The sequence below is a fragment of the Acinetobacter sp. YH12129 genome (assembly GCF_013418685.1).
GTDB lineage: Bacteria > Pseudomonadota > Gammaproteobacteria > Pseudomonadales > Moraxellaceae > Acinetobacter > Acinetobacter amyesii.
In genome coordinates this window covers 1-57671 of the sequence record NZ_VPBP01000019.1, presented here as the reverse complement: position 1 = coordinate 57671, position 57671 = coordinate 1, and the positions used below count along the sequence as shown (strand labels likewise).

General features: G+C 40.6%; 49 protein-coding genes, 1 tRNA gene, 1 other RNA gene and 1 pseudogene (1 of these 52 running past the window's edge). 31 read left to right on the top strand and 21 right to left on the bottom strand.

Features of this window, described 5'->3' with window-relative positions; all coding sequences use genetic code 11:
• The 3 genes from FTU65_RS10810 to FTU65_RS10800 form a co-directional block, all read left to right on the top strand.
• Window positions 1-107 carry the final stretch of a bacteriohemerythrin gene (locus tag FTU65_RS10810; RefSeq protein ID WP_078190032.1) on the top strand. The gene continues 349 nt to the left of window position 1, outside the view, so the window shows 107 of its 456 coding nt (coding positions 350-456); the start codon falls outside the window, past its left edge; it ends in the stop codon at window positions 105-107.
• A gap of 142 nt (window positions 108-249) precedes the next feature.
• Window positions 250-1332 carry a hypothetical protein gene (locus FTU65_RS10805; protein ID WP_180004250.1) on the top strand — a complete coding sequence of 361 codons (1083 nt, stop codon included), beginning with the start codon at window positions 250-252 and terminating at the stop codon, window positions 1330-1332.
• Window positions 1332-1658 (top strand): RnfH family protein, encoded by a 327-nt coding sequence (locus FTU65_RS10800; protein ID WP_180004252.1) that lies wholly within the window; start codon window positions 1332-1334, stop codon window positions 1656-1658. The genes FTU65_RS10805 and FTU65_RS10800 overlap by 1 nt, the downstream gene beginning before the upstream one ends.
• A gap of 43 nt (window positions 1659-1701) precedes the next feature.
• Here FTU65_RS10800 and FTU65_RS10795 read toward each other — a convergent pair whose 3' ends face one another.
• Window positions 1702-2100, bottom strand: coding sequence for an outer membrane protein assembly factor BamE (locus FTU65_RS10795; RefSeq protein WP_078193102.1), 399 nt, complete (start codon window positions 2098-2100; stop codon window positions 1702-1704).
• Window positions 2101-2212: 112 nt separating this feature from the next.
• Here FTU65_RS10795 and fur point away from each other — a divergent pair, with 112 nt between their 5' ends.
• Entirely contained in the window at window positions 2213-2650 is a 438-nt protein-coding gene (gene fur, locus FTU65_RS10790) for a ferric iron uptake transcriptional regulator (protein ID WP_078193101.1), read from the top strand.
• A gap of 77 nt (window positions 2651-2727) precedes the next feature.
• Here fur and FTU65_RS10785 read toward each other — a convergent pair whose 3' ends face one another.
• Together FTU65_RS10785 and FTU65_RS10780 are read right to left on the bottom strand one after the other, a co-directional pair.
• Window positions 2728-3849, bottom strand: a complete 1122-nt coding sequence (locus tag FTU65_RS10785; RefSeq protein WP_168379063.1) for a PilT/PilU family type 4a pilus ATPase — start codon at window positions 3847-3849, stop codon at window positions 2728-2730.
• A 27-nt stretch (window positions 3850-3876) separates the two neighbouring features.
• On the bottom strand, window positions 3877-4914 hold the full coding sequence (locus FTU65_RS10780; protein ID WP_078190026.1) for a type IV pilus twitching motility protein PilT: 1038 nt from the start codon (window positions 4912-4914) through the stop codon (window positions 3877-3879).
• Window positions 4915-5039: 125 nt separating this feature from the next.
• Between FTU65_RS10780 and FTU65_RS10775 the strand changes: the two genes are divergently transcribed.
• Window positions 5040-5726: a YggS family pyridoxal phosphate-dependent enzyme gene (locus FTU65_RS10775; protein WP_180040456.1), complete on the top strand. Its 687-nt coding sequence runs from the start codon at window positions 5040-5042 to the stop codon at window positions 5724-5726.
• A gap of 193 nt (window positions 5727-5919) precedes the next feature.
• Window positions 5920-6720, top strand: coding sequence for a thioesterase family protein (locus tag FTU65_RS10770; RefSeq protein ID WP_078193098.1), 801 nt, complete (start codon window positions 5920-5922; stop codon window positions 6718-6720).
• A 48-nt stretch (window positions 6721-6768) separates the two neighbouring features.
• On the opposite strand, the gene FTU65_RS10765 is transcribed toward FTU65_RS10770, so the two are convergent.
• On the bottom strand, window positions 6769-10362 hold the full coding sequence (locus tag FTU65_RS10765) for an AAA family ATPase (RefSeq protein WP_180026561.1): 3594 nt from the start codon (window positions 10360-10362) through the stop codon (window positions 6769-6771).
• A 9-nt stretch (window positions 10363-10371) separates the two neighbouring features.
• On the bottom strand, window positions 10372-11625 hold the full coding sequence (locus FTU65_RS10760; RefSeq protein WP_180065297.1) for an exonuclease SbcCD subunit D C-terminal domain-containing protein: 1254 nt from the start codon (window positions 11623-11625) through the stop codon (window positions 10372-10374).
• 677 nt (window positions 11626-12302) lie between these two features.
• Between FTU65_RS10760 and FTU65_RS10755 the strand changes: the two genes are divergently transcribed.
• The 3 genes from FTU65_RS10755 (at window position 12303) to FTU65_RS10745 (ending at window position 15099) form a co-directional block, all read left to right on the top strand.
• Complete coding sequence (locus tag FTU65_RS10755) at window positions 12303-13247, top strand: GGDEF domain-containing protein (RefSeq protein WP_180065298.1); 945 nt, start codon at window positions 12303-12305, stop codon at window positions 13245-13247.
• A 400-nt stretch (window positions 13248-13647) separates the two neighbouring features.
• Entirely contained in the window at window positions 13648-14097 is a 450-nt protein-coding gene (locus FTU65_RS10750) for an ABZJ_00895 family protein (RefSeq protein WP_180065299.1), read from the top strand.
• Between the two features lie 66 nt (window positions 14098-14163).
• The gene (locus tag FTU65_RS10745) at window positions 14164-15099 is read left to right on the top strand and encodes a TIGR01777 family oxidoreductase (RefSeq protein ID WP_180065300.1); all 936 of its coding nucleotides are present in this window, start codon (window positions 14164-14166) and stop codon (window positions 15097-15099) included.
• 21 nt (window positions 15100-15120) lie between these two features.
• On the opposite strand, the gene thiO is transcribed toward FTU65_RS10745, so the two are convergent.
• On the bottom strand, window positions 15121-16245 hold the full coding sequence (gene thiO, locus FTU65_RS10740) for a glycine oxidase ThiO (protein WP_180050378.1): 1125 nt from the start codon (window positions 16243-16245) through the stop codon (window positions 15121-15123).
• A gap of 137 nt (window positions 16246-16382) precedes the next feature.
• Window positions 16383-17396, bottom strand: a complete 1014-nt coding sequence (gene hemB, locus FTU65_RS10735; RefSeq protein ID WP_111885258.1) for a porphobilinogen synthase — start codon at window positions 17394-17396, stop codon at window positions 16383-16385.
• A 107-nt stretch (window positions 17397-17503) separates the two neighbouring features.
• Here hemB and FTU65_RS10730 point away from each other — a divergent pair, with 107 nt between their 5' ends.
• From FTU65_RS10730 to FTU65_RS10720, 3 genes are all read left to right on the top strand, one after another.
• On the top strand, window positions 17504-18001 hold the full coding sequence (locus FTU65_RS10730; RefSeq protein WP_180024019.1) for a thioesterase family protein: 498 nt from the start codon (window positions 17504-17506) through the stop codon (window positions 17999-18001).
• 262 nt (window positions 18002-18263) lie between these two features.
• Window positions 18264-19415 (top strand): efflux RND transporter periplasmic adaptor subunit, encoded by a 1152-nt coding sequence (locus FTU65_RS10725; RefSeq protein ID WP_180066787.1) that lies wholly within the window; start codon window positions 18264-18266, stop codon window positions 19413-19415.
• 6 nt (window positions 19416-19421) lie between these two features.
• Window positions 19422-20948, top strand: a complete 1527-nt coding sequence (locus tag FTU65_RS10720) for a DHA2 family efflux MFS transporter permease subunit (RefSeq protein WP_180066785.1) — start codon at window positions 19422-19424, stop codon at window positions 20946-20948.
• 70 nt (window positions 20949-21018) lie between these two features.
• On the opposite strand, the gene glpK is transcribed toward FTU65_RS10720, so the two are convergent.
• Window positions 21019-22503 (bottom strand): glycerol kinase GlpK, encoded by a 1485-nt coding sequence (glpK, locus tag FTU65_RS10715; protein WP_180066783.1) that lies wholly within the window; start codon window positions 22501-22503, stop codon window positions 21019-21021.
• 128 nt (window positions 22504-22631) lie between these two features.
• On the opposite strand from glpK, the gene ssrA reads away from it, so the two are divergent.
• From ssrA to FTU65_RS10695, 4 genes are all read left to right on the top strand, one after another.
• Window positions 22632-22991, top strand: a transfer-messenger RNA (tmRNA) gene (gene ssrA, locus FTU65_RS10710).
• 71 nt (window positions 22992-23062) lie between these two features.
• The gene (locus tag FTU65_RS10705; protein ID WP_180066781.1) at window positions 23063-24631 is read left to right on the top strand and encodes a type I restriction-modification system subunit M; all 1569 of its coding nucleotides are present in this window, start codon (window positions 23063-23065) and stop codon (window positions 24629-24631) included.
• Window positions 24631-25890 (top strand): restriction endonuclease subunit S, encoded by a 1260-nt coding sequence (locus FTU65_RS10700; protein WP_180066779.1) that lies wholly within the window; start codon window positions 24631-24633, stop codon window positions 25888-25890. Before FTU65_RS10705 ends, FTU65_RS10700 begins: the two co-directional genes overlap by 1 nt.
• A 213-nt stretch (window positions 25891-26103) precedes the next feature.
• Window positions 26104-29067: a type I restriction endonuclease subunit R gene (locus tag FTU65_RS10695; RefSeq protein WP_180066777.1), complete on the top strand. Its 2964-nt coding sequence runs from the start codon at window positions 26104-26106 to the stop codon at window positions 29065-29067.
• 151 nt (window positions 29068-29218) lie between these two features.
• Here the strand turns inward: FTU65_RS10695 and FTU65_RS10690 are convergent, their stop codons facing one another.
• The gene (locus FTU65_RS10690; protein WP_078189992.1) at window positions 29219-29413 is read right to left on the bottom strand and encodes a hypothetical protein; all 195 of its coding nucleotides are present in this window, start codon (window positions 29411-29413) and stop codon (window positions 29219-29221) included.
• 457 nt (window positions 29414-29870) lie between these two features.
• On the opposite strand from FTU65_RS10690, the gene sbmA reads away from it, so the two are divergent.
• The 4 genes from sbmA (at window position 29871) to FTU65_RS10670 (ending at window position 34038) form a co-directional block, all read left to right on the top strand.
• Window positions 29871-31067, top strand: a complete 1197-nt coding sequence (sbmA, locus tag FTU65_RS10685; protein ID WP_180066775.1) for a peptide antibiotic transporter SbmA — start codon at window positions 29871-29873, stop codon at window positions 31065-31067.
• A 465-nt stretch (window positions 31068-31532) separates the two neighbouring features.
• Window positions 31533-32504, top strand: a complete 972-nt coding sequence (locus tag FTU65_RS10680; protein WP_180065305.1) for a hypothetical protein — start codon at window positions 31533-31535, stop codon at window positions 32502-32504.
• Between the two features lie 95 nt (window positions 32505-32599).
• On the top strand, window positions 32600-33448 hold the full coding sequence (locus FTU65_RS10675) for a hypothetical protein (protein WP_180065306.1): 849 nt from the start codon (window positions 32600-32602) through the stop codon (window positions 33446-33448).
• Between the two features lie 146 nt (window positions 33449-33594).
• Entirely contained in the window at window positions 33595-34038 is a 444-nt protein-coding gene (locus FTU65_RS10670) for a hypothetical protein (protein WP_180065319.1), read from the top strand.
• 109 nt (window positions 34039-34147) lie between these two features.
• On the opposite strand, the gene FTU65_RS10665 is transcribed toward FTU65_RS10670, so the two are convergent.
• A complete protein-coding gene (locus tag FTU65_RS10665) occupies window positions 34148-34726 on the bottom strand; it encodes a DJ-1/PfpI family protein (RefSeq protein ID WP_180065307.1) in 579 nt (192 codons plus the stop codon).
• A gap of 230 nt (window positions 34727-34956) precedes the next feature.
• On the opposite strand from FTU65_RS10665, the gene FTU65_RS10660 reads away from it, so the two are divergent.
• Window positions 34957-35478 (top strand): hypothetical protein, encoded by a 522-nt coding sequence (locus tag FTU65_RS10660; RefSeq protein ID WP_180010075.1) that lies wholly within the window; start codon window positions 34957-34959, stop codon window positions 35476-35478.
• A gap of 14 nt (window positions 35479-35492) precedes the next feature.
• Here FTU65_RS10660 and FTU65_RS10655 read toward each other — a convergent pair whose 3' ends face one another.
• Both FTU65_RS10655 and FTU65_RS10650 read right to left on the bottom strand, forming a co-directional pair.
• Window positions 35493-35714 (bottom strand): hypothetical protein, encoded by a 222-nt coding sequence (locus tag FTU65_RS10655; protein WP_180010076.1) that lies wholly within the window; start codon window positions 35712-35714, stop codon window positions 35493-35495.
• Window positions 35715-35989: 275 nt separating this feature from the next.
• Window positions 35990-37155 (bottom strand): IS3 family transposase gene (locus FTU65_RS10650; protein ID WP_119285041.1). Its coding sequence is split into 2 segments (ribosomal slippage): window positions 35990-36897 and window positions 36897-37155, totalling 1167 coding nucleotides; the frame shifts between segments, so codons are not numbered across the junction.
• Window positions 37156-37325: 170 nt separating this feature from the next.
• Between FTU65_RS10650 and FTU65_RS10645 the strand changes: the two are divergent.
• A pseudogene (locus tag FTU65_RS10645) lies at window positions 37326-38218 on the top strand (IS5 family transposase).
• A 184-nt stretch (window positions 38219-38402) separates the two neighbouring features.
• Here the strand turns inward: FTU65_RS10645 and gatB are convergent.
• The 3 genes from gatB to gatC are packed head-to-tail and all read right to left on the bottom strand — an operon-like array spanning window position 38403 to window position 41722.
• Window positions 38403-39878 (bottom strand): Asp-tRNA(Asn)/Glu-tRNA(Gln) amidotransferase subunit GatB, encoded by a 1476-nt coding sequence (gatB, locus tag FTU65_RS10640; protein ID WP_180065308.1) that lies wholly within the window; start codon window positions 39876-39878, stop codon window positions 38403-38405.
• Complete coding sequence (gene gatA / locus FTU65_RS10635) at window positions 39878-41356, bottom strand: Asp-tRNA(Asn)/Glu-tRNA(Gln) amidotransferase subunit GatA (protein WP_180065309.1); 1479 nt, start codon at window positions 41354-41356, stop codon at window positions 39878-39880. Before gatA ends, gatB begins: the two co-directional genes overlap by 1 nt.
• A gap of 51 nt (window positions 41357-41407) precedes the next feature.
• On the bottom strand, window positions 41408-41722 hold the full coding sequence (gene gatC / locus FTU65_RS10630) for an Asp-tRNA(Asn)/Glu-tRNA(Gln) amidotransferase subunit GatC (protein WP_078189985.1): 315 nt from the start codon (window positions 41720-41722) through the stop codon (window positions 41408-41410).
• Between the two features lie 133 nt (window positions 41723-41855).
• Between gatC and FTU65_RS10625 the strand changes: the two genes are divergently transcribed.
• The 6 genes from FTU65_RS10625 (at window position 41856) to FTU65_RS10600 (ending at window position 46621) form a co-directional block, all read left to right on the top strand.
• Window positions 41856-42902 (top strand): rod shape-determining protein, encoded by a 1047-nt coding sequence (locus tag FTU65_RS10625; protein WP_086178633.1) that lies wholly within the window; start codon window positions 41856-41858, stop codon window positions 42900-42902.
• A 16-nt stretch (window positions 42903-42918) separates the two neighbouring features.
• Window positions 42919-43776: a rod shape-determining protein MreC gene (gene mreC, locus FTU65_RS10620; RefSeq protein WP_078189984.1), complete on the top strand. Its 858-nt coding sequence runs from the start codon at window positions 42919-42921 to the stop codon at window positions 43774-43776.
• Window positions 43763-44254 (top strand): rod shape-determining protein MreD, encoded by a 492-nt coding sequence (gene mreD, locus FTU65_RS10615; RefSeq protein ID WP_168379038.1) that lies wholly within the window; start codon window positions 43763-43765, stop codon window positions 44252-44254. The genes mreC and mreD overlap by 14 nt, the downstream gene beginning before the upstream one ends.
• Window positions 44242-44808: a Maf-like protein gene (locus tag FTU65_RS10610; RefSeq protein WP_180065310.1), complete on the top strand. Its 567-nt coding sequence runs from the start codon at window positions 44242-44244 to the stop codon at window positions 44806-44808. The genes mreD and FTU65_RS10610 overlap by 13 nt, the downstream gene beginning before the upstream one ends.
• Window positions 44809-44850: 42 nt before the next feature.
• Complete coding sequence (gene rng / locus FTU65_RS10605; protein ID WP_078189981.1) at window positions 44851-46305, top strand: ribonuclease G; 1455 nt, start codon at window positions 44851-44853, stop codon at window positions 46303-46305.
• Between the two features lie 142 nt (window positions 46306-46447).
• The gene (locus FTU65_RS10600; protein WP_168379036.1) at window positions 46448-46621 is read left to right on the top strand and encodes a PA1571 family protein; all 174 of its coding nucleotides are present in this window, start codon (window positions 46448-46450) and stop codon (window positions 46619-46621) included.
• 311 nt (window positions 46622-46932) lie between these two features.
• Here the strand turns inward: FTU65_RS10600 and FTU65_RS10595 are convergent, their stop codons facing one another.
• Entirely contained in the window at window positions 46933-48312 is a 1380-nt protein-coding gene (locus FTU65_RS10595; protein WP_180026498.1) for a wax ester/triacylglycerol synthase family O-acyltransferase, read from the bottom strand.
• A 167-nt stretch (window positions 48313-48479) separates the two neighbouring features.
• A complete protein-coding gene (locus FTU65_RS10590) occupies window positions 48480-49214 on the bottom strand; it encodes a phosphoadenylyl-sulfate reductase (protein ID WP_168379034.1) in 735 nt (244 codons plus the stop codon).
• A 200-nt stretch (window positions 49215-49414) separates the two neighbouring features.
• Between FTU65_RS10590 and thrH the strand changes: the two genes are divergently transcribed.
• Entirely contained in the window at window positions 49415-50032 is a 618-nt protein-coding gene (gene thrH, locus FTU65_RS10585; RefSeq protein ID WP_078189978.1) for a bifunctional phosphoserine phosphatase/homoserine phosphotransferase ThrH, read from the top strand.
• A gap of 72 nt (window positions 50033-50104) precedes the next feature.
• On the opposite strand, the gene FTU65_RS10580 is transcribed toward thrH, so the two are convergent.
• The 4 genes from FTU65_RS10580 to FTU65_RS10565 form a co-directional block, all read right to left on the bottom strand.
• Entirely contained in the window at window positions 50105-51256 is a 1152-nt protein-coding gene (locus FTU65_RS10580; RefSeq protein ID WP_180004312.1) for an OmpP1/FadL family transporter, read from the bottom strand.
• A 305-nt stretch (window positions 51257-51561) separates the two neighbouring features.
• On the bottom strand, window positions 51562-52821 hold the full coding sequence (locus FTU65_RS10575; protein WP_180022296.1) for an OmpP1/FadL family transporter: 1260 nt from the start codon (window positions 52819-52821) through the stop codon (window positions 51562-51564).
• 538 nt (window positions 52822-53359) lie between these two features.
• Window positions 53360-53432, bottom strand: a tRNA-Arg gene (locus FTU65_RS10570).
• Between the two features lie 73 nt (window positions 53433-53505).
• The gene (locus tag FTU65_RS10565) at window positions 53506-54894 is read right to left on the bottom strand and encodes an amino acid permease (RefSeq protein ID WP_078189974.1); all 1389 of its coding nucleotides are present in this window, start codon (window positions 54892-54894) and stop codon (window positions 53506-53508) included.
• Between the two features lie 330 nt (window positions 54895-55224).
• On the opposite strand from FTU65_RS10565, the gene prpF reads away from it, so the two are divergent.
• Window positions 55225-56415 (top strand): 2-methylaconitate cis-trans isomerase PrpF, encoded by a 1191-nt coding sequence (prpF, locus tag FTU65_RS10560; RefSeq protein ID WP_180004315.1) that lies wholly within the window; start codon window positions 55225-55227, stop codon window positions 56413-56415.
• Window positions 56416-56621: 206 nt separating this feature from the next.
• Window positions 56622-57551, top strand: coding sequence for a GGDEF domain-containing protein (locus FTU65_RS10555; RefSeq protein ID WP_180066773.1), 930 nt, complete (start codon window positions 56622-56624; stop codon window positions 57549-57551).
• Window positions 57552-57671: the final 120 nt, after the last annotated feature.

The following is a 57671-nucleotide window of genomic DNA, read 5'->3' as shown; positions in this document are numbered from 1 at the left end:
ACGATGATGCTGATTATGTCGGTGCGGTTAAAGAAAATATGATGGGTATCATCAAAGAAAAAGAAAAGAAAAAAGGCAAAAATTGGTTTGCACGTTTCTTTTCATAACCTCAAAAAATGAAATAAAAACAATTAAATTCTAATAATATCATTTGCGCAGCAAATCACCTTTAAGGTGATTTGCTTTTTGTTTTTGATTTTCAAGGCACAGCAAGGCAAAATAGCGCTAGAATTTTCAAAGGAATTTGTCATGCAGGACAATGCGATGTCGAAATGGTTATCGCCACTGATGGCGTTCTGTTTATCTTTTATCATTATTGCAACTTTAGCACCGGTAACAGGTATTCAAATTGAACGTCAGCTAGATTTCTGGCTGTTGTGGCTAGGTACAATGCTTATTTTAGCTTTACCGCTATGTTATTTGGAAATTGCTTTAGCAAAACGTTCAAAAATTACAGCAGTTCAAGCACTGTCTTCGCTAACACGTGATGCGGATGCTTCACCCAAATGGCGTATAGTCGGTTGGCTTGCCGTAGTATTTATTCCATTTTTAGCAGGTGCCATGCTTTCAGCCGCGTCGCAATATGTGGCAATTTTTACAGCTAATGGCTTTGCCTATAGCATTATTTTGGCTGTCCTTGCGGTCATTGCATTTGCATTGTCGTTTGTACCACGCCAATTTTTAGTGATTTTGACCGCTATTGGTGTGATTGCTGCAGTAGTCTTAGCGAATGTTATGGGAACTGCCTTACCAGAGTGGAAAATGACTGCGCTCGAATTTAGTGAGTGGGGCAATGCAACTGTCTTGGCGCTCGTAGCAAGTGGTTTGGGGATGGGCTTGTATTGGCAGTCAAGTTTACCAGCCGTGAAGCAACAAGAGATTGCAAGCAAAACGGTATTTCCGATTTGGATCGCTCAACTTTTGGCAGTGGTTGCTTTTGCCTTTTTCGCAGCAAAAGCACAAGTATCTGCTTTAGCACTGGTTGTGGGTTTAGTCGCAGCTTCAGCATTGCTGATTCAAATGGCACGTGAACAATTACAACAACGCCAATTGGCCATAGTGGTGCAATGGGCGATTTTATTGGTTGCGGTTTTTGTATGGGCACTGAGCACTGTTGTTCCAGTATTTAATATTGCCTTGTTGATTTGGGGCTTAATTATTTGTCTGATTTATGCGATTTTCGCAGGTTGGATTATGAAGATTAGTCATCTACGTAAGTCAATGAACTTCAGTCATGAAACCTTTTATAATATTTGGCGTATTGCTGTACGTATCGTAGTGCCCTTGTCAATAATATTGGCATTGGTGGCTGTGATTGGGCAGTTATTCTAATGACAGCTCAGTTACAAGTGTGGGTGGCTTATGCGAGCGTGGAACAGCAGATATTAATTCCCCTAATCTTTAATCCCGGTATGACGGTTGAAGATGCTATTGTGCAAAGTGGCATTCGAAAACAAGTAGATTTACCAGAAGTATTAACACTAGGAATCTTCGGGGCGCGTGTAAGCGATTCATCTCAGTTACTTGAAGCAGGTGATCGTGTCGAAATCTATCGTGCATTAACCATTAATCCGAAAGATATTCGTCGTAATCGCGCCAAGAAAAATCCCGTTGGTCGTTATTGTCGAGGCAATCGTTTCAAACAATTGTACTTATAAAAAAAACCCCTAAATTTAGGGGTTTATTTTTATCTGAAAGCGACTATAGTGGTGGCGCAGTTAAAATCGCTTCTTTAGAACCTGGTAAGCCAGGTTGAGACTCTGGAATGGTTTCTAAGCCTTCAATTTTTTGAACGATACCGTTTTGGTCAAAGAAGATTTTTAAGTGTTGACCATGTGCAGCAGGAATCTTGGCTTTTTTAGCATATGTTCCTGGGGTATACTTATAAATGTAGTCCCAACGTAACGGATTCATTGGATCGGCAACAGTTGGACTACCTAGCAAAAAGCGAACTTGTTGGTGGCTCATTCCCACTTGAATTTTAGCCGCTTGTGCTTGAGTTAAAGGTGTACCTTGTGGAATATCAACTTTATAAACGCCCAAGGTTGAACAGCCTACGAGCAATGAAGTGACGAATAACGTCAGCATGATTTTTTGCATTTTGCTAAACTATCCCAAATTAATTATGATGCATTTGATCCAAGGATAGATCATACTGCATCTAAACTTTGTTGCATATTCCAACTTTAATTTTGTTGAGAGACCTTTTTTCATGCCTATTTCAAATCAAGATTTACGTAAAGCTGGACTTAAAGTTACACTTCCACGAATTAAAATATTGGAATTGCTTGAAAATTCAAGACAACATCACTTAAGCGCAGAAGATATTTATAAGACTTTACTTGAACAAGGTGAAGATGTGGGTTTAGCAACTGTGTATCGCGTGTTAACACAGTTTGAAGCTGCAGGTATTATTCAACGCCATCATTTTGAAAACAATCATTCTGTTTTTGAGATTATGCAAGAAGATCACCATGACCATATTGTGTGTCAAAACTGCAATAAAGTGGTGGAATTTACTAATGATGTGATTGAGCATGAGCAACATCAAGTGGCAGAAAAATTTGGTTTCCAACTTACAGGTCACTCATTAAATCTTTATGGCTATTGTGATGCGCCTGAATGCCAAGAAGCATATCGTAAAAAATAATTCGATGCGGATGAGAATGAATAAAAAACAGACTTCATATGAAGTCTGTTTTTTATTTCCGAAAGCATCATGCAGAATTAATGTTGACCATCAAAGGTAATATTTGAATTTGCACGCAGTAAATGCTCACCGCCTTCTTCAGACAATTTAATTTGTAGACGCAGGTCGTTCGGTGAGTCGGCATGTTTTAGCGCATCTTTGTAGCTAATTTGCTTGGCTTTATAAAGGTCATATAAGGCTTGGTCAAAGGTTTGCATACCTAGTTCACGAGAACGCTTCATCAGGTCTTTAATTTCATGCACTTCACCCTTACGGATTAAGTCTGAAATTAAAGGTGAGTTGATCAAAATCTCAATGGCAGCACGACGTGAATTACCATCAATGGTTGGAATCAACTGCTGCGCAACCATTGCTTTTAAGTTCAAAGACAAGTCCATGAATAGCTGACTATGACGATCTGCTTCAAAGAAGTGAATGATACGATCGATGGCCTGGTTGGCGTTGTTGGCATGCAGTGTTGCAAAAACCAAGTGACCGGTTTCAGCAAAGGCAATCGCATAGTCCATAGTTTCTCGTGAACGAATCTCACCAATCAGAATCACGTCAGGTGCCTGACGTAGCGTATTTTTTAAGGCAACTTCGAAAGAGTCGGTATCAATACCCACTTCACGTTGGGTAATGATACAGCCTCGGTGTTGGTGTACAAATTCAATCGGGTCTTCAATGGTAATGATATGACCTTTGCTATTTTCATTACGATAGCCAATCAAAGATGCCAAAGAAGTTGATTTACCTGTACCTGTTGCACCTACGAAAATGATAATGCCACGCTTGGTCATCGCCAATTCTTTTAAAATGGGTGGTAATTTCAACTCATCCATCGTTGGAATAACGGTTTCGATACGACGCAGCACCATACCTGGCTGGTCACGTTGTTGAAAGGCGCTGACACGAAAACGAGCAGATTTACTGGTATTGCTAATGGCAAAGTTACATTCGCGCGTATCGGCAAATTCCTTACGCTGTTTGTCAGACATAATCGAATGTAAGATTTGACCGACAGTCGGGCCCGGTAACTTAGTCGAGCCAATTGGCAAAATTTGCCCATTGATCTTAATCGAGGGTTCAACATCGGCTGTAATAAACAAATCCGATGCCTTTTTCTCCACCATATAATCAAGTAAGCCGTTAAAATCCATAACGATCGCCCCAGAAAAATAAAAAAATTACAAGAAAGATTCGGGTTGTTTCGCTGCAGTCCGTGCAGTTTGCGTACTAATAATGCCTTTTGCGACAAGGTTTTTTAAGCTTTGATCGAGTGTGGTCATACCGTAGTTGGCACCCGTTTGAATCGCTGAATACATTTGCGCAACTTTGTTTTCACGAATCAAGTTACGGATCGCAGGAATACCAATCATAATTTCATGCGCAGCCACACGACCGCCACCATTTTTCTTGAGTAGGGTTTGTGAAATTACGGCTTGAAGTGATTCAGATAACATGGCACGAACCATGTCTTTTTCTTCAGCAGGGAATACGTCAATCACACGGTCAATGGTTTTTGCCGCAGAGGTGGTATGTAGAGTACCGAAGACCAAGTGACCTGTTTCAGCGGCTGTCAGTGCCAAACGAATGGTTTCAAGGTCACGCATCTCACCGACTAAGATAATATCCGGGTCTTCACGCAGTGCGGAACGAAGTGCTTCGTTAAAGCCGTGGGTATCACGGTGTACTTCACGTTGGTTGACCAAACATTTTTTAGATTCGTGTACAAATTCGATCGGGTCTTCGACCGTTAGAATATGGTCATATCGGTTGTCGTTAATGTAATCGACCATCGCAGCAAGCGTGGTTGATTTACCCGAACCCGTTGGACCGGTCACCAGTACGATGCCACGTGGATATTCACAAATATCTTTAAAGATTTGGCCCATGCCAAGATCTTCAATGGTTAATACTTTTGAAGGAATGGTACGGAAAACGGCACCAGCACCACGGTTTTGGTTAAATGCGTTCACACGGAAACGTGCCACACCAGGGACTTCAAATGAAAAGTCAGTTTCTAATTTTTCTTCGTAATCACGACGCTGTTTATCGTTCATGATGTCGTAAACCAATTTGTGTACTTCTTTGTGTTCAAGAGCAGGAAGGTTGATACGACGAACTTCACCATCCACACGAATCATTGGTGGCATACCAGAAGATAAATGTAAATCCGAAGCGTTATTTTTGGCAGCAAAGGCCAATAGTTCTGTAATGTCCATAAAATCCCCGAGATAAAAATTAAATCTTAATTATTTTGATAGAATAATAAGGCTTTCCCACAGCTTAACCAACACTTAGTTGAAGGGCAATGCAAAAAAAGATGAATGAAATGAGAACCTCGTCAATGAATAAACTTCAAGAAGCACGAAATCAAGTCTTGCAGCAAATTGAGCAGGCTTGCCAACTTGCGGGTCGACCACAGCAATCGGTTGAATTGTTGGCTGTATCTAAGACGCATCCTGCTGAAATGCTAAGAGAAATGTATGCAACGGGGCAACGCTCATTTGGTGAAAATTATCTGCAAGAAGCGCTTGAAAAAATTGAGGCTTTGGCAGATTTAGAGATTGATTGGCATTTCATTGGTCATGTACAGCGCAATAAAACCAAACATTTGGCTTCAAACTTTGCTTGGGTGCATGGGGTAGACCGTTTGATTATTGCGGAGCGTTTATCAAGCCAGCGAGAAGCGACGCAAGCACCTTTGAATATTTGCCTACAAGTCAATATTGATGCGCAAGATACGAAGGATGGCTGTCAGCCGAATGAAGTAGCAGGTTTGGTCGCACAGATTTCTACGCTACCGAATTTACGCTTACGTGGACTGATGGTGATTCCTGCTCCAAACAATCCGCAAGCGTTTGCTGATGCCAAAATGCTCTTTGAACACGTCAAAGCACAGCATGCGAAACCTGAAGATTGGGATACATTAAGTATGGGGATGTCAGGCGATATGACTGATGCGATTGCTGCGGGTTCAACGATGGTTCGCGTGGGGACAGCATTGTTTGGCGCACGTGATTATTCAAAATAGGACAGAAGATTCAGCCTGCTTTCAAAAACTAGGCTTATAAAGTGTAAGCACAGCAGATAAATTTTCACAATAGATGAAACCTATGGGTTCAAAGTGAGCCTTTTAATTTGAACTTTCCATTAAAGTTGAGTACAAAATAATCAGGATGTTTTTGATATTGAAGTAATTCACACTTGGACAAATAGGGAAGTTCATGACGGCATATTATCAGTTGATTCAACGCGACGTAGATGCGCAAGGCTGTGTCACGGCACATTACCATTCGACCAATTTAGCACAAGGTGCATGGAATGCACATGAGCAACACATGGCACCAGCTACAGGCATTATTTGTGCTGAATTAGACCGTTTTTCACCACGTCATGATATGCGTATCGGGCGCATTAGCCTCGATATTTTGGGCTTAATTCCTGCTGGCGAGTTTGAAATAATCACGCAAGTGATTCGTCCGGGAAAAACCATTGAACTGATTGAATCTGAAATGCGGGCTCAGGGCAAAACCTGCATTGTGGCACGCACTTGGCGCATGATGACGCAAAATAGCCAGTCCGTGAAAGGTTTGGAGGATGCTGATGTGACTGGGCCAGAAACTGCGCCGATTTGGGACGGTATCCGTCAGTGGCCGGGGGGATATATTCAGTCGATTGAAGCAAGAAGCCATGGGCGCCGTGCAGGTCAAGGCATTGTGTGGCTGAGAACACAGCATGACATGGTTGAAGGTGAGCCGACTGCTGATTTTGTCCGTTTAATGGGCATGGTTGATACCGCCAATGGTATTGTTCCGCGTCAGGATTGGCCATTTGGCTGGGGCTTTCCAAATCTGGATCTACAAATCCATTTGCACCGTTTACCACAGGGACAGTGGTTAGGTCTGGAAACCGTGCAGCAGTATGGAGCGGATGGTGTTGGTTTGAGTAGTTCTGTATTGCATGATGTCCATGGCCCATTTGGGCGTAGTGAACAGATTTTAACGCTACGTCCACTCGGGACGTAGCGAGCTAGAGAAGCAAAAATTATACAGCCTGCTTTAAGCAGGCTTTTTTTAAGATACGATTTGGATGGTGCTTGCACCTGCTCCGACAGGATTGACTTGAATTTGCACAGGGATTCGTTCGTGCATTTCTTGAATATGCGAGATCAATACTACTTTACGGCCTTGGTTTTGCAACTGATCTAGAGCATTCATGACCATGTGTAGACTTGAGGCATCTAGCGTGCCAAATCCTTCGTCAATAAATAGGCTTTCGATTTTCGTTGTTCCTGATGCCATGCTTGCAATGGCTAAGGATAAAGCGAGTGCTGTTAAGAACGACTCACCACCTGAAAGCGAAGAGACAGAGCGAGTTTCGCCATCCATGTCATGATCGATAATGGCTAGACTTAAGGAATTTTCAAGGCGCTTTAAGGTATAGCGCTGTGAAAGTATCGCCAATTGCTGGTTAGCATACTCGATTAAAATATCAAGGTTATATTGCTGCGCCAAATCACGGAACTTCTTGCCCGTTGCATCGCCCATTAAGCTCGAAATTTTATTCCAACGATGTTCTTCAGATTGGATCTGTTGAATCTGATCGGCAAATTGTTTTTGTTTGCTGAGGTTAGAAAAATGAACATCTAACTTACTTTTAAGTTGATCTCTAAGTTCTTGCTGTTCTGCAAGGGCTTTAAGATTTAGTGCAATGACACGCTCGATTTGTAAAATTTGTATTTCAGGCTGTGTTTTTAAATGCTGTTTCAACGTTTCTTGAATAGCCTGAATACCTGCTTGAGCATCTGAATAGGCACGTTCTGCATTTAAAACACGCTGTTTAAGCTGCTGTTCTTGTTCATATGAAATTGCACTAAGTTGCGCTAACAGCGTTTCACTAAATTCTGAATTTTGGCTCATCCATTGTTGAAGCGTATTTTCAACATGCCTCATTTGAGTGACTAATTGTGTTTGCTGGGTGAGGTATTCTTTTAAGCGACTTTGACTGGTTTCAAAGGCTTGACGTACTTGATCGAATGTTTGACGAGCCTGATTGAATCTCGTCTGTAACAGTTGTCTGTTTTGGTCAAAATCATTTAACCAATCATGTGGTTTTTCAACTTGTGTTTGGGTCATCTCAAAAATAGTTTGAATCGCAATATCACTATTTTTTTTGCCCTCAATTGTTAAATTTTCAATTAGATTTTGAGCCGTTTGAATTTTTTCCTGACTAAATTTAATTTGTTGCTGATAGTGCTCAAGCTGTTGTGAAGTTTGATTATATTGAGTATTTAACTCGTGGCGTTGCTTTAAGTAATTTTGACGTTGTTGTAGTGTGTGATAAATCTGTTCAGCCGCGCTTAAAGTCGACTGTTCCCATAATTTTTTTTCTACGTCATTCAACACAATGAGAATATGCTGAATATTGATTTCAGCTTGTTGCACACTGGATAAGTGCTGTGTGGTTTGTTGAATTGAAGTTATGAGTGCATGACTTTGTTTTTGAGCATTTTCATGTGAAATTAAGGCATCTTCAGTTTGTTTTTGCGCTTGTTGTGATTCATTGATTCTTGTCTGAATCAGTTGCGCCAAGGCTTCATGCTGATGTGAAAAATCAAAAGAAATATTTAGAATATTTAATTGTTGTTGAAGCGCATTTTTTGCCTGATCAAGTTGTATTTTTAAGGTCGCTAGCTGTTGCGCATTGGCATCCATTAACGCGGTTTGCTGAGTGGAGGTGGTTTGTAATTTTTGCCAAGCTTCGAAAGCCACTTTTTCCAATGCAAGTGCTTGTTGTTCTTGTTGCGTTTGTAGTTTCAGTAATTCATCAGAAAAAGCTTCTTTTTCTGAATAAGGATGATGGGTACTTCCACAGACTAAACACGCTTCGCCATCGACCAAATCTGCACGCAATTTTTCAATATTTTCCGTATTCAGTAAGCGCTGTTGTTGCAACATGTGTTGCAGTTTTTCACGCTCATTTTTCTGCGTTTGATAGGTAAGTTCGGCCGTTTTTAGCTGCGTATGACTTTGTTTAATTTGCTGAGCTAGTGTACGTTTCACCGTCATGAGATTGTTGTTTTCAGCATCAATATTTTGGAAGCTTTGCCATTGTTGCTGAACAACATTGAGCTGATTTAATTTTTGTAAAAGCTGGTCACGTTCGTAACGTAGTGATGAAATTTTCTGATTGAGCGCATCTTCTTGCCCAAATGTTTGCGTTAATTTTTCAAGTTGTTTTTGTTGTGTCTGTAATTGTGTATTGGCTTGTTGCACATTGCCATAATTTTTTTCAAATTGTGCATAACTTTGAATAAATCGTTGAGTCTGTGTGATATGCGCTGAAAGTGCATCATCGAGTGAGGCAAAGTGATTTGAACTTTCTAGCTGTGCCGTGTGTTGAGCAATATTGGTTTGCAGTTGCTCAAGCTGTTCCTTCATCTGTTTTTCATTGTTGATATGCGGAACAAGTTGGTTTTCAATCTCTTTAAAATCACCTTGCGCTTTGCGTAATTGATCTACCAATACAAGACGTTCAGCAATCCGGTCACGCACCAGTTTAATTTTGTCTTGATGTTGAATCTCAAATTGATGCTGTTGTTTTTGTTCTGTATCTATTTTTTCAAAGATGGTTTTTTCAGCATTGAATTGTTGTTCAATCTCTGAAAAATGCTGTTGTGCATGTGTCAATTGCGGCTGTAATTGTGCAATTTCAAGCTTGATATTTTTTTGTTGAATTACACTTGGGCGTATAGATGAAAAGCGTTCAAGTTGTTGCAGTTGTAGCTTTTCAGGCGCAAGTGCATCAAGTTGTTGTTGCTGATTTTGTAGTTGTTGCTGACGTGCTTGCACATCAGTTTCGTATTTTTGCTTTTGTTCATACCACTGTTGATTTTTTTCGAACGCTGATTTTTCTATTTCCAGCTTTTTATATTCTGTAGAAACCGTATTGAATTGATTCGTGGTTGTTATTAGATCTTCATCAGACAATATTTCAATATGTCCTAAAACATTTTCCAGCTCTTTACGCTGATTGGCAATTTGCTTGGTTTTTTCAAAGGCCAATTGACCAATTTTCCCGAAAATACTGGAATTGGTTAGATACTCCAATAGCTCGCCACGTTCATTATCACGCGCTTTTAAAAAAGCGGTCACTTCTGACTGAGCCAGTAAAACGGCACGGGTGAACTGTTCAAAACTGAGTTGAGTAATGCGTAAAATTTGGCTCTCAACCGCTTTGGTTTTATCTGCAACGACACTGCCATCCGTTAAGCATTTCAGTGAACGCTGTACGCTTTGCAATTTGCCATTTGGGTTTTCACGGGCACGTTTAATTTCCCAACGCGCTGAATAGACTTTTTGGTCTTGGGCAACAAAGCTGAGCTCGGCAAAGCCTTGACCTGTGCCACGGCGTAATACGGTTTGCGGTGAGTTGGTTGGCAACTCTGAACCATCGATATCGATCAGTTTACCATCGCTGTCTTTTAAACGTGGCACACGATTAAACAGCGCCAAACACATGGCATCTAAAATGGTTGATTTACCTGCACCAGTTTTGCCAATAATTGCTACTAAGCCTGCACTGGCTAAAGGCTCAGATTCAAAATCAATAAAATGTTCACCCGCTAAAGATGCCAAGTTTTTAATGCGTATAGATAAAATTTTCATGGCAATTCCTTAAGTGTTCGCATCATCTTCAAGTGATTTTTGTGCTTCATCGACCAAACTTAAAAAATCTTTCATTACGGTGTCATCAGCACCATAGCCTTGTTTTTCCCAAAGGTTTTGGAATAATTTTTCAGGCGTAGGTGGATCAAGGTTGATTGCGGCTTGTTGCTGATTATTTTGATCTGAGTTTAAATAACGGCGGCTGATGCGCACCAACCGATAACGGTTCGGCGCTAAAGCCTCTTCAAACTGCTGTCTTAAATTAGGTGCAGGCGGGGTGTCGGTATGGTATTCAATTTCGACATATTCACGCTGATCAATATCTTCAATTTCACCGCTCGCCAAAGCAGATAATTGTGCCAAAACTTCTGGAATTGTGCCTTTGATGCGATGCAATTGCACACTGCGCGGAATTGCTAAGGACCCCATTTGAAAGCGTGATTCATCTGTTTGAGTTGGATCAATACTGATCTCAAGCACTTGGTGCTTATAATTAATTTCACTAAATGACAGGGGAATCGGTGAGCCGCTATAACGGATATGAGCCTGTCCGACTTTTTGCGGTTTATGCAAATGTCCAAGTGCCACATAGTCAATTACATCATTAAACAGTGCAGTTGAAAGCGCTTCTTCATTGCCAATAATAATCGGTCGTTCTGAGTCCGAGGTTTCACCGCCTTGCATGTGGGCATGTGACATTAAAATTAAGGCTTGATCTGAGGTTTTACGAGATTTGGCTTCCGCAATTAATTGCTGATGCACATAGGCAATGGCGTTTTGGCTATTGGTGGTTTGATCATTAAAACCGGTAATCTCGGCAGCACGTAGAAAAGGTAAAGTCAGGCACCATGCCACTACATTTTTGTGTTCATCATAAATAGGTACCAGCAGTCGGTCTAAATCGAGCTGACCTAAGCTATTTTTATGGACCACGCCAACTGCTTTGGCATGGTATTTTTCTAATAAGGGTTCAACTTGCTCAATACGGTAACCTGAGTCATGGTTGCCTGCGATCATCAGGGTTTGCATGTGCGGAGCACGCTCATGTGCATCTGCTAGAAACTGATACAACTGTTTTTGCGCTCTGGAAGCGGGGTTGATCACATCAAAAACATCGCCTGCTATCAGCAGGGCATGTGGTTGTTTTTGTGCTATTTGTTCAAGCAGCCAATTGAGAAACTGTTCATGTTCGTAGTCACGCGAATGGTTATAGAAAAATTGTCCTAAATGCCAATCTGAAGTATGAAAAAAACGAACAGTCATGCAAGCACCAAAAAATCAAAAAATTGATTGGGCTATAAAGTATCACAGATGGTTATGTTTACGAGGGAGATTAATCATTCATTAGTCCAACTAAGTCGTTTTCGACAGTTACAAAGTATCCAATCTAAACTATGCCATAACTGCATTAATGTGCATTTGCATCTACTTGCAGGAGGCAAAAAGTATTATGGGTTGGATCTATGAAATAGCCTTGCCAGTATTATCCAAGTATCACAAATTTTTCTATAGCAATTTGGCCATCTTGTACCAGATTTTTCTTAGTGATTTGGTCGAAATCTTTAACTTCAAAACTACGAGTAAATGTATTGGTAATGCAATGCATCGGTGGAGTCTGTACAGAGCATTCTAAGAGGTCACCATGAAGTCTGGGGTTACTGATTAGGGAATCCTGTAACTCGTGTAAATGACCAACCAAAAACGGCAGAATAATAGACAACTTCACGCTTGGTATCAGAACTTTGAATTTCAAAATAGTAGGCTGGTTCATTGTTGTTATATTTTCTTTGAAGGATTATACGTTTCAAATAGTAGAGATCTGAAATTAGGTTAAAAAATACCAAGAACTAGGAATATAAAATGTTGTTCTAATCCTGTATATAGATCAATTGTTGTACAGTAGGTGTATTACCTGCATTTGGGGTAGCAGGAGATGCAACATGCCAAATAATCCTTTTGATGAAGAAAAACTTGCAAATAGTATGGTGTATAAGACTTTATTAGAGTCTACATTAGCCATTCCTTGGTGTATTGATTGGGACAGTAAAACATTTAGTTATATTGGACCGCAAATTGAAAAGTTGCTCGGTTGGAAACAAAGTAGTTGGAAAACGGTAGATGATTGGGCATCACGTATGCACGACGAAGACCGTAATTATGTACTGAATTATTGTGTTTCACAGTCTATGGCTGGTATAGATCATGAAGCAGATTATCGTGCACTTAAAGAAGATGGTTCATATCTTTGGATACGTGATGTTGTTCATGTCGTGCGTAAACCAAATGGTGATGTAGATTGTCTTGTCGGCTTTATGTTTGATATTTCCGAGCGGAAAAAACAAGAAGAACAGCTACAAAAATTGCAACGTCAGCTCGAAGAATATTCATATAAAGATGGCTTAACCGGTATTGCCAATCGACGTTTGTTTGATGACTTTTATCAACGCGAATGGTTGAACGCGATACGCACACAAAAGCCACTGAGTTTAATTCTGATCGATTTGGATTATTTTAAACAATACAACGACTTGAATGGTCATGTGATTGGGGATACATGTCTGCGTCAAATTGCGAAAAGTTTGGAATCTTGTTGTACACGACCTCGTGATTTAGTCGCGCGTTTTGGTGGTGAGGAATTTGCTTGGATTTTACCAGAAACCAATGAGGCAGCAGCAGCAGTGATGGCCGATAGAATTATGGAGGCCGTGCGTGCTGCACGATTACCGCATAAAGCCTCTGCAGTGTCGGAACTCGTCACACTCAGCATGGGGGTAAAAACCATTATTCCTTCAGATCTGGATAATCCAATGCAATTTCTGGATCAAGTTGATAAAAACCTCTATGTAGCCAAAAGACAGGGGCGTAATCGCTACTGTGCTGCATAACATAGATTTGCAGTTGTGACTTATTTTAAACTTGCATAAAATTTTCAGTCAGTCGATATTTTATCGGCTGATTTTTTTGGGGTGTAGAATATAAGAATAAAATTCGATGCTAAATGCATGAGGCACAAAATAAAAGACCGACGATTCGAGTGATGATGAAATCGTCGGTCAAAAAATCGATTTTAAATTTAAGTGATGGCTGCTGTTCATACTTAAATTCAAAATGAAGCTTATTGCTTTTAAAAAGGTCACCGAAACATTGTGGATGCCGTCCAAATCATCGGTTGCTACAGACCTTGTACCCTATATAACGTAGCTGATTACAGATTGGTTGACATGAAAATGAAAAAAAATGCATTTTTTTTTATACTAGGTGTCAACTTCTTCTTGGGTTAGGGTCATGGTGTCTTTAACACGTTATTTTTTATTGTTTTTTTTCATTTGTTTAATCATGACCTGTATTTGCGGTGTGATCGCAGCATTATTGCCACAGGGTGTGGGTGGTATTTTAACGGTCGTACCCTATCTGATTGCCATGATCGTGGTGTTATTTCGGTTTTTAAATAAAAATCAGAGAGCACCGACACAGGCAGAACGTAAAAAATTTACCCTAGGTTTTAGCCTGATTTTTTGGTTATATAATTTTGGTTTTGTACTTTTGGGTATCGCAATTTTTTCAAGAAAAGATCCTGAAATTTGGCAAAATTTAATGCTCTATGTTCAACATCCTCAGTTTATGAGTTTAATGGTGATCATGTTATTACTGATGGCTATCCCTTTGTATTTAATCACCTATTGGTTTTATGGTCCGCAAGCACAGCGGATGGCTTCTCAAAAGTTTGGCGCATAAAGCTTGATCATCTGGTGATCTTGTTCTATAGATAATAGTATTATTTCATATAGATAAGAACAAATTATGCATCAGCCCACAGTACTGATGACGGGTGGCAGCGGTTTTATTGGCACACATCTCATCAAGGCACTTTTAGCTGCGGATTATAAAGTGATTGGGCTCAGTCGTAAGGCTGGGCGTATTTCTAAATCACCACATTTAACTTGGGTACAGCAGCTCGATCAAATTCCTCATGACAGAATTGATTATGTGATTAATCTTGCAGGTGAAAGTATCGGCAAAGGTCGCTGGACAGAGACGCGTAAACAGCAATTATTAGAAAGTCGGGTCAAAACCACAGAAGCGCTGTATCAATATTTACGTAAACGTAAAATTTTTCCGAAATGCATTATTTCAGGTTCGGCTGTTGGCTATTATGGTATTGATATTGAAGAACAATGGACAAAAGTGTGCGATGAAAATGCTGCACCACAAGCCATTTTTATGTCAGAGCTATGCCAAAGTTGGGAGCAAGTCACACGCCAATTTCCTGAACAAAATACCATTATCACACGACTAGGTGTGGTCTTGGCTGAAGGTGGCGGAATCTTACCGCAAATGCTGCGACCGATTCAGCTCAATTTGGTCAACAAAATAGGTTCCGGTCGGCAGCCTTTTGTGTGGATACATATACAAGATGTGATCCGAAGTATGCTGTTTTTAATGAAACAAGCAGAGAAAAAACATGCATTGCTTGAACCCACGCCAATCGATCCGCATATTTTTAATTTAGTTGCGCCTGAAAAATCGACACAGGCTCAATTTGCGCAGATTGCAGCACGTCAATTAGCGAAAAAGCCGTGGCTCAATGTGCCTGCAATTGTTTTTAAAATTTTATTGGGTGAGCAATCGCAATTAATTTTAAATGGTCAACTGGTTCAGCCAGCTGCTTTATTACAGCAAGGCTTTGAGTTTAAATTTCCGACGTTAAAAGAAGCCTTGCAGGATTTATTGGCTTAGTTGAATTTGACCTATTGACCATTATTCGACGCTTAACAATGCATCTTGAAACAGGCGAGTTGGACTATAGTTGTCTGCATTGAATGAAGGCGTTTCCCCAGTCATCAGTTCAGCCAATAACTGAGCTGAAGCAGGTCCCATACATAAACCATTTCTAAAATGCCCAAAATTTGCCCATAGATTGTCGAAATTTGGCATCTGCCCAATATACGGAATCCCTTCAGGGGAAGATGGACGCAGGCCAGCCCAAGATTTCACAATCGGAAAGTTGGCAAGCTCTGGCACCATGTCAAAGCATGATTCTTGAATATGCTGCAAGGTTGTATTTGTTGTCTGAGTATCAAAGCCACATTGGCGCATACTTGAGCCGCAAACCACATGACCGTCTTGGCGTGGAATCAAGTACATGACTTTATTCATGCACATGGTCGGCAACCAGTTCTGCGGGGTTTTAAAGAGAAGCATTTGTCCCTGTACGGGTTGTACGGGTATCTCAATGTCCAGTTGTTCACTCCACGCGGCTGACCAAGCGCCCGTGGCAATAACGAATTGATCTGCTGTATGTTGTGTACCATCTGCGGTGGTGATGGACTGGATACGATTGTCCGTACGGTTTAATTGGTGGATCAGGCAATGCTCATAAATCTGAACTTTAGGATGCTGCTGTAAATAAGCCGTTAAAGACTGCAAAAGTCGCGGATTACGGATGTTGGCTAATTGTGAAAAATAAATGCCATGTGCAAAGCGTGCTGAAATGTGAGGATTAATCTGCTCAATTTGCTCGGATTGCAAATAATCCGCCTGTTGCATCGGGTCTTGGTGCAAACGGGCATAATCTAAGCCGATTTCAAAATCATCTTCGTCAAAAATCAACATGCCAGTTTCATGAATTTCAAAATCAATCCCAGTCATAGGTTTTAATTTTTCATTCCATTTTTGGTAGCTCTGCTTGCCATAACGTGCGAGCGCATTGACTTCATTGGGATATCGCCAAGGATACATCGGGGAGAGGATGCCACCACCGGCCCATGATGCAGCGGAACCTGTGCGTTGTTGGTCGAAAATCGTCACCGTACAACCACGTTCAACCAATTCCAATGCGGTGAGTAAACCACTTACACCCGCCCCAATAATGGCAATATTCATGTTCTTTTAACCGATGAATGTATGAGTTTGATCTTAACTTCAGCAACGCCGAAGTTTTTCTTCCAAGACTGTTTTTTAAATTTTACAGATATAAAAAAGCCTTCCTGAACGTTACCATTTCAGAAAGGCTTTGCAGGTTATTTCATGTCTTTCAACATGAGTGCTGCATCTTCAGCAAAGTAAGTCCAGATCCCATCTGCACCTGCACGGCGGCAGCTCATAAGCGATTCGATAATCACGTTTTCAGACAGCCAACCATTTTGAATGGCACCTGCCAACATGGCGTATTCGCCACTCACTTGATAGACAAATGTTGGAACACCGAAATTATCTTTGACTTCACGGACAATATCTAAATACGGCATACCCGGTTTTACAATCACCATGTCGGCGCCTTCTTGGATATCCAGTGCGATTTCATGTAAAGCTTCTGCACGGTTACCGATGTCCATTTGATAGTTATATTTATTGCCACCTTTGAGGTTGCTTGAAGAACCTACCGCATCACGGAATGGCCCGTAAAAGCTAGACGCATATTTTGCAGAATAAGCCATGATGTTGGTATAGATATGGCCATTGGCTTCAAGGGCTTGGCGAATTGCACCGATACGACCATCCATCATGTCACTTGGTGCAACCACATCTGCACCCGCTTCGGCATGGCTGAGTGCTTGTTTAATTAAGCATTCAACGGTTTCATCATTCAGTACATAGCCGGTATCATCAATGATACCGTCTTGACCATGTGTGGTGTATGGGTCGAGCGCACCATCAGTGATGAGAACCATTTCTGGTAGTTCTTTTTTTAATAAGCGGATGGTGCTTTGGACTAAGCCATCTTCATGCCAAGCTGCTTCAGCCGTTAAACTTTTATCTTCCTGTGGTGTAACTGGGAACAAAGCTAATTTTGAAACACCCAATTCGAGTAAACGTTCTGCCTTTCTTAGTAACAAGTCAGCAGATAGACGCTGTACGTTTGGCATGCTTGGAATATCTTGAGTTTGTTGCTGGCCTGGCAACACAAATACTGGATAAATGAGATGATCAGTCGTCAGTTGAGTTTCACGCACCATGGCACGAAGCTGGTCATTTTTACGAATGCGACGCATGCGGGTAGCAGGAAAAGCTGGACGATTGAACGTATAGGTCATAACAATCTCATTGATCAGTATTAAACTTTGACTATTGTAGACGCATAATGAGGGTTTGGCGCACCCCGTATTATTTTTTTATTCAATGACAGCGATTCGAGTAGGCTATGACAGATGTAAATAAGAGTTGGACCGGTAATATTGACCTAAACTCGAAGAATGAAATCGATACTTTATTAAATAACATTGCTCAAGCATTTAACAGCTCCCCATTTTTTTTACACAATGCCATGAAAATGACGGTGATCGATGGTCAGATCGAAGCACGTGTGGACATGGCCAGTAATCTAATAGGAAATGTCGCATTCCAAATTTTACATGGTGGCGTCGCGGCAACCCTACTCGACAGTATCGGTGGTATCTCTGCGATGGCAGAATTGTATAAAAAGGCCACAGCTGAAGATCTAGTAGAAACTAGTAAAAAGGTATCTCGCTTAGCGACCGTCGATATGCGTGTGGATTATTTAGCGCCAGGACGCGGACAGTATTTCGTTGCACGAGCTGAAACCTTACGTTTAGGCCGTAAGGGTTGCACTATGCGTATGACCATGGTTAATGATGAAGGTAAAGCGATTGCAACGGCGATTGCATCGTATGCTTATTAAGCCATTTTTAAGTTAACACATTCAAAATGATGAAAAAATAAAGTCCAGTATTGGCAGCAGGGCATGATTTTATCCTGTTGCCGACGAAAAAAAGACTGACGAGTTACATTTTCTATTCTCAGGATATGATTTTTTAGCTTTAAAATGCCGGAAAATTGAAGAAGATAGACTTTCTCACGACACCATTATCTGACAGCAAAGTTGACATGCTTTGCAAAGCTCATGATGCCATGACCAAGTCTGCTAGATTTAGGACAAATCTATGACAGATACCGTTAGTAACCTGCCAGAAACCCCATCTACAGAGCAGCCCACCGATCAGGAATTAAAAGCACGCAGAAAAAAAGGCCTTGGTATAGTGGCTGTATTGATCGTGATTGCTTTGGTGATGTATTTGATTTGGTCAATATTTCTAAATCATTCCGTCAGTACCGATAATGCCTATGTCGGTGCAGAAACAGCGTCGATTACCTCGATGGTCACGGGGCAAGTGGCAGAGGTTTTGGTGAGTGATACGCAGCAAGTGAAAAAAGGCGATGTGCTTGTTCGCATTGATGCTCGTGATGCTGAAATTGCCTTAGCTCAAGCTCAGGCTGAATTGCTCAAGGCGAAACGCCAATACAAACAAACTGCGGCGAATAGTAGCTCTTTAAACTCACAAATCTTTGTCAGTGATGATGCGATTCATAGTGCAAGCGCACAAGTCGCCAAAGCACAAGCCGATCTGAATAAAGCACAAGATGAATTACAACGTCGTCAACAATTGGCTGCTTCGGGTGCGATTTCTAAAGAAGAATTAAGCACAGCGCAGAGTGCTGTGAATACTGCTAAAGCCAGTTTTGATGTAGCACAAGCAGGTCTCGCTCAAGCCAAATCTAGTCAAAAAGCGGCACAAAGTAATAAAGCGGCGAATGATGCATTAATTCAAGACAGCAATGAAAACTCAACCCCAGATGTTTTAGTTGCACTAGCACGTCTACAACAAGCCCAGTTGGACTTAGAACGTACACAAATCAAAGCACCCTTTGATGGTGTGGTGACACGTCGCAATATTCAAGTTGGGCAACGCATTGCACCGGGAACGTCATTAATGATGGTAGTTCCAGTCTCTCAGTTATATGTCGATGCTAACTTTAAAGAAAGTCAATTGGCAGGGGTACAAGCGGGTCAAAAAGTTGAACTGACGTCTGATCTGTATGGTGACAAAGTTAAATTTAATGGCACAGTGACTGGTTTTTCTGGTGGCACAGGCTCAGCATTTGCCTTGATTCCGGCACAAAATGCCACAGGAAACTGGATTAAAGTGGTTCAGCGTTTACCTGTGAGGATTCGTTTAGATCCAAAAGAGTTGGCAGAACATCCACTCCGTGTGGGGCTGTCTATGGAAGCGACGATTGACCTGAAATCGAAGTAATTGCCTATGAATCAGCAAATGCAAATGACTGACCTAAAAGGTGGTCGTCTGATTCTCGCTGCCTTGGTCTTGGCATTGGCAAACTTTATGGTTGTGCTCGACATGACCATTGCGAATGTATCTGTGCCGCATATTACCGGTAGCCTTGCAGTATCGGCATCCCAAGGGACATGGGTCATTACTTCCTATGCCGTGGCCGAGGCGATTTGCGTGCCATTAACCGGTTGGCTCGCTGGGCGCTTTGGTTCTGTACGGGTTTTTGTGATCAGCCTATTCGGCTTTACTGTATTTTCGATACTGTGTGGTTTATCGACCAGTTTGGAAATGTTGGTGTTTTGTCGAATTGGGCAAGGCTTGTTTGGTGGCCCGATTATGCCACTGAGCCAAACGTTGTTAATGCGCATTTTCCCTCCTGAAAAGCAATCCCAAGCCATGGGCATGTGGGCAATGACTACCGTCGTTGGTCCCATTTTAGGTCCAATTTTGGGTGGTACGATCAGTGATAATTTATCTTGGCATTGGATTTTCTTTATCAATATTCCTGTCGGGATCGGTTGTGCTATCGCAGCGATGCGCTTACTGAAAACGGCTGAAACTCCAACGCAGAAATTGAAAATTGACCGCGGTGGTTTACTGCTGTTGGTGTTGTGGATCGGTGCCTTGCAATTGATGTTGGACTTGGGTCATGAACGAGATTGGTTTAATCATCCATTTATCGTGGTACTGGCACTGACGGCATTTGTCGGGTTGATCGTTTTTACGATTTGGGAGCTGACTGAACGGCATCCGGTGGTAAATATACTGCTGTTTAAGTACAGAAGTTTTACCATTTCGGTCTTGGCTTTGGCCTTTGGTTTTGGTGCCTTCTTCGGGAGTATTGTCCTGATTCCGCAGTGGTTACAGATCAACTTGGGCTATACCGCAACGTGGGCAGGCTATCTCACTGCAACGATGGGCGTCGGTAGTCTGACCATGTCGCCAATTGTTGCGAAGCTTGCAACCAAATACGATCAACGTGCTTTGGCGAGTTTTGGTTTAAGTATCTTGGGCGGTGTAACCCTTATGCGCGCCTTTTGGACTACGGATGCAGACTTTATGGCTTTGGCTTTGCCGCAAATATTACAAGGTTTTGCCGTTCCATTTTTCTTTATTCCTTTGTCCAATATGGCCTTGGCATCGGTACTGCCACAAGACATGGCATCTGCGGCAGGTTTGATGAACTTCTTAAGAACCATGGCTGGGGCTATTGGCGCATCGATTGCTGTTACCATTTGGGATGATCAAACCAAAGTCGCACGCAGTGAAATGGTCAGTAATTTACATGCTACTGAGGTACAAAATACCTTGGTGAATCATGGAATGAGCTCAGAAGCTGCTTTGGGTTACATCTCCAGTTTGGTGGATAAAGAAGCCTTAACGCTTTCAGCCAATCATGTGTTTTTAGTACTGGCGGGTGTCTTTATATTCGCTGCACTGATCATTTGGCTCTGCCCACGGCCTAAAGCAGGTGTGGGTGGTGGTCATGCACACTAAATAACATCAAGCATAAAAAAACCGCTCATTCGAGCGGTTTTTTATTGCATACGGCGTTGATTGAAAAAAATCAAAGATCCGAGCGCGCCCGTTTGAGTGCAGATTGCCACTGAGCCAAATGAAATTCACGTTGATCGGCATTCATTTTTGGTTCAAAAGCACGTTCTAATTGCCATGAAGCGGCAATTTCATCAAGATTTGAAAACACACCCGCTTTGAGTCCAGCCATCGCGGCAGCACCCCATGCAGTTGATTCTAAAAGTTTAGGACGCAGTACAGGCACATTTAAGATATCGGCCTGAAATTGCATCAGCATATCATTGCTGCTGGCACCACCATCGACTCGTAATTCTTTCAACGGGCTAGACAAGTCAGATTGCATCGCGGTCAGAACATCCGACACTTGAAAGGCGATGGACTCAAGGGCTGCACGGGCAATGTGGGATTTATTGGTCCCACGCGACATGCCGCAGAGTAGAGCACGTGCATCGCTGTCCCAATGTGGCGCACCTAGACCTGTAAATGCCGGAACCAATACCACGCCATCGGTATGCTCCACTTGGCACGCAAGTTTTTCAACATCACTGCTTTTTTGAATAATCCCTAAACCATCTCTTAGCCATTGCACAATGGCACCCGCCATAAAGACACTGCCTTCAAGTGCATAATGGGTTTGGTTTTGTGCTTTCCACGCCAATGTCGAGAGTAATTTATTATGGCTATATTGAACTTCAGTGCCGGTATTAAAGAGCATGAAACAGCCTGTACCATAGGTGTTTTTTGCTGTTCCTGCTTCAAAGCATGACTGTCCAAATAGCGCGGATTGCTGATCACCTAAAATGCCGGTAATGGGAATGTTTGCGCCAAGTAAACCTGTAGCGGTATCTGCAACATATTCATCTGAACTGATGATTTTAGGGAGGACCGACAGGGGAATATCGAATAATTCTAAGAGTTCTTCATCCCAAGCTTGTTGCTGTAAGTTCATTAACATGGTTCGTGAGGCATTGCTGGCTTCAATCACATGCTCTGCACCTTGCGTCAGGTTCCACACCAACCAACTGTCAATCGTGCCAAAAGCCACATGACCTTGCTGAGCGAGTTCACGTAGACCTTGTGTGTGTTCTAATAACCAGACCAATTTGCCAGCACTAAAATAGGGATCGATACGTAAACCGGTCTTTTTGTGAATGAGGTCATTGAGGTTTTGTTGGGTCAGTTGTCCACACCACTCGGTTGCACGGCGGTCTTGCCAGACAATTGCAGGGGCAAGGGGTTGACCTGTGCGTTTATCCCAAACCACAGTGGTTTCACGCTGATTGGTCAGGCCAATGGCTTTGATGTCTTTGGCGAGGATACGAGCAGAAGCGAGGGCTTGTTGCACGACGGCAATTTGTGTACTCCAAATTTCTTGAGCATCTTGCTCCACCCAGCCCGAATGAGGAGTTTGAATATGGGTTTCCCGTTGAGCTGTAGCTTGAACTTGTCCATGTTCGTTAAAAATGATCGCACGACTTGAAGTCGTTCCTTGATCGAGTGCCAATAAATAGCTCATATATTTTTCTTTTGCGGTCTTGAAAAATAAAATATTAACGCAATTATGTAATTAAGCGCAGATCAATGTGTAATTGTTTCGAAATTGCATCGCAATTTTTTGAAGTTATGCTATGATGAAGCTACTTTGGGGATGTTTCTGGCTTCGACGCTGGTGATGAAACTCATAGATGCATGTCGAGAGCGCATTTTCTCTCGTAAATCAAATTTGCATATTTTAGTCGCAAACGACGAAACTTACGCTCTAGCTGCCTAAGGGCAGCTTGTCCGCATCCCTGAATACTTGTGGTTAGGGGTCCCGACTGAAGCGAACGCACACAAGTCCGTATAAGATCAAGCCTTGGGGTCTTATACTAAATCTTAAAGGATCGCGATTTGTACCCTGTTCGTCGGGTCACAAAGAGCTAAATCAATAGACGATATCTAAGCATGTAGTATTCTCGAGCGTAGTGCTGGCGGACGCGGGTTCAACTCCCGCCATCTCCACCAAAATTCAAAAAAGTCGAACCTTCGGGTTCGGCTTTTTTTATGATTAATTAAAAACATTTTTTGGTACAACAATGACTCAAGTCCAGCTTCAAGAACTGCAAAAACAACTCTGGAATATTGCCAATACTTTGCGTGGTAAAATGGGGGCAGATGAATTCCGTGATTACATTTTGGGCTTGATCTTCTACAAATATTTGTCTGAAAAAATTCAAAATAATGCCAACGAAATTTTATCACCTGATCAAATTAAGTTTGCAGAATTGGTTGAATATACTGAAATTAATCAAGCATATTTGAGTGCTGTTCGTGAAGAATGTCTTGCCAGTATGGGCTATTTCTTAGCGCCACAAGAATTGTTCCATAGTATGGCAACATTGGCTCGAGCAAAAAAATACATTTTGGATGATGTAATTAAAACCCTTAAGGCAATTGAGCAAAGTACGCTGCGTACAGATGCGGCAGATGATTTTTCGCATTTGTTTGAAGACATGGATTTAAGTTCGACCAAGTTAGGAAATACGCCTGATGACCGCAATGAGCTGATTAGCCGTGTGATCGTACATTTGGACGATATTAATTTTGATCTGTCGAATACTGAGTCTGATATTTTAGGCGATGCTTATGAATTTCTCATTGGTGAATTTGCTTCAGGTGCTGGTAAAAAAGCAGGTGAGTTTTATACACCGCAAATGGTTTCTACTTTGCTTGCAAAACTTGTCACCTTAGGTAAAGAACGTCTACGCAGTGTATATGACCCGACTTGTGGTTCAGGATCTTTATTGCTACGTGTAAAGCGTGAAGTCGGCGATGTGGATGCGATTTATGGTCAAGAAATGAACCGTACGACCTATAACTTGGCACGTATGAACATGATTTTGCATGATGTGCATTACTCAAAGTTTGAAATTAAGCAGGAAGATACTTTAAAACGCCCACAGCATATGGAATTGAAATTTGATGCGATTGTAGCGAATCCACCATTTTCGGCAAAGTGGTCTGCGAGTGAGTCATACTTAAGCGATCCGCGTTTCCGTGATTTTGGCAAGTTAGCTCCAAGTTCTAAGGCCGATATGGCGTTTTTACAGCACATGCTTTATCAGTTAGATGAAAATGGGACTTTGGCGATCGTACTGCCGCATGGAGTTTTGTTCCGTGGTTCGAGTGAAGGGCATATTCGTAAGCATCTAATTGAAAAGTTAAATGTGATTGATACGATTATTGGTTTGCCTGCCAATATTTTCTATGGCACGTCTATTCCAACCTGTGTGTTGGTGTTGAAGAAAAACCGTGAGCATAGCGACAATATTTTATTTATTGATGCGAGCAATGAGTTTGAAAAGCAAAAGAATCAAAACAAGCTCTTACCTGAGCATTTAGATAATATCGTTGGTGCATTTGAAAACCGTCAGAATATTGAAAAATATGCATATGTAGCGAGTCTGCAAGAAGTTGCTGACAATGATTTCAATTTGAATATTCCTCGTTATGTCGATACTTTTGAAGCGGAAGCTGAAATTGATTTAGATGCAATAGCGAAACGGCTTCAAGCCTTAGAGGTTGAAAGTCTAAAAACTGATGCAGAAATTTCTAAGTTTTGTGCAGAACTCGGCATTGATTCACCTTTTGCGGAGGTGAAGTAATGGCTTCGCCTAAATTGCGGTTTAAAGAGTTTGATAGGGATTGGAAAGTAAATACCATTCAGCGTTTTATGGATGATAACTTCATTCTTGATCAAATGGATGGTAATCATGGAGAGCTTTATCCTAAATCAGAAGAATTTAGTTCATCTGGTGTGCCATATTTGAGTGCAACTGACTTTAGTTCAGGAGCAGTCGATTTTTCTAAGTGCAAAAGACTTCCTTTAGAAAGGGCAAAATTATTTAAAAAGGGCATTGCTAAAAATGGTGATGTCCTATTTGCACATAATGCTACAGTTGGTCCAGTCGCTATTTTAGAAACTGAATTGGATTTTGTGATCCTTAGTACAACAGCAACTTATTATCGTTGTGATGGTAAGCGTTTGAATAATAGATTTTTAAAGAATTACTTTGAATCGGAATTTTTTGTACAACAGTATTTTGGCATTATGAGCCAATCGACTAGAAATCAAGTTCCTATTACTACTCAGCGAAAGCTTAGTATCTCGATTCCAACAATACAAGAACAAACAAAAATCGCTTCTTTTCTTTCCTCGGTGGATGAAAAGATTAGCCAACTGACTAAAAAATATGAACTGCTGAGCCAATATAAACAGGGCATGATGCAAAAACTGTTTAGTCAGCAGATTCGTTTTAAAGCGGATGATGGGAGTGAGTTTGGGGAGTGGGAAATAAAGTTAATTAAAGACATTGCTGATGTAAAGGGTGGTAAACGTCTTCCAAAAGGGTATTCATTGATAAATGAGAACACAGGACATCCATACATCACTGTGGGTGATATGAATCGCTCATATAGTATTGATAACGCAAATATCAGGTATGTCCCTCTTGAAGTAGTAGATATTATTAAGCGCTATACGATTACTGATAAAGAGATATTTATTTCAGTTGCAGGAACGTTAGGAATCATTGGTAAAATTCCGACTGAACTTAATGGCGCTAATTTAACAGAGAATGCTGATAAGCTTACTAATTTAAAATGCCATCAAAATTTTCTTATCTATTTATTAGATAGTGGTTATTTAGCTGAATTGATCGAAAGTACAGCAACTACAAGTGCGCAACCAAAGTTAGCTTTATATGCAATTGAGCAAATGGAAATACAGGTACCTTGCCTAGAAGAACAAACCAAAATCGCTGATTTCCTATCAGCCATTGATCAAAAAATTGAAGTCGTTGCACAGCAAATTGAACAAGCTAAACAGTGGAAAAAAGGCTTGTTACAGCAGATGTTTGTGTGAGTGTTTTTAAGGTTTCATAAAATTCCTGCATTTATTCAAAGGTGGGAATTTTTTATTTAAGAAAGTACTGAAGGATTTCTTAAAGAAAAAACAGTGATCTGTATCATCAGTTTAGGTGTTTATTTGATGAATTTAAAAGATTGAAAAATATAATAAATCTATTAGAATCAAAAGATATACATACCAATAGTTAAAAACTGAGCAGTATTATAAATGTCGACCCAAAAAGAACTCGAACTCGAAAACCAATTTATAGCGCATTTAACAACTTTAGGGTACGAACGTGTTCAGTACAGAAACGAAACAGCTTTACTCCTAAACTTAAAAAATCAAATAGAGAAATTTAACGCACTGACTGCGCCACTTACACATGAGCAATGGGAACAGGTGTGGAATTACCTGAGCAGTGAACATACGATTTTCGGCAAAGCCAAACTTTTACGTGGTTCATACCAGCTTAAATATGATGATGGTACGACCCAAACACTGCGCTTTTTAAGTGATGATGCAGAAAAAAATATTTTTCAAGTGACCAACCAAGTGACGGTCCAATACGGGGAGAGTGGCACAGAAACCAGCCGTTTTGATGTAACGTTATTGATCAACGGTTTTCCATTAGTACAAGTTGAACTTAAACGCAGTGGCGTAGAAATCGCACAAGCGTTTCACCAAGTGCATAACTACAGCAAAAATGCCTATACATCTGGACAAGGTCTGTTTGGATACATCCAGCTCTTTGTCATTAGTAACCGTGTAAATTGCTTATATTATTCACATGGCACACCATTGTTTGATTTTACATTTCCGTGGGCCGATGAAAACAACAAAGCAATTAATGATTTGAGTAAATTTACCGAAGCATTTTTAAACGCCGCACATATTACGAAAATGATCAGTAAATACATCGTTCAGCATCAAACCAATGAATGCTTAATGGTGCTACGACCTTATCAAGTCTATGCAGTTGAAAACATGATTCAGCATGTAAAAACCTCAACCGATCATGCCTATATTTGGCATACAACGGGTTCGGGTAAAACACTCACGGCATTTAAAGCCAGTGAAATCATGCGTCAGTTGCCAGAAATAGAAAAAGTAATTTTTGTTGTGGACCGAAAAGACCTAGATAATCAAACCACTAAAGAGTTTAATGCCTTTGTTCCCGACTGCGTAGACCAAACGACCAACACCAAAACATTGGTCGAACAGCTCATCGGTAAACGGCTGAACTCACGAAAAAATGAAAGCAATTTACTTACAGATAAATTGGTCGTGACGACCATTCAAAAGCTGAATAACGCAATTACACTCCCTAAATTCAGAGAATTGATCGCCGATTTGGCAGATAAAAAAGTCGTATTTATTTTTGATGAATGCCACCGCAGTCAATTTGGTGATACTCACCAAAATATCAAACGCTTCTTTAAACAGGCGCAAATGTTCGGTTTTACAGGCACGCCTATTTTTCCTGTGAACTGTCAAAGCATTGGTGGCGTGAAATACACCACAGAATATCTATTCCCTAAACGACTGCATAAATATGTGATTGTCGATGCGATTGCAGATAAAAATGTTCTACCTTTTCAAATTGATTATGTGGGGCAATTTACCGCAAATCAGGTGAATGCAGGTGATGAAAAAATACAAGGCATCGATACTAAAGAGCTGTATGACAACCCTGAGCGCTTAGAAAAAATTGTACGTTATATTTTAAAAAATCATGACAAAAAAACGGCAAAACGCGAATTTTGTTCAATGTTTTGTGTCAGCTCAGTAGATGTCCTGCTTCAATATTATGCAATATTTGCCAAAGTCCAAGCAGAGTTGGTTGCAGAAGCGGACAAGAAGGAAGAAATTTATACCCCTTTAGTGATTGGTACGATATTTTCTTTTGGAGCGCAGGACACGACAAACGACGCCAATGACTCTGCAACAGGTACAATTTCTGAAGAAGAACTAGAACAGCCGAGTCAAGTTGATATGGGGCGTAAAGCGCAACTTGAACGGATCATTGCAGAATTCAATACGCGCCATCTGACTAGCTATAACTGTGACGAAGGATTTTACGAATATTATAAAAATCTAGGTGATCGCGTTAAGTACTTCAAAGTCCCTAAACCACCTAAAGAAGTTGGGGAGCTGAAAGGGCCACCAATTGATTTATTACTTGTGGTCAATATGTTCCTGACTGGGTTTGACTCATTGCCGCTCAATACGATTTATGTCGACAAGAACTTAAAATATCACGGTTTAATTCAGGCTTTTTCGCGTACAAACCGTATTTATAAGCCAACAAAAGCTTTTGGCAATGTCGTGTGTTTTAGAAATTTAAAGCAGGCAACAGATAAAGCTCTTTCTACTTTTGCAGACGACCAAAATTTTGAGCAAGTGATTGTGCCACCGTTGGATCAACAATTAGCAGAATTTAATAAGTGTGTTAGTGAATTAAGAAAAATAACACCTGAGTGTCAGTCAGTAGATGATCTAAAACTCGAAAGTCAGCAGTTGCAGTTTATTCAAGCTTTTCGTGATGTGATTCGTCTACATTCACAACTGAAAATGTATACAGACTTTGATGTTGATAAAGCAGTTATAGTGCCGCAAGAACTTGAAGACTATAAATCTAAATATAAAGATTTGTATGACAGAATAAATAAAGGTACAGCAGTTGAAAAAAATTCAGTGCTACGTGACGTGAATTTTGCTTTAGATTTTATTATTAGTGATTATGTAAATCAGGATTATATTTATACATTATTAAATATGATTGCTGCTGCGCCACCGTCCTCGATTCAAAGAGCGAAACAGCAGCAACAACTCCAATCTTTACTCAGTAATGACCGAAAAATGTATAAAAAAATGGATTTGATTCAGAAATTTATTGATGAACAAATGCCACGAATGCTGAATGGCCAAAGTGTTCAAGATGCATTTAAGCAGTTTTGGGATGCAGAAAAACAGCAAGCCTATGATGTCTTTTGTAAAGATGAAAATCTTGTGATTGATGAATTTAAAAAAGTGGTTCAACGATTTGATTTTACTGAACGTTTTCCGCACGCACATGAAATTCGGCCATTGCCAAAAAACAAGCCTTCAGCACTGGTGAGTAAAGTCTATTTTGAGGGATTGCATCAGAAAACCAATGCGATTTTAGAAAAATATGATTTACGGATTTAAACGTTAAGCTAAGTTATGAAAAATATTTGCTTAAAAGGAGGGTTCTTTTTTTATGGAATTTAAGAACCTTATCCTGTTTATTCAATAATTGTATGATTAAATTTCTTAGAATAAATATGATTTAAAAACAAATCACAAAGTGAGGCGAAAATTAAATTTCGCGCCAAACTTCATTCTTATCTTTCAATGAAATCATAAAGTTAAATTTGTCATCATTACTTACCAAAAGGCCTTCTGGCGTTTGCATAATCACTTTTAGAACGGTACCAGTTTCAAAAACCAAAGGACTGCAATTTTCTTTATTTAATGTAATTGGTTTGAGTAATTCAACAATTGCACTTTCCATTTTACTTCCCCAAGCATAGGTTGTTAATTGAACTTAGCATATTATTGGTGAAGAAACATGTTTTGTAAATGACGTGAGCTACATCGCAGAAAATATTTTAGAGAATTCCATAACTTAAGTTTAAATAATGGTTAAATAATTTATGGATTTTAATTTATTGATATCAAAGAAAATTTATAAAATTACAAATTTTTTAAGTGTATCTGTATGCTTAAGATGCGTTTTTTGTTCCACAAACAATGACCAAATCATCAATATGACTTGATCAATAAAGGAATTTAAGGCAATTTTCAGTTTTCATGCTTAAGCTAACAGAATGATGTGTCGTCTTGTATTTGATTGTTAAATTTCAGATTAAACAGCGTTAAATATTCAATCCGAATAACAAAATTGATGAAATAAAACTTATCATCAGCAACTCAAACTAAAAACAAAGATTTAGGGAAATGTAGGGCCAATGTTTAAATCTTTTTTTCCAAATCCAAAATGGTTTTTTGGATCATTCCTTATATGGTTCGTGATCAATATTGTCTTGTGGTATAGCGGTGGTCATAGTTGGGGGACGATGTTCGGTTTACCTGCAAATTATCATCAAGCAGAATTGCCTATTGGTATTAGCCGATTTTGGAGCCCCAAATTTTTATGGTTCTATGCTTGGTTTTTTGTAGCAACGGCGCTTTTTGCAGCCTTTTGGAAGATTAAATCAGATAATCCTTGGCAGCGATGGTCAGTGTGGGGAACCGCACTTATTCTATTTAATGTTTGGTTTAGTGTGGAATGTAATGTCGTGATCAATGCTTGGTATAACCCATTCTATGACCTGATCCAGAAAATGCTTTCAGGTGGTGGGGGCGAAGTGACGATGCTATATTCTGAGATACTGACTTTTCTCTATGTGGCCATGGTGTATGTCACACTGGCTGTATTGAACCTGTTTTTCGTCAGTCATTATGTTTTTCGTTGGCGTACTGCAATGAATGACTTTTATACTGCGCATTGGGAAAAACTGAGAACCATCGAAGGTGCCTCACAGCGTATTCAAGAAGACACGATGCGCTTTGCAAAAACCACAGAAGGACTTGGGGTTAGCTTAGTTGAATCGGTGATGACCTTAATTGCATTTCTACCTGTGCTGCTAACTTTATCAACACATGTAAAGAAATTACCTGTCGTGGGGGAAATCGCCTATGCATTGGTTTGGGCGGCAGTCCTTTGGGCGGTTTTAGGGACGGTTATTTTAATGCTGGTGGGTTATAAACTACCGGGTTTGGAGTTTAATAATCAAAAAGTCGAAGCGGCATATCGTAAAGAGTTAGTTTATGGTGAAGATCATGCAGATCGAGCAGACCCTTTCACATTAAAAGAATTATTTACTAAAGTTCGTTTTAATTATTTTAGACTGTATTTCCACTACGCTTATTTCAATCTGGTTCGTATTTGGTACATGCAACTGGATAATATTTATGGATATTTTATTTTGTTTCCAAGTATTGCTGCGGGAACAATTACGCTCGGTATATTAATGCAAATTTTAAATGTCTTTGGGCGTGTACGTGATTCCTTCCAATACCTGATTTCCTCATGGACAACCATTATCGAACTGATTTCTATTTATAAGCGTTTAAGAGCATTTGAAGAAAAAATTAATAATTGATTTTATAAGTTTAAAATAGACCTGCACTAAAATGCAGGTTTTTTTATGACTTTAATTTTAAGTTAATATATTTCAATAAAATCAATAGATTAATATTTTTAGATGAGCTGTTTTTTTACTCGATTCCATATTGTCGCTCGAATCATGGATAGGCCCAGCTTTATATTATTATTAATAATAGAGGCTTGTTCTGATGGCAGATTTGATAAGCACATAGCGATACATAAATGCTTGCGAAATAACCTAAAAGGGAACGATGATGACCGTTCACCAAGGATAAACAAATACACTTAAATAAAATGTGAAATTCATCAAATTAAAATTAATAACATATGCACACATCTCAAACGTGTACGATTTTAGTGATTAAATTTATAAAAATAATAAATAAAATCAAGATTATAAAATTGTGAAAGGCACTAAATTACGCTATTTTTTAAGGGTGAATTTTTTGAGATTTTTGCTGTGAATTTAAAGGCAATTTTATGGGTGGGGAGTATTGGATTTGCATTACATGGTTGTACAACCATGCAGAGTTTAAACCCAAATTCATTTAATCATTATGCATCACCACAAGAAGTGATTAATCAAAAAGGGCTAAATAGCTCAAATGGGAAGGCGAAAGAATACGTCTATGATTGGGGGCCACAAAAGAAAAATATGGAAGCAGAATCAGTTATACCCAAGCAAAATATGAGCAGTTACTGCCAAGCCAAAAATGGCAAATTTATTCAACTGAATAAAAGCAATTTGAACCAAGTCAAAAATGCATGGAGTCGTAAATTATTAGCGACCTATAGCAGTATAAAACAGGGCACAGGCGTATTTCAGTGTAGTCAGGCAGATGGACAACGCTGGATGGTTGCAATTGAACCCGTTTCAGAGCGTAAATCAAATGACCGTTCTGAAACCCGCTTAGTGAGTTTGTATACAGCAATCATCGGACCCGAAGAACGTCGCAAAAATTATAATAAACAAGAAGAAGCTGTTGCTAAAAAAGCCACATCAAGCAAAGCAAAACAAACGACAACAAAAAGCAATGCGAAAGATGAAACAAAAAAAGAAGTAGAGACAAAAAAAGAAACAAAAGCCAAAGAGCCTGAAAATAAACCTGTAGTGAAACCAGTTGCAGAAACATCGCAACAGATACAAATGCGCTTATATGTCAATGCACGACGTGACTTAAATGCAGGAAAAAACCAAGTCACCGCTTGTAATAATGCACAGCGCGCTTATAGCTATGGCAAATTAAATGGTGCAAATGCCAATAGAGCCTATGCTGAATCAGGTATGCTCGTTGCAAAATGCTTAACGTCAGTGCCTGCATATAGCAAAAGTTATCCAAACGCCAATGCAAGAGCAAAAGGCATCCTACAAAACTTAGCGACCAACTATAACCACGCAGGGGCAAAAAATATGTTGAATCGTATGAAATAAACTTCAACAGGATAAAAGCCATTTGGGGAAATAAGCTTTTATCCTGATCCAATGATGTACTCAGATAAAATTTTAAAAAATAATAAGGAAAAACCATGAGTTCAGTAAATGAAACTTATTTTAATGCACCATTATTTGACCGAGAATTAACAGAGATTACAGTCAATATCGAGCAAACACCCTTCTTTTTGAATGATCGTGGGCATCCAACATATTTAGCATCACTTGGGGCAGGAATTCATTTAATTACCGAGTCAGCCACCAATGCGAAAATGACGATGGGAAATCCCTACGATGTACCTTCCGAAATTTCGACTAAAATTACCAATTGGGGGGAGCAAACGGAGCTTGAATTTGAAGGGCAACACTTCGAGTTTATGCCATTGGTGGCAAGCAAAGAAACCGCGGCAGCTTTTGGTATCACCTTAGTTCAGGCAGGTGAAGCGATTCAGATTCATTCAAATCAAAAACGACTGTCAGAGATTCAATATGAATACGGCATGATGGCAGGGCATTACTTGCCTTATGAAAATGCAAAATCAAAATTAAATGGCGGTAAAACTTTAACGCCATTTGTCATTACTGATTTAGAACATCATGACTTTCCACATATTTTTAGCGCGACAGATCAGGATCATTTGCCTCTGGTCATCTCAGTAGGACGCTATTTTCCAAATCTAGGCAAGATTTACTTGGCAGATTTATGGGTCAATCCTGGGGATGCTTTATACATTCCTGCGAAACCCAAATATTCGAATCCCGAGTTTATTGACCTACATAACAACCGTAATGCAGCACTTGCCTGTTGGCGAGGTGACAGCAATAAATCGACATTGACTACCCATAGTTTGCTCGATACCCATGGACATTTTTACTGGTATTGGAATAGAAGACCGACGATTCATCCTCTCATCTATGCACCGACTAGCAAAATGAATAGTTGAGTTACATAGACCAAACAGCAAACACAGCACTTCATGATACAAAGGTGACTCAAGTTTTGGGAGTTTGGTCTATGGCTTACGGTTTATCTAAAAAATTACATCTACGTTTTTCACGACCAGCAGGTTTGACTTTATTGACGCTCACGATGCTTGGGACGACGCAAGTGAGTTTAGCGAGTCCGGCGGTCGATCAGCTCAGTCAATGTTTAGTAAAATCGACCACTGCCGCAGATAAAACGGCGGTTCTACAATGGACCTTTTCTGCTTTGGCAGCACATCCAGATTTAAAACAATACAGTAATGTCAGTGATGCGCAAAAAACGCAACTCGATAAAAATCTAGCTCAAGTGATGCAACGAATCTTGGTTGAACAATGTTCTACACAAACGCAGGCTGTAATTAAATCCGACGGTCTACAGGCTGTTGGCGAAAGTTTTCAAGAACTTGGTAGTATTACAGGCGATGAAATTTTAAAAAAACCTGAAATTAAACAACAGTTACAGGGCATACTGCGTTATGTAGATTTAAATAAATTGGTTACCACATTTTTAACGCCAGAGCTTTGGAACAAGTTGGGCGTGGTTCGTTAATTTTATTGTTCAGTGGATTTGAAAATGCTCCTTTTATACAAGGAGCATTTTTATGGATTCAACTTAAATGGATGATGATCCAATTTGCTTTAGTTTGGTGGCTAGAGCATTAAATGGTAATCGTTGCGCCTAATGCTTTAACAAACTGGGCCATCCATGCAGGATGAGCAGGCCATGCAGGTGCAGTAACTAAATGACCATCGGTCACTGCATCCGTGACTGCAATATCTGCATATTGACCACCAGCCAGTTTAACTTCGGCTGCACATGCTGGGTAAGCCGAACAGGTGCGGCCTTTGAGTACATCTGCTGCTGCAAGGATCTGTGCGCCATGACACACGGCTGCAATTGGTTTTTTCACACTGTCAAATTCACGTACGATTTCGATTACACGATTATTCATGCGCAGGTATTCCGGTGCACGACCACCTGGGATCACCAGACCAACATAGTCTTCGGTATTTACCGTACTAAAGTCATAGTTAATGGCAAAGTTATGGCCGCGTTTTTCGCTATAGGTCTGGTCACCTTCAAAGTCGTGTATAGCAGTTGCCACTGTGTCACCAGCTTTCTTGTCTGGACAGACTGCATGTACGGTATAGCCCAGACCAGTTAAAAACTGGAATGGCACCATGGTTTCATAGTCTTCGGCATAGTCGCCAACCAGCATCAGAATTTGTTTAGACATGTTGTTACCCTCTAATTCTCTATGATTTATATGAGAAATTTGTTTTTATTCACCATAGCACAGGCAGATTGTGGATTTAAGACGCTTATTGTTCACTTTAGTCGTAGCTAGATAGGTCCAAGATCAGGCAACAAGAAACAGGTTAAAAATCAGGTTGATTTTGCAATGTAATAACAGATGAACTGTCATGCTTTGTGGTACAAAGAACAGACTGTTAATGGAGTTTGCTTATGTCACGCTGTGTTTCCCCTGTACGCCACAGATTTTCTAAAATTGTTCGTTCTACGCTGATGGTAACTGCCTTGTTGGGAACAGTGCAAATGGCAAATGCAGGACCAACGGTCGATCAGTTGAGTGACTGTTTGGAGAAGTCCACCACAATTGCCGATAAAACTGCTGTAATGCAATGGACCTTTGTGGCTTTGGCTGCACATCCAGACCTGAAAGCATTTAGTAATGTGTCTGCTCAGCAGAAGGAAAGTCTGGATAAGAATCTGGCATCGGTATTACAGCGCATCTTGGTTGAGCAATGTTCGGCACAAACTAAGGCAGTGATTCAGGCAGAAGGTTTGGAAGCGGTGGGTAATAGCTTTCAGGCTTTAGGTCGTAGTACAGGTGAGGAAATTTTAAAAAATCCGGAAGTGAATAATCAGCTGAAAGGTGTGCTGCGTTATGTGGATTTGAATAAGCTAATCACCACGTTTTTGACACCGGATATCTGGAATAAGTTGGGTTCGATCAGAGGGAAATAAGGTATCTGTCGGGCTTATCTGAAGATGGCAGCGATGATTTTAATCAGCCAATAAATGGGATAGAAAATAACTTCTATTCCATTAGCAAATCCTAGTCCTCGCTGTTTTCTGCGAGGTTCTGGTTGCATTTCAGAGAGCCACTTACGGCATTTTGGAATCAATAGCAAAATGATGATGATCAGCGCAAATATGCCAATGGCGATCTGAATGATAAAGAGTAAAAGTTCAGGCGTCATTTTTGTTTTTCTTTGATGTTTTTGATTTTATAGCATAAATAATAATCCTTTTTCAACGATCACTTGCACTTTGTTTTTAGAGGTACTTCTCCCCTATGAAGCAATGCTTTAAAACTTGCTCAGGGGAGGGAACCTCGCATATTAAATTGATCAGATGGCAAAGTCTCCCTTTTTTAAAGGGAGACTTTTACGGTTTAAATGATCTTATTTCCAGTTACTTGGGAAGCTAAATATGATGTGTGCTGAATTAGCAGGAGACTTTCACTTGGGAGATTCTAGGCAGCTAACCGATAAAAGTCTTCTGCCATTTGATTTGGTGTCTTAAAATCCAAGCCTTTTTGAATTCTTCGCTGATTATAAAATAACTCTATATATTTTGTAATATCCGCTTTGGCTTCTTCCCTTGTTTTGTAGTTGCGATGATGGACTAGTTCATTTTTGAGTATGCCCCAGAAACTCTCTATCGGTGCATTATCAAAGCAGTCGCCTTTTTTGCTCATTGAACCCTGAAAATCAAATTTCTCAAGTAAGTTTCGATATTCATTACTGCAATATTGGCTGCCTCTATCTGAATGTACAATGAGATCTTTAGCAGGTTTCTGATTGCGAATAGCCATATTCAATGCATCACAAACAAGCTTGGCTGTCATGCGCTCATTTAAGCTATAGCCAACAACCTGTTTCGTGTAAAGATCTTTGACAGCTGCCAAGTACAACCAGCCCTCAGCCGTCCAAATGTAGGTAATGTCACTCGACCACGCAAGATTAGGCTTCGTCATTGAAAACTGTTGCTTGAGTAAATTGTCATAAATAGAACGGTTGTGATCACTGTTCGTGGTTCTTTTGAAACGCTTATGGCGCTTACAATACAACTGATTTGATTTTTTTATTTGGCGCACAGCATACGTACTTATTTTGATACCTTGCGCTTGTAAATGCTTGGTTAATCGAACATAGCCATAGCTTTGTTTGGTTTCTTCATGGGCTATTTTGACCAAAATTGTCTGCTGATTTCGCTGAATTGATCTTTTACTCATGCCTCGCTTTAGCCAATCATAAAAGCGAGAAACGGATACACGAAGTAATCGAGCCATTAAAATAATCGGAAATAAGTGGCTTTGCGATTTCATATAGGCGTACCTCACTGACTTTCTTTGGCAAAGTACGCTGCTGCCTTTTTTAAAAATTCACGTTCCATTTCAGCTGTTTTGAGCTGTTGTTTAAGCTTCTTATTTTCTTCGAGTAAGGCGTTTAGATCGGGCGAATACTGTTTTGTGCCTGCTAAAGTTCCAGCCTTTGCTTTGTTATTCCAGTTCGAAAGGGTTTGCATTGAAATGCCAAGTTGTCTAGCGGATTCCGATACATTACCTTGGTTCTCTTCAATGGCTTTTATGGCTTCAGCTTTAAATTCTGCGGTGTAAGTCTTCTGTTTCTTGCTCATGGTAAACTCCTAATGAGTATGTATAGTTTACCAAGTTAAACCCTCCTGTTTTTTAAGCACACATCAATAAATCTAAGCCAAAAGTTATTGGAAGTAGTAGATAAACAGATATGACAGGCTTTGTTGCACAAACCTATCTGTAAAGGCTTTTTCAGCGATATAATTTTCAAATGAAGAAGCCTACACACAAAATCTACCGCACAACCAATTGGCCCGCATATAACCGAGCACTCATGAGTCGCGGAAATATTGCCCTTTGGTTTGATCCTGCTACGCAATGGTATGCGCCATCAAAAGGCAAACAAGGGCGAAATCAAACCTACTCCGACGCAGCTATCCAATGCTGCTTAATGATTAAATCCTTATTCCGTCTATCTTTACGTATGGTCACTGGCTTTGTGCAAAGTCTGATTAAACTTTGCGGATTAAATTGGATAGCTCCAGATTACACCACGCTTTGTAGAAGACAAAAGCATATTGATATTGTAATCAGCTACCAAAAAAGTAGCGATGGGCTGCATCTACTCATGGACTCTACAGGCATGAAGTTTCATATCGTCGCCAATGGCGTAAACTTCATATTGGTATAGATGCTAAAACCCTACAAATACGAGCAGTTCAGCTTACAACCAATAATGTCAGTGATTCACAGGTGCTTGGTGATTTACTTAATCAGATTCCACAAGATGAGCAGATTAACTCTGTTTATACCGATGGAGCTTATGACACCAAGCAATGCCGTCAGGTCATTGCAGATCGGCAAGCGCATGCGGTGATTCCACCTAGAAAAAATGCGAAACCATGGAAAGATACAAAGAGTAGCTCGCTAGAGCGAAATGAATTACTTCGAACAATTAAACGTTTAGGCAGGACACTATGGAAAAAATGGTCAGGCTATCATCGGCGAAGTTTGGTTGAAACTAAGATGCATTGCATCAAATTATTAGGAGATAAACTCAGTGCAAGGAGTTTTGATAGCCAAGTGAATGAGATCCATGCACGTGTAGCAGTCCTTAACAGATTTACGGAATTAGGTCGACCACTTACCCAAGTTACGCCTTAAATTTAGCTCAATTAGGTGCGCTTTGCATTTCAAATCTTTGTGCAACAAAGCCGTGTGATTTAGAAAACCATATAAATTTAATACTTCAATTTGTTGAATAGATTTCATAAGTGCCTACTTGTAATAAAAAACCCCGCAATTTGCGAGGTTTTTATAACACAGATTTAATTAACTATGCTGTAAATCAACCAATCAATTTCTTCATTAATTCATTCACTTGAGTAGGGTTGGCTTTACCCTTAGACGCTTTCATCACTTGACCAACTAAACCGTTGAAGGCTTTGTCTTTACCAGACTTATATTCTTCAACCATTTTTTCGTTGGCAGCAAGCACTTCCTTAATAATTGCTTCAATCGCACCTGTATCAGTTTCCTGTTTCAAGCCTTTTTCAGCAATAATTTCGTCTGCAGTTTTTCCTTCTTCCCACATAAAGCCAAACACTTGTTTCGCGATCTTACCGCTAATGGTGTTATCAACAATACGCGCGATCATGCCACCCAGTTTTTCCGCAGAAACAGGGGAATCCGCAAGGTCTAGGCCAGCTTTGTTTAAAGCACCTGAGAATTCACCCATCACCCAGTTCGCAGCAACTTTACCTTGTGCAGCACCGCCCGCAGCTTTTACCACGTCTTCATAAAACTCTGACATTTCACGAGTCAGTGTTAAAACGTGAGCATCGTATTCAGTTACACCAAAGTCAGCCACAAAACGAGCACGACGTGCAGCAGGAAGCTCAGGAAGGGCAGCACGTGCCGCTTCAATTTGCGCATCTGCAATGATCACAGGCAACAAGTCAGGGTCAGGGAAGTAGCGGTAATCGTTCGCTTCTTCTTTTGAACGCATTGAACGCGTTTCCATCTTCACAGGGTCGAACAAACGTGTTTCTTGGTCGATGGTACCATCCCATTCCAAGATTTCCATTTGACGTTCAATTTCAACGTTAATCGCTTGTTCAATGAAACGGAAAGAGTTCAAGTTTTTCAACTCGCAGCGCGTACCAAATGGTTGACCCGGACGACGTAGTGACACGTTACAGTCCGCACGGAACGAACCTTCTGCCATGTTACCGTCAGAAATGCCTAACCAACGCACTAAAGTGTGGATCGCTTTAATGTAGGCAACCGCTTCTTCAACCGAACGCATATCAGGTTCAGATACGATTTCAAGTAACGGTGTACCTGCCCGGTTGAGGTCGATACCCGATTGGCCTTCAAATTGGTCATGGATCGATTTACCAGCATCTTCCTCAAGGTGCGCACGTGTTACGCCAATGCGTTTTACTGTGCCATCTTCAAGTTGGATGTCGATATGACCCAAGCCCACAATCGGGTTATCCATTTGGCTGATTTGGTAGCCTTTTGGAGAGTCAGGGTAGAAATAGTTTTTACGTGCAAATACAGAAGCTTGGTCGATGTAAGCATCAATACCCAAACCAAAGCGAATTGCAAGATCAACCACTTCTTTGTTCAATACTGGCAATACGCCCGGCATTGCCAAATCTACAAGGCTCGCTTGTGTATTTGGGTCTTGACCAAACGTAGTTGATGAACCTGAGAAAATTTTGGTATTGGTTGCAAGCTGAGTGTGAATCTCGATACCAATCACCACTTCCCAACCATCAATCAGGTTAGATTTTGGTTTCGCAGCGTTTTTAGACATTATGCATTCTCCTCAGCAATTGCAGCGCGTTGTGTATGCCAATCGGTTGCTTGTTGGTACTGATGCACAACAGACAACAATTGAGATTCTGACCAGTAGTTACCAATCAGCTGTAAGCCAACAGGCAAGTTGTCTTTGTCAAAACCAACAGGCGCGTTAATCGCAGGTAAGCCTGCCAAGTTCACTGCAATAGTGTAGATGTCGCCTAAGTACATTTCTACAGGAGATAAGTTTGCACCAATCTTATATGCAGTCGTTGGTGCAGCAGGAGCCGCAATCACGTCTACAGATTCAAATGCTTTTAAGAAGTCTTGTTGAATTAAACGACGTACTTTTTGCGCTTTCACATAATAAGCATCGTAGTAACCGGCAGAAAGCGCGTAAGTACCAATCAAAATACGTTGCTGAACTTCTTTACCAAAACCTTCAGAACGTGAACGTTTGTACAAGTCCATCAAATCCACAGGGTTTTCTGCACGGTAGCCATAACGTACGCCGTCGAAACGAGATAAGTTAGACGATGCTTCAGCAGGGGCAATCAAGTAGTAAGTCGGCACGTAGCTTTCAGTCATGTTTAGGTCAATCTCAACCAAGATTGCGCCCATTTCTTCAAGCTTTTTCAGTGACTCTTCAACGCGTGCTTTGACGTCTGCATCTAAACCAGCAACGTTAAAGTACTGTTTAGGAATACCAATGCGTAAGCCTTTAACCGCTGTACCGTTCAGGTTCGCTACATAGTTATCGACGTCTTTTTCAACCGAAGTTGAATCTTTCGCATCATGACCTGCCATCACGTTCATGAGGTAAGCACAGTCTTCAGCCGAACGCGCCATTGGGCCGCCTTGGTCTAAAGATGATGCATACGCAATCATACCGAAACGTGAAACACGACCATACGTAGGTTTAAGACCAGTCAAACCACAGAAAGATGCAGGTTGACGGATTGAACCGCCTGTATCTGTACCTGTTGCGAAAGGCGCAAGGTCAGCCGCTACTGCTGCCGCAGAACCGCCTGAAGAACCGCCCGGAACATGGCTTAAGTTCCAAGGGTTTGCTGTTGCGCCATAAAATGAATTTTCAGAGGTTGAACCCATGGCGAATTCGTCCATGTTCACTTTACCTAAAGTGACAAGGCCCGCAGCTTTACCTTTCGCTACAACGGTCGCGTCGTAAGGAGAGATAAAATTGTCCAGCATTTTAGAACCAGCAGTGGTTTTAATGCCTTGGGTACAGAAAATATCTTTGTGCGCAATTGGTACACCGGTCAACGCAGTTGCATTGCCTGATTTAATTGCAGCATCAGCCGCATCTGCTTGCGCAAGTGCTTGTTCAGCAGTCACGGTCACGTATGACTTGACTTGAGCATCGATTTTTTCAATGCGTTTTAAATAGTGTTCAGTCAATTCGCGTGAAGAAAATTTAGCGCCAGCCAAACCTTCAGACAATTCACGAATTGATAAGCGATGTAAATCTGTCATGAGAAATATTTCTTTACGTTTAATTTGAAAAAATGTTGATCTGAATAAAAATTATTCAATCACACGCGGAACAAGGTACAAGCCATCCTGTACGGCAGGAGCAACTGCTTGATATGCTTCGCGATGATTGGTCTCAGATACCACGTCTTCACGTAAGGGCTGTGGATTGTCGAATGGACTTTTTAGTGGTTCAACACCGTCAGTATCGATGCCTTTCAGGGTTTCCATCATGCCTAAAATTTTATTTAAACTTTGAGCATAGTCGGCAGATTGCGCTTCATCTAGCGACAATCGAGCCAGATGGGCAATCGCTGAAACTGTTTGTGCATTTAGATCTGCAGAATGCTGTGCATCCGATGTAGACATAACATTACCTAATCAGTATTAAAAAAATTCAAAATATCGTGGCTTATAATAAGCGATTGACTTGTTCAAATCATCACATTTAGTTAAAGTTGCCACCTTGCGTCCATATAAAAGTTTAACTGAGAACGTCCCCGTGATTCTAAAACGACTAATTGGCTTGTTTTCGCCGGATCTTGCCATTGATTTAGGCACTGCAAATACACTTATTTATGCGCCAGGACGAGGCATCATTTTAAATGAGCCGACGGTGGTGGCAATTCGCCACAGTGGTTCACAAAAAATCGTTGCCGCAGTAGGTCTTGACGCGAAACAAATGCTAGGTCGTACACCTGCAAATATTTCTGCAATTCGCCCAATGAAAGATGGTGTGATTGCTGACTTTGAAGTCACTGAAACGATGTTGAATCAATTCATTGGCAAAGTGCACGAAAAACGTTTGTTCCCACCTGCACCGCGTGTCGTGGTGTGTGTGCCATGTAAATCGACGTTGGTGGAACGCCGTGCAATCCGTGAAGCTGTATACAATGCAGGTGCACGTGAAGTTCGCTTAATTGAAGAGCCAATGGCTGCTGCAATTGGTGCAGGTATGCCTGTTGAGCAAGCCTGTGGTTCGATGGTTGTCGATGTTGGTGGTGGTACAACTGAAATCGCGATCATTTCACTTCAAGGTTGTGTCTATGCAGACTCACTACGTATCGGTGGTGATGTATTTGATGAACAAATCATTAACTACGTGCGTAAAGCACATGGTTGTGTGATTGGTGAAACCACTGCAGAAAACATCAAAAAAGAAGTTGGTATGGCGCTTCCAGAAGAAGGTGCAAAACCTTTGGAAATCGAAGTCCGTGGTCGTAACTTGGCTGAAGGTGTACCTCGTGCGATTACTGTCACTTCTGATGAAGTGACTCAAGCGATTTCTGATCCACTGCAAAACATTGTGGCTGCGGTTAAATCTGCACTAGAGCAAACGCCACCTGAGTTGTCTTCAGACATCGCAGAACGCGGTATTGTGTTGACTGGTGGCGGTGCATTACTTCGCAATCTTGATAAGCTTCTTGCAAAAGAAACAGGTCTTCCTGTCGTGGTTGCAGAAGATCCACTATCATGTGTTACACGTGGTGGTGGTAAGGTTCTCGAATTCTTCGATAACCCAAATCATGACATGTTATTTGTAGGCTAAGAAAAGGACTCGGCGGGTGCAAACGCAACTGTTTTCAAGACAACCGCCATCTTTTCGCTCATTTATCATTGCGGTGATTACATGCTTGGTGGTGCTTTTCTTTGATTGGCGCATGCCGCATGTAATTCAACCGGCCAGAGACGTCTTGTATGCGGCATATAATCCAATTTATGCACTTGCAAGCTATCCAGTGTTATCGCGAGAATGGCTGAATCAACAAACCAAGTCTGAAGCTCAATTACGTCGTGAAAATACCGCGATGCAAGCAGAGTTAATTCAGGCTCAAGTCCGTTTACAGAAACTTTCTGAACTTTCTGCTGAAAATACTCGACTGCGTGGACTACTCGATACACCACTCATCATTGATGGTCGTATGGAGATTGCCGAAGTCATTGGTACCGATGCTGATCCCTTACGTCATATTATTGTGATTAACCGTGGAGCCAGCAGTCAGCTTAAAGTGGGACAAACTGTACTCGATGACAAGGGCATTATGGGGCAAATTATCAATGTTTACCCGCATAGTAGCCGTGTCATGTTGCTCTCAGACAAAGAGCACTCTTTATCCGTGCGTATGGAGCATACCGGTATGCGCGCAATCGTTACGGGTACAGGTGACTTAGGTCGACTTAAGATGGAATACGTGCCAACCAGTGCGAATATCAAAGTCGGTGAAAAAGTCTATAGCTCAGGTCTAGGGGCACATTTCCCAGCGGGTTATTTGGTGGGTACAGTCTCGAAAGTCAGTCGTCACAATAGCGGTGAATTTGCCCAAATTGATATCAATCCTGCTGCCCAATTGGCAGGTGGTCATCATGTGGTTGTGCTATTTTCCGATTCTTTAGCGATGGAGCAACCGCATGTCACTCGCTAAGCTTAGTCGTCATACAGAGCGCGACCCATTATTTCCGATTATCTTTTCCATCATTTTGGCATCCGTGCTGATGGTGTATCCGCTTTCTTATGACTTATCGGGTTGGCGTCCATTATTCATGATGATGATCATGCTATTTTGGGTACTCTGTCAGCCGACATGGTGCGGTGTTTGGTTTGCATTTGCCACAGGTCTCTTTACGGACTTGTTGACTGATGCACCTTTTGGCATGAACGCACTGAGTTTTGTGGTCATTGCATTTGTGACGCGCTTTTTAACGCGTGAACGTCGTATCCTTACATTTGGTAATTTGTGGATTATTGCTGCAATGGCAATTTTCGCGCATTTACTGTTTGTGTGGATTGTTCAAGTGATGGGTGGGGCACAGTTTTCATTTGCTCGCCATTGGCAGCCAATTGTTACTAGCTTACTCATTTGGCCAATCATGTATTACTTCCTGAGAAAATGGCGCATATAATTTTAGCTTCGAGTTCTCCTCGACGACGCGAACTTTTGCAACAATTAGGTCTGGAATTTGACATTTTCAGTCCAGATATTGATGAGTCCGTGTTGGAAGGAGAACCTGTAGCGGATTATGTAGAGCGTTTAGCACGTGCCAAAGCTTGCGCAGTACAACAACAATTCCCTGATGCTATCGTTATTGCCGCGGATACTAGTTTAGGCGTAGATGAGCACATTTTAGGAAAACCAGCGTCGAAAGCACATGCTTTTTCTATGTGGGAAATGATCTCTGGACGAAAACATGATGTGTTTTCAGGTGTTTGTGTCAGTACAAAAGATCAAATATACAGTATAGTAGTGCGTACACAGGTTGAATTTCAAACGCTGAGTCTAGCTGACATGGAAAGCTATTGGGCAACAGGTGAACCAATCGGCAAGGCGGGAGCCTATGCTATTCAAGGAATTGCTGCGCGCTATATTCCTTGTATTGAAGGGAGCTACAGCAATGTTGTTGGGCTGCCTTTGCATGAAACCGTACAGTTATTACAGATAGTTAAGGCATTAAATTAACTGCTGCAACACAAGAATTTTTATAATGTTTTGAGTTTTGATATGTCTGACGAGTTGTTGATTAACGTCACACCGATGGAATGTCGGGTGGCGTTGATTCAAAACGGTACGGTCAATGAATTATTTGTTGAGCGCACCGTGAAGCGTGGGTTAGTGGGCAATATTTATAAAGGGAAAGTTGTTCGCGTGCTTCCGGGTATGCAGGCTGCTTTTATTGATATTGGATTGTCGAGAACGGCTTTTTTACATATCAATGATATGGTCTGGCAGCGCAATCAACCAACCCCGAATGTTTTTGAGCTGTTACAACCAGGGCAAGTACTCACCGTACAAGTCATGAAAGATATGTTGGGTACCAAAGGTGCACGACTATCAACTGATCTTTCTATTCCTTCTCGTTACCTTGTTTTAATGCCATATGGCAGTCATACCGGTGTTTCTCAGCGCATTGAGTCTGAAGAAGAACGAGATCGCTTGCGTAGCATGATTGAACGCATTCAAAAGGAACACAATTTACCGGGTTCAGTCATCGTTCGTACTGCTGCCGAAGGTATTCCTGAATGTGAAATTGCGCAGGACATGGCCTATTTAGCTAAACTGTGGGAATACATACAACGTAAACAACGCAGTATTGTTGTGCCATCTTTGATTTTTGAAGAGCTACCTTTACCTCAACGCGTCATCCGTGATTTGGCCAATGAAGATACGTCTAAAATTCAGGTCGACTCACGCGAAGTGCATGGCAAATTGCAAGAGTTTGTCCAAGAATTTGTACCGAGTATGCAAAATCGCTTACTGCATTATCCGGGTGAGCGTCCAATTTTTGACTTGTACAATGTCGAAGAGGATATTCAGAAAGCCTTACAGACACGTGTAGCACTTAAGTCTGGCGGCTATCTGATGATCGATCAAACTGAAGCGATGACCACGATTGATGTCAATACTGGCTCCTACGTTGGTGGTCGTTCGCTTGAAGACACTGTGTTTAAAACCAATATGGAAGCCACACAGGTCATTGCACGTCAGCTCCGACTACGTAACTTGGGCGGGATTATCATTATTGACTTCATTGATATGCAAGAAGCACATCATCGTGAAGAAGTGATGAGCCAGTTTGAGAAAATGCTTGAGCGCGATCATGCTAAAACCAAGATCACTCAAGTGTCTGAGCTGGGTTTGGTGGAAATGACTCGGAAACGCACCCGTGAATCTTTAGAGCATCTCCTTTGTGATTCTTGCCCGACCTGTCAGGGGCGTGGTTATGTGAAAACGGCTGAAACAGTTTGCTATGAAATTTTCCGTGAAATCTTGAGATATGCACGTGCTTATGAGTCACAAAGTGGCTTTACCGTGGTGGCACATCCGTCGGTGATTGACCGATTGTTAACTGCTGAAGCACCTGCGGTAGCTGATTTAGAGCACTTTATTAGCCGTGTGATCAAGTTCCAAGTGGAAAATTTATATACGCAAGAGCAATACGATATCATTCTGAGCTGAAATTGTAACAGAATATCGTTAAACACTTGTTACAACTGAGATTTTACTTTTGAACTGTTATTTTGAATACTAGACACATCAAATAGCCAAAGCCATTTTCCTGCATTGGACTTGAAAATGGTTTAGCAAAAAGAGGTGTACTATGGGTGTTAGTAAAACAGTAATGAAAAGTGGTCTTAAAACTGTTGTTGAAGCAAAAGCGATCCATTCAGGTTATATCGTGGATGAGCGTGGTAATGAGGTTCAAATTACAGCGTCTATGATTCGTTCTGCTTGTCATCAGTTACTTAAACAGTGCCGAGCTATCAAAGCTTAAATATTGAAATATAAATAATGTAATCCAGAGGGTTAAAGTGCTAACGCGCAATTCTAAAATATTTAATGCGCTAAAATTTTATAAATAATGGAAAATAAACTTAATTATCAGTGCGTATCTACAAGTCATAATTAAACAATAACAACGGATTTGTTCACCTAAATTTTAGCTTATACACGTAAATTGCTCCAAAAAATCACTCAAAGTTCAAATGATAAAAACCCGTCTAGATTGTTTAATTTAGACGGGTTTTTAATTTTTTTGATGGTTCAATCTGCTGATGAATTGATACAAAATCTAGAAACAGGCGGTTAGCTAACCGCCTGTAACTTTGGGGAATCTTGGTTCACAATAGTTTCAAATCGTTGAATTTCTTCTTCCAAATGCGTGAGTAAATTTTGCATTTTTGGCAGCGCATTACGACATGCCGTTAAACCCACTTCAAGCTTATCTAAATAGCTGGTCATGGTGATATTAAGCGCTTGACCATCCAAAACAATGGACGCAGGGTAGAGCGCTTCTAAACGTGCACCATTCCAATATAACGGCTCTTGTGGGCCGGGAACATTCGAAATGACCAAGTTAAAGGCCTGACGTTTTGGCATAAAGCCTGAAGCAATATTCAAACCTGCTGCACTGTAGACAAAAGCACTGTAGTTTAAAATTTGATTCGAGTTCATACGCTTAAAGCGCTCTTTGGCATTGAGCACGCTACGACGCACAATCTTCAACCGTTCTAGTGGATCTTCTTTATGGGTTCCAAGATTGGCCAAAATCATGGTAATACGGTTAGACATATCTGAATCATCGGTACGCACAGATGCAGGCACCATAGCGATCAATGGCTTTTTAGGTAATGCATTTTGTGTAATTAAATACTCACGTAATGCGCCTGAACAAATTGCGAGCACAATATCGTTAATTGTTACGCCGAGAGACTTGGCAATATGTGACAAACGTGAAAATTCAAAAGATTGAGCAGCAAAACGACGTGAAGAACTAACCCGTTGGTTTAATATTGAACTTGGTGCTTGGAAGCTAGACACATAATCTGGGTTACGCCCCATATCTTTCATCACGGTTTGTGACAGTTCGTACAAAACTCGTGGAGTAGAGTCAAGTTGTCCCTTAATGGTCGATAACAGACCTTTCATGCGACTGGCTTTAGGCTGCTTCAGGCGTTTTGCACGAGGGCCTTCTACACACCATGGTGGCACAATACTTTTAGCATCTGGGTCATGCGAAAGCGATTTTTCAACTAAACGCATACCTGCAATGCCATCGACCATCGCGTGGTGGATTTTGAAGTACATGGCAAAACGATTGCCTTCAATGCCTTCAATAATATGGCAGGTCCAAAGCGGTTTTGCACGGTCAATCAGCGCACTGTGTTCCTGTGAAATATAAGTCAAAAGTTCACGGATACGACCGGGATGCGGCAGTGCGATATGGCGGAAGTGATGATCTAAATCAAACTCTTCGTCTTCATCCCAAAAGAAGCCGTTGAGTTTATTGTTAAAAGGAGGAATAGGAATGGATTTTGAATTACGAATATCTGCGACTAAATCTTGAATAAAAGTATCTGGTGCATTGTCAGGGATCTGAAATAAAAATAGACCACCTACGTGCATCGGTTGTTGCCGTTTCTCTAAATTTAAGAATATGAAATCAATAGGATGTAATGGACGCATAGCGTTGATTGCCTCACTGCAATTTCTACAGCTGCTCATGTATGAGTAGCATTGTTAGAATTATTAAATTGTCATTTGCAGTATAGCGTTTTTACGTTGAAATGATATGGAATTATGTGTATCGATGCGTTGAAAAAAACCACTGCTATGCAGTGGTTTTGTGATCTTTATTTTTTCATGTTGCCTGCGTGTAAGCCGCATTCTTTATGGGTTGCATCTTCCCACCACCAGCGACCTTCTCGTTCGTGTTGATTCGGTAAAACAGGTCGAGTACATGGTTCACAGCCAATCGAGATAAAGCCACGTTCGTGTAGTGGATTATATGGAATTTCCATGAGACGGATATAGTTCCAGACATCAGCGCTAGACCAGTTTGCCAAAGGATTATATTTAATCAATTGCTTGCCCGGACCTGAAAAACCGGGGTCTGCTTGTACCACAGGAATTTCATTACGTGTGCCTGGGCTTTGGTCTTTACGTTGACCTGTGATCCAGCCATCTAAAGTGGCTAGTTTTTTACGCAAAGGTTGTACTTTACGGATACCACAGCATTCTTTATGTTCATCTTGATAGAAGCTAAAAAAGCCCTTTTCTGTTACCAGTTTTTGTACGGCATCACTTTCTGGGAAACAGATTTCAATATCAATTTTATAATGTTTACGGACAGTATCTAAAAATTGGTAAGTTTCAGGGTGTAAGCGACCGGTATCTAAACTAAATACACGAAAAGGAATCCCTAAGTTCGATGCAAGATCAATCAGTACAACATCTTCTGCACCAGAAAAGGAAATCGCAACTTCACCTTGCTGGCTTAGCGCAAGTTTCATAATCTCAGAAGGTGATTTATCTGCATATTCAGATGCAAGTGCATCGACAAGGTCAATAGTAGGGATGGTAGTCATGAATGTCCTGGCTATAGGCTTGGAACGTTAAAACCTATATTAATTTATTTCAGAACTATTTTAATGGAAATGCTAAAACACACTTATCACTAAAAAATAGATACTTATGAAAAAAATAGATTTAAAAAAGAACAATGCATTTTTTTATTCTTCCGCTATGATAATGAAAAATTTTTTTCACATAACAGAGGGTAGAGTGCATGGAAGTCGTTTGTTTAGATCTAGAAGGGGTTTTAGTACCTGAAATTTGGATTAATTTTGCGAAAAAAACAGGCATTAAAGAACTTGAAGCAACGACTCGTGACATTCCAGATTACGATGTGTTGATGACTCAGCGTTTAAATATCCTAAAACAACACGGTTTGGGTTTAAACGATATTCAAGACGTAATCGCAGATATGGGGCCATTTGAAGGTGCAAAAGAGTTTGTAGAGTGGGTGCGTACTCATTTTCAATTGATTATTCTTTCAGATACTTTCTATGAGTTTGCACATCCATTAATGCAGCAACTTGGTTGGCCAACGATTTTCTGCCACAAATTAGAAACTGATGAAAATGGTATGATCTCAGCTTATAAGCTTCGTCAACCTGATCAAAAGCGTAAAGCCGTTCAAGCATTGCATGGGTTAAACTTCCGGGTGATTGCAGCAGGTGATTCTTATAACGATACGACGATGCTTGGTGAAGCAGATGCGGGTTTCTTATTTGATGCGCCTGACAATGTGATTGCAGAATTTCCACAATTCCCACCAATTCATGGCTATGCTGCATTAAAAGAAGCGATTCGTAATGCTTCAGTTCGTGATATTCCAGCTTAATTCTGTATAGCTGGTTATAGAAAAGGGCGCTTATGCGCCCTTTCTTGTTTAATGCAAAGCTGTTCTAACAACTTAGAAGCGATAGCCTATTTTCAAACCATAGCCAAGCGCATGGTTATCTTCAAATTCACCTACTGGATTACCACCAGTTTGAGCAGTAGCATCACCTAACCAGAAGTATTTAACACCTGCTTGGATGAAATAGTTTTCAGCAGGACTATATTGACCACCTAGACCAACATTCCAATTCCCTTCAACAGGGCCTAAAGTCGTAATAGGGTTGCCAGCACCCGAATCGTAACCTACAGATGCAGAACCAGACCATTTGCTGTTAAATTTATGGCCTACACCAACATTAGCTGACCATTGGTCGTCTGAGTAATCAATAAGATTTTGACGGACATGAGGTGCTGGAATTGAACTTACGTTACCAAGTAAAGTTGGTTTAACCGCAAACTGGCTCCAATGTACCCAACGAACATTGGCAAATGCTAGCGTATCTTTAGCAATACCTGTTTGGAAATCTAAGTTAACTGATTGAGGTGTTGTTGCATCAACAGATGATGTCAGCGCACTTAAAGATGGATACGGTAGAAGCGTAGTTTCATTGGATTTTGTATTATGTTCAATTTCAGAGCGGTAGGTAATAGCCGCTTTTAATGCAATTTCAGGAATCGAATAAGCAACACCTGCTAACCAGCCATAAGCTTCTTCACGTTCCATTTCGATGTTATAAGTACCAAGTTTGGCATTACCACCATAAGCAGCACCACGTAGTTTGATATTGGCTTCTACAGTTTGCCAAACTGGACCTGCATAAAAGTTCCAATTTTCGTTTGGTTGGTAACCAATTAGGGCAGTTAAGCTTTCAGTTTTAACATCTACAGATGTACCTTGAGCACCATTACCAAATACTTGCGATGCAGCATCATATTCAGCTTCTGCACCGTATGGTTGGTCGTAAATTAAACCTAGTGAAATTTTGTCAGTCGCTTGTACTTTGACAGCAGCGGAAGGGAAGTAATATGACTTCGCCATGTCATCGACATTAAGTTCATTTGACTTTACTTCTGCATCTAGAACAGTGATACCTGCTTCTGCATAGTTACCAGGTTGTAAGAATGCTGAAATAGACTGACCTGAACGATCTAGACCCGCTGCAAATAATGATGCTGTTGGTAAAGCGGTAAGTAAAATTGCGTAGCTAAGGTGATTTAAGCGCATACTTTTCCCTGTTTGTAACTTTTGATGTTATTTCAATGTGTGGAAAGTAACATAAATAGAAAAACAGTAAATAAGAGTTGCTACTCTAAAATTGAACTAGGGAAGTTAAAAAATGAGCATGACTAGAGTATTTATTCTAGTGATTGATAATTATCTTTATGATTTTTAAATGAAAAATTAGAGTAAAAAGCTTAGTTTTTGATAAATGTTTTAGTAAATTTAAATGTTTATTGTTTGATCAAACAAGATAGGGAAAGAATAAAAAGTTAGGGCCATAGCGAACTATGGCCCGAATCATATTTAAATTAGAAGCGGTAACCGATTTTTAAACCGTATGCCCAAGCATCGTTATCTTCAAATGATGCTACTGATTCATTTGTACCAAACATTGATGCAGGTTGTGCTTCAGCATCACCTAACATGAAGTATTTAACACCACCTGCGATAAAGTAGTTAGGCGCTGGGCTGAATTGTAAACCTAAGCCTACGTTCCAGTAGCCTTCAGTAGGACCAAGTGTTGATACAGGGTTACCTGCGCCTGAATCCCAGCCTACAGAGACGTTACCAGCCCATTGTTCACTAAATTTACGACCTACACCGACTGTAGCATTGATTTGATCATCAGTATAAGCAACAAGATCAAACCCACCCACTGGGCCACGACCAATGGCACCTAGTGTTTCAGATGCTGCACCAAAAGCAGTTGGACGAATTGCGAAATTTGACCAATCTACCCAACGGACATTCGCAAATGCGACAGTGTCGGCCATGATACCAGTTTGAAAATCTAGGTTAACAGACTGAGGTGTAGTGATCTTGGTGTCAGCACGTGTTGAAAAAGCACCGCCAAGTAGAGCACTGTTTCCAGTTTCTGTGGTTGCAGCTTCGTGATCAATTTCAGAACGGTAAGTAATAGATGCTTTTAAAGCAATTTCTGGGATTTGGTAAGCTAATCCTGCTAACCAACCAACGGCACTATCTTCTTTCATATTTGCATTATATAAACCGAGAGCTTGGTTTGCTCCATATGCAATACCACGTAGTTGAACATCGCCTTTTACTGTTTGATATACACCACCGCCATAAATGTTGAAATTTTCAGTCGGTTGAAAACCAAATATCATCGAAATATTTTGGGTGTGAACGTCGACTTCAGTTGTTTCGCCCATTAGCTGGAATGCACCAGGGGTGCCTGCAACTGGTAGTGTTTGATCTGTATCGCTATATTTAGCTTCTGCGCCAAATGGTTGATCATATAGTAAACCAAAAGAAAAATTATCAGTTAGCTGTAATTTTAATGCTGCTTGTGGAAAATAGTAATCACCTGCCATGTCATCTAGTGAAGTATTGGCAAGAGCTCCTAATGTTGGGTTGCTAGCAGGAGCAGTACTGTTCATCTTCCCAGAAACATTAGGGTCTAAAACCGAAATGCCAGCTTCAAAATAGTTCCCTGGTTGTAGAAATGCAGAAATAGATTGTCCTGAACGATCTAGTGCTGCTGCAAAAGCACCTGTCATTGGAACTGAAGCAAGAATCATGGCTGTAGCTAAAGTTTTTAATTTCATTCTTCGTCATTCCTTGAGATACGAATTTGATTTTTATGGTTACTGCATATATTCGTTATGGAAAACTTCTTAATACTCTTAGGCTTAATTGTTACTCCATGTGACAAAAATAGCACAATTAAAATAAGAGTAAATGCTCTAGATTGAAAAATATGGCTAAAAGTTGCTATTTTTAGAGTAAAAGTACTAATTAGTATATATAACATTTTGATTATTATTTAATATTTTCATTTAGCGCATTATTTTCTAAACCTAGAAAAAAATTGAAAAAATTTTGATATGAGCAGTCATAAATTGATTTTTTGGCCTTATGGACCATACTATGTGTCGTTTTTTGCATTGAGAGGTAGGTGGTTAGCACATTTTAAAGCGCTATTTAACTGTTCTTAAAAATAGTCTTTGAACAGTAATCTTTGTAAAAACAATAACTAAGTTAAAAACTGTAATTGATGGGTTTTTAGTGTGAAAGGTTCTTTCTTTATATTTATTGGTATATGGGGGATTACAAATACAGGGAGGAGGGATATCTCAGAAATTGTGCGCTCTGCGGGACTCGAACCCACGTCGGTCGCTTAGGAGGCAACTGCTCTATCCAGTTAAGCTAAGAGCGCAAGACGGAGGCTAATGTACTCCTATTTTAGCTAAAAAAAAAGTTATTGCCGAAACAATAACTTTTTAAATTACTTAGTCTTTATGAACTTCATTGGGGTCAATGTCGCTCAAATCTTTAGGATTAAGATAGTTAAACATTAATAACATGACTGTAATCCAAACAGGGATCATTAGAACAGATTCCATAAAGCCCTGAGTCCACATAATAAAGAGAACTAAAGCAATAAAGATCAGAACGATGTAGTTGCTGACTGGTGCCCAAAGTGCAGGATAAGACGTTGTAAAATTCAAAATACGTTTTGCACGACGGAACTGTAAGTGAGTCATGGTAATCATCGCCCAGTTAAGGACAAGTGCACCAACCACCACATACATTAAGTGACCAAGCGCATCTTCAGGTACGAAGTAGTTTAAGAGTACGCAACCGAAAATCAGGACTGCAGAAAGTAATACCGCTGGAATTGGCACGCCACTTTTGTTGGTTTTAGCGAAAACTTTTGGTGCATTACCTTGCTTCGCCAAGCTGTAAAGCATACGGCTATTGGCATACATACCGCTGTTATAAACAGACAGTGCTGCAGTTAAGATAATGAAGTTCAGTAAATGTGCAGCCCAATCAATTCCTAGTTGGCTAAAGATCATCACAAATGGACTTTTGTCTAAACCACCTAGTTCAAGCTGATTCCATGGCACAAGTGACAATAGAATAGTCAAAGAACCCACGTAGAAAATCAAAATACGAAAAACAACTTGGTTAATCGCTTTAGGAATAGTTTCTTTTGGATTTTCAGCTTCCGCTGCCGCCATACCAATCAGTTCAATACCACCGAAGGCGAACATCAAGAAAGCCAGCATGAAGAATAAGCCTTCAAAACCATTTGGGAAGAAGCCGCCTTGACTCCATAAGTTGGTAAATGATGCTGTTGAGTTGGCATCTGCAGTCAGTAGCAAATACAAACCAAATACGATCATCGAAATAACTGCAGTGACTTTAATAATCGACAGCCAAAACTCAGATTCACCATAAAACTTCACATTACCTAAGTTTACTAAAGTAATGATCACGAAGAAGAACAGTACAGATGCCCATGCTGGAATATGAGGCCACCAGTAATTGATGTATTTCGCAACAGCGGTGAGTTCTGTCATTGCCACTAAAATATAGAGAATCCAGTAGTTCCAACCTGTTAAGAAACCTGGAAATTTCCCCCAATATTTATATGCAAAATGGCTAAATGAACCCGCTACAGGTTCATGGACGATCATTTCACCCAACTGACGCATAATTAGAAAGGCGATCAAACCGCCAATGGCGTAGCCTAGAATAATGGATGGTCCAGCAGATTGAATCACATGCGCTGAGCCCAAGAATAAGCCTGTACCAATTGCACCACCCATGGCAATCAATTGAATATGACGATTCTTTAAGCCACGCTTGAGTTCGGAGGAATTGGTAGTCAAGTTACTCTTCCCGAGAATGGTTTAATTTTGGTAATTGTAATGTATAGAGAATGAATAGCCTAGTAGCTCAAAATTTATGAAAAATATTTATAGGTTTGATAACCTATTTTTTGTTTTAAATGCTGAGTTAAAAATTTATGAATCAATAGATTAATTTTATTTTAATTGAAATTCTGATGCTTGCCTTTATATGGAAAAGGTATCGAATGTTGTTTTTTTATACTTAAGTCATGTGATTGTTAAAACTTCAATTAAACATTGTATGATGCAAAAGCGCAGAAAAGAACGCTCTGCCAAAACACAATGATAAAGATTAAGGATTCAATAAAAATGAGTTTTGCTCCCCAAATTAAGATTGCAGCGACTTATATGCGCGGTGGTACTAGTAAAGGTGTATTTTTCAAGCTAGATGATTTACCGCTTGCGGCACAACAAGCTGGAAAAGTTCGCGACCAACTTTTATTGCGAGTGATTGGCAGTCCAGATCCTTATGGCAAACAAATTGATGGGATGGGGGGAGCGACTTCAAGTACCAGTAAAACCGTGATTTTGGCAAAAAGTTCACAGCCTGAGCATGATGTAGACTATCTATTTGGACAAGTGTCGATTGATAAAGCATTTGTCGACTGGAGTGGTAACTGCGGAAACCTAACAGCAGCGGTTGGTGCATTTGCCATTTCAAATGGTTTGGTTGAGGCATCACGTATTCCTGAAAATGGCTTGTGTACGGTTCGTATTTGGCAAGCCAATATTCAAAAAACCATTATTGCGCATGTACCTATTACTGATGGTGCAGTACAAGAAACCGGTGATTTTGAACTAGATGGAGTGACCTTCCCAGCAGCCGAAGTTCAAATTGAATTTTTAGACCCCGCAGATGATGGTGAAGATGGCGGCGCTATGTTCCCTACAGGGAATTTGGTCGATACCTTAACCGTACCCGATGAAGGCAGTTTCCCTGCAACATTCATTAATGCAGGTATTCCAACGATTTTCTTAAATGCAGAAGATATTGGTTATGTCGGCACTGAACTACAAGATGCGATCAACGGTGATGCTAAGGCATTGGCCCGTTTTGAAAAAATCCGTGCTTATGGTGCGCAGCAAATGGGTTTGATTTCAGATATTGCTGAAGCAGAGCAACGTCAACATACACCAAAGATTGCATTTGTTTCAAAACCGAAAGCTTATACATCTTCGAGTTCTAAACAAATTTCAGAACACGATACGGACTTATTGGTTCGTGCCTTGTCGATGGGGAAACTGCATCATGCCATGATGGGCACAGCGGCAGTTGCCATTGGTACAGCAGCTGCGATACCGGGGACACTTGTGAACTTAGCCGCGGGTGGTGGGGAGCGAGAAGCCGTGCGTTTCGGACATCCATCTGGGACGTTACGTGTAGGTGCGCAAGCGATTTATGAAAATGGTCAGTGGGTCGTTAAAAAAGCCGTAATGAGCCGAAGTGCGCGTGTCTTAATGGAAGGTTGGGTGCGTATTCCTGCGGATAGTTTGGATTAAGCATTTAACATCTCATTTGAAATCAGCCTCTGCTTTGCAGGGGCTTTTTTTTGCCTTTATCTTTTATATGAATAAGCAAATCATGAATTGGTATATCTTTTTATATAATATGAACTGCATTTAATATTAGAAAGTTTCTGTGATTTATGCCAGATTAATTTTGTTAGCATTTTGCGTAGCTTTACCCTGAAAAAAGTAGCGAAACCATGCTTAAAAAAGACTTAATAAAATCGGATCTACCTACTGAACAATTGGCTGTATTAGAAGCGTTGCCAATGCCTGCTGCATTATTTTCTGCGACAGCTGAGCTGATATGCGCCAATCAAATATTTAAACATCGATTTCAGTCAGACTTACAAGAGATCGTATTAAATCACGTGTCTGTGATGCAGCAAAAAACCAAAGCCACAAGTTCTGAGTTTGAATTACGCTGTTTAGAGAACGACAGCATTGAACCCTTTATGTATAGTGAAAATGAACGGCACTATTGGTTCACGCTCAAACCTAAGTTTCAACAAAGTGGCGATTTGGAACATGTGTTGTTGTGCTGTGCGGACATTACAAATTTAAAGCAATTCGAATTATCACTGTTGAAACATAACCAACAACTCGAACAACAAGTTTATTTTGATTATCTGACAGGGATAAAAAATCGACGAGGTTTTGATTTAGACCTTTCTCAATGGCAAAAAAGCTTCGCGGTTGAACAAGCCGATGAAATTTGTTTGATGATGCTCGACTTAGACAATTTTAAGCAAATCAATGATATCTACGGTCATGCGTTTGGCGATGAAGTTTTAAGAAAAAGTGCGCAGCTTTTAAGGGGGCAAATCAGTCAACACGCAGATGCACAAATATATCGCATGGGTGGCGAAGAGTTTGCAATGATTTTGCCACGCACGGCTATATCGACTGCATGTTCGATTGCTCAACAATGTTGTGAGCAAATCTATGCTTCTTCGATGAATTATGCGGATAAGGCTTTACAACTGAGTATCTCATGCGGAGTGGCCTTGTGGGATGGTACAGAGTCATTTTTTGAAACATTGGCACGTGCCGATCAGGCTTTGTATCAAGCCAAGAAAGGCTCGAAAAATTGTACCTGTTTTAATGATGGACAAAATGTGGCGCTATAGCCAAATCCTAAAAACTATAGAACAATAGAGATATGGGATATTCAAAAGATTTTAAAGACAAAGTCATAGAAATTATGATTCGAGATGAAATGTCTGTGCGAAAAGCAGCACAGCATTTTA

Coding starts and splice junctions, on each gene's coding strand:
- FTU65_RS10805 (WP_180004250.1), top strand. CDS start 250: ATGCAGGACAATGCGATGTCGAAATGGTTATCGCCACTGATGGCGTTC.
- FTU65_RS10800 (WP_180004252.1), top strand. CDS start 1,332: ATGACAGCTCAGTTACAAGTGTGGGTGGCTTATGCGAGCGTGGAACAG.
- FTU65_RS10795 (WP_078193102.1), bottom strand. CDS start 2,100: ATGCAAAAAATCATGCTGACGTTATTCGTCACTTCATTGCTCGTAGGC.
- fur (WP_078193101.1), top strand. CDS start 2,213: ATGCCTATTTCAAATCAAGATTTACGTAAAGCTGGACTTAAAGTTACA.
- FTU65_RS10785 (WP_168379063.1), bottom strand. CDS start 3,849: ATGGATTTTAACGGCTTACTTGATTATATGGTGGAGAAAAAGGCATCG.
- FTU65_RS10780 (WP_078190026.1), bottom strand. CDS start 4,914: ATGGACATTACAGAACTATTGGCCTTTGCTGCCAAAAATAACGCTTCG.
- FTU65_RS10775 (WP_180040456.1), top strand. CDS start 5,040: ATGAATAAACTTCAAGAAGCACGAAATCAAGTCTTGCAGCAAATTGAG.
- FTU65_RS10770 (WP_078193098.1), top strand. CDS start 5,920: ATGACGGCATATTATCAGTTGATTCAACGCGACGTAGATGCGCAAGGC.
- FTU65_RS10765 (WP_180026561.1), bottom strand. CDS start 10,362: ATGAAAATTTTATCTATACGCATTAAAAACTTGGCATCTTTAGCGGGT.
- FTU65_RS10760 (WP_180065297.1), bottom strand. CDS start 11,625: ATGACTGTTCGTTTTTTTCATACTTCAGATTGGCATTTAGGACAATTT.
- FTU65_RS10755 (WP_180065298.1), top strand. CDS start 12,303: ATGCCAAATAATCCTTTTGATGAAGAAAAACTTGCAAATAGTATGGTG.
- FTU65_RS10750 (WP_180065299.1), top strand. CDS start 13,648: ATGGTGTCTTTAACACGTTATTTTTTATTGTTTTTTTTCATTTGTTTA.
- FTU65_RS10745 (WP_180065300.1), top strand. CDS start 14,164: ATGCATCAGCCCACAGTACTGATGACGGGTGGCAGCGGTTTTATTGGC.
- thiO (WP_180050378.1), bottom strand. CDS start 16,245: ATGAATATTGCCATTATTGGGGCGGGTGTAAGTGGTTTACTCACCGCA.
- hemB (WP_111885258.1), bottom strand. CDS start 17,396: ATGACCTATACGTTCAATCGTCCAGCTTTTCCTGCTACCCGCATGCGT.
- FTU65_RS10730 (WP_180024019.1), top strand. CDS start 17,504: ATGACAGATGTAAATAAGAGTTGGACCGGTAATATTGACCTAAACTCG.
- FTU65_RS10725 (WP_180066787.1), top strand. CDS start 18,264: ATGACAGATACCGTTAGTAACCTGCCAGAAACCCCATCTACAGAGCAG.
- FTU65_RS10720 (WP_180066785.1), top strand. CDS start 19,422: ATGAATCAGCAAATGCAAATGACTGACCTAAAAGGTGGTCGTCTGATT.
- glpK (WP_180066783.1), bottom strand. CDS start 22,503: ATGAGCTATTTATTGGCACTCGATCAAGGAACGACTTCAAGTCGTGCG.
- FTU65_RS10705 (WP_180066781.1), top strand. CDS start 23,063: ATGACTCAAGTCCAGCTTCAAGAACTGCAAAAACAACTCTGGAATATT.
- FTU65_RS10700 (WP_180066779.1), top strand. CDS start 24,631: ATGGCTTCGCCTAAATTGCGGTTTAAAGAGTTTGATAGGGATTGGAAA.
- FTU65_RS10695 (WP_180066777.1), top strand. CDS start 26,104: ATGTCGACCCAAAAAGAACTCGAACTCGAAAACCAATTTATAGCGCAT.
- FTU65_RS10690 (WP_078189992.1), bottom strand. CDS start 29,413: ATGGAAAGTGCAATTGTTGAATTACTCAAACCAATTACATTAAATAAA.
- sbmA (WP_180066775.1), top strand. CDS start 29,871: ATGTTTAAATCTTTTTTTCCAAATCCAAAATGGTTTTTTGGATCATTC.
- FTU65_RS10675 (WP_180065306.1), top strand. CDS start 32,600: ATGAGTTCAGTAAATGAAACTTATTTTAATGCACCATTATTTGACCGA.
- FTU65_RS10670 (WP_180065319.1), top strand. CDS start 33,595: ATGCTTGGGACGACGCAAGTGAGTTTAGCGAGTCCGGCGGTCGATCAG.
- FTU65_RS10665 (WP_180065307.1), bottom strand. CDS start 34,726: ATGTCTAAACAAATTCTGATGCTGGTTGGCGACTATGCCGAAGACTAT.
- FTU65_RS10660 (WP_180010075.1), top strand. CDS start 34,957: ATGTCACGCTGTGTTTCCCCTGTACGCCACAGATTTTCTAAAATTGTT.
- FTU65_RS10655 (WP_180010076.1), bottom strand. CDS start 35,714: ATGACGCCTGAACTTTTACTCTTTATCATTCAGATCGCCATTGGCATA.
- gatB (WP_180065308.1), bottom strand. CDS start 39,878: ATGTCTAAAAACGCTGCGAAACCAAAATCTAACCTGATTGATGGTTGG.
- gatA (WP_180065309.1), bottom strand. CDS start 41,356: ATGACAGATTTACATCGCTTATCAATTCGTGAATTGTCTGAAGGTTTG.
- gatC (WP_078189985.1), bottom strand. CDS start 41,722: ATGTCTACATCGGATGCACAGCATTCTGCAGATCTAAATGCACAAACA.
- mreD (WP_168379038.1), top strand. CDS start 43,763: ATGTCACTCGCTAAGCTTAGTCGTCATACAGAGCGCGACCCATTATTT.
- FTU65_RS10610 (WP_180065310.1), top strand. CDS start 44,242: ATGGCGCATATAATTTTAGCTTCGAGTTCTCCTCGACGACGCGAACTT.
- rng (WP_078189981.1), top strand. CDS start 44,851: ATGTCTGACGAGTTGTTGATTAACGTCACACCGATGGAATGTCGGGTG.
- FTU65_RS10600 (WP_168379036.1), top strand. CDS start 46,448: ATGGGTGTTAGTAAAACAGTAATGAAAAGTGGTCTTAAAACTGTTGTT.
- FTU65_RS10595 (WP_180026498.1), bottom strand. CDS start 48,312: ATGCGTCCATTACATCCTATTGATTTCATATTCTTAAATTTAGAGAAA.
- FTU65_RS10590 (WP_168379034.1), bottom strand. CDS start 49,214: ATGACTACCATCCCTACTATTGACCTTGTCGATGCACTTGCATCTGAA.
- thrH (WP_078189978.1), top strand. CDS start 49,415: ATGGAAGTCGTTTGTTTAGATCTAGAAGGGGTTTTAGTACCTGAAATT.
- FTU65_RS10580 (WP_180004312.1), bottom strand. CDS start 51,256: ATGCGCTTAAATCACCTTAGCTACGCAATTTTACTTACCGCTTTACCA.
- FTU65_RS10575 (WP_180022296.1), bottom strand. CDS start 52,821: ATGAAATTAAAAACTTTAGCTACAGCCATGATTCTTGCTTCAGTTCCA.
- prpF (WP_180004315.1), top strand. CDS start 55,225: ATGAGTTTTGCTCCCCAAATTAAGATTGCAGCGACTTATATGCGCGGT.
- FTU65_RS10555 (WP_180066773.1), top strand. CDS start 56,622: ATGCTTAAAAAAGACTTAATAAAATCGGATCTACCTACTGAACAATTG.